Raw genomic sequence first — 49,990 nt, 5'->3', positions numbered from 1 at the left:
GTCCCCTTTTTCACACATTGATGAACAGTTGTCCCGAAACAGAACAACTCATGGAGGTGAAGGTCGGGATTGGCCCCCCAATCCGCCCACCTGCGATTGAGAAAAACATAAGTTTAATTTTATGTAAACATGAATCAGTAGTTAACGGCTTGATTTTTCGAATTTAATGTTAATTTAATGTGGCGAACACGCTCATTCGGCAGGTCCCGGCGGCAATTAACCTGTGTTAATGGAAATCGACCCTGAGGTGTACTTATATAGAGTCTACAAGTTGCCGACGTGGGCCCTGGTTGCTTGCCACGCACGAGGCGCGGTGCGTTAAAAACTCATTAAATGACGGCCGGATCAAGATCCGCCCCAGTCGCCCGCTTCCCCGCTGATCCCGGGCTGGAGCGGGTTGAAATTGGGTTGATCCGCCTCCGCTCACCCCGGCGAAGGGCGACGGCGCCAACTCAGGGGCGACGACGCCCGGACCCGCCAGAGGGGTTCCGCCGCGCCCAGGTGCAGCCCGCGCACGGCGATCCAGCCCGCCACGGCGGCGGCGGCGGCCAGCAGGCCGGTGGCGGTCAGCGCCGCCGCGGGGGCGGGCGCCTTCAGCAGCAGCATGAAGGGCGCGAACGGCGGGGCGAACACCAGCCACGACAGGCGCGCCGTCCCGCCGGCCGCGGCCAGGGTGGCGAAGAAGGCCGCCAGCAGCACCGCGAACATCGGCCGCGAGCAGTTCTGGGCCGAGGCGGAGTCCCGGGCGGCGGCCCCCACCGCCACCGTCACCAGGCCGTAGAAGGCGAAGGCCAGCAGGTAGATCCCCGCCGCCTGCGCCAGCAGCTGCGGGCGCGCGAGCTCGGCGAACAGCCCCGCCGCCGGTCCCGACAGGCGCGGCGCGGCGAGGCCGGCCAGGGCCGCCGAGCCGACCCAGGACGCCAGCACCAGGAACGACACGCCGCCCACGCCCGCCAGCTTGCCGAACACGATCTGCCAGGGCCGGGCGGCGGCCAGCAGGCACTCCAGCGCCCGGTTGGCGCGCTCGCGCACCACCGCCTGCAGCAGCATGCCGAGCGAGCCGGTCAGGGTCAGCCACAGCATCATCACCAGCACCAACCGGCCGGGGCCCGGGGCGCCGGAGGGCGCGGACGCCCTGGGCGGGAGCTGGCGCACGGTCTCGGCCGGCCCGCCGCCGGGAACCTGCGACAGCCTGTCCGCCGCGGCGTCGCGCTCGAGCGTGCGCAGCACCAGCGCGCGGCCGGCGGGCGACAGCGGGAAGGCCGCGTCGAACTGCGCCTCGGCGCCGGATTGCGAAGTTCGGACCAGGCGCAGGCGCGGCGCGGCGCCCTGCGCGGACACGGCGTAGCGCCGGCCCTCCACCCCGGCGGCCTGGCGAAGCGCCCGGCCGGCGGCGGCGGCCAGGGCGGGATCGGCGGACTGGACGGTCACCGCAGTCGCGGCCCTGGGCTGCGCGGCCCCGACCGCGAACGTCACGCCGAGCGTCACCAGCGGTCCGACCAGCAACGCCAGCCAGAAACTGGCCGTCGCCACATAGACGCGGAACTCACGTCCGGCGATCAGCCACAGCGGGGCCAGCGGCGACGGGCCGGTCAGAAAAGGCACGGGATCAGCCGGTATCGCACCCGCTGCAGCACGCAGGCATAGGCGGCGTCCTGCGCCAGCACCTTCTCTTCCGCCAGGATGCGCGCGATCTGGCAGCCCAGCGTCACCGCATAGAGCGCGGCGTTCCAGGGCAGCGGATTGTTCAGCAGGAAGCCGATATGGACCAGCAGGTAGCCGGCGTACATCGGATGCCGCACGAAGCGGTATGGTCCCCCGTCGACCACGCCACGGTTCGCCGCCGCGACGCCGAAGCTGCGGCGCAGCGTCAGTTTCGCCCATACGGAAATGGAGAGGCCCGCGAACATCAACGCCGTCCCGGCCGCCGCCGGCAGTATGAGGTCGCCGCCGGGCTGGACCATCAGCGGCAACATGGTGCCGAGCATCGCCACCGCCCAGTCCTTCGGCCGGGTGGTCACGGTCGCCGCCTCGCGCCGCAGGACGATGAACAGCACCACGAAGCCTTCCGACACCACCGCCAGGGCGTTGTAGGGGTGGAGTTGCAAGCCGTGCGAGAACCGGATCACGAGGCCCGCGAACAGCAGGATCATCACCGCGCGTTCGCCGAGATCCATCAGGCGCAGCAGCAGCCGCTCCGTACCCGGACTGACCGGATTCGTCATGCCGCGCGGCTCCTGGCGGGGGCGGCCAGGTCCCAGAAGGCGCCTTCGAGGTCGGCCTTGATCGGCTCGAAGGCCATGATCGGCACGGCGTACTCGGCCAGGGCGCGCACCAGGGCCGGGTGGCTGACCTCGCGCGGCAGCACCACGCGCCAGCGGGTGGCCTCGCCGATGCCGCCGGCCATGGGCCTGGCCTCGCCGCCGACGCTGGCCGCCGCGGCGACCAGCGCCGCCTGGTCGGCGGTGACCACCACCGCGCCGTGCGGGGCGCGGCCGGAAGCCTCGTCCAGCGGGCCGTCGAACACCGTGCGGCCGCCGGCCAGCATCACCACCCGGTCGCACAGGGCCTCGGCGGCGGGCATGGAATGGGTGGAGAACAGGATCGCCCCGCCGCCCGCCCGGAACTCGGCGAACAGCGACAGCACCTCGCTCTGGGCGATGGGGTCGAGCCCCGAAAGCGGCTCGTCGAGGATCAGCAGCTCGGGGGCGTGGGCCAGGGCGCAGAGGATCTGCACCCGCTGGGCGTTGCCCTTGGACAGGTCCTCGATGCGCGCGCGCTGGCGGCCGCCCAGGCCGACCCGCTCCAGCAGCCGGTCGGCGGCGCGGAAGGCCTCGCGCCGGGCCAGGCCCTTCAGCCGGGCGTGGAAGGCGATCACGTCGCGCGCCCGCTCGCGCGGGAACAGGCCGCGCTCCTCCGGCAGGAAGCCGACCCGCCGGCGCGCCGCGGCGCCCGCCGCGGCGCCGAACAGCAGCACGCCGCCGGCGTCCGGCCGCACCAGGCCCATCACGCAGCGCAGGGTGGTGCTCTTGCCGGCGCCGTTGACGCCGATGAAGCCGGTGACGCTGCACGGCGCCACCGACAGGGACACGTCGTCGATCCCGCCCCCGCCGCGATAGCGCTTGGCGAGGCCGGTGACGCGGAGCAGGTCCGGGGCTGGCGAATCGACCACGGCCCAGTAGCTCATCCCCGGGTTTAGGTTTTGCTAATTCTGTGGGCAGGCGGCCGGTGCGGAACCGATTTCGGATGCGGCGGTTAATGGTAGAGGTTACCAATAGGTAAATGCGTTGAGCCGCCGGTCGTCGCGGGGTCTCGGCATCGTCATGGAGCTGACCCTTTGTCGCGGTTGAAGCGCCTCGCCCCGTTTTTCCTGGTCGGCCCGATCAGCGGCCCTTTGCTGGCCGGGGTGGTGCTGAACTTCCGCGGCGGGCGGCCGGTGCTGGCGGCGCTCTACGGCGTGGCGCTGGCCGAATATGTGGTCCTGCTGCCCTGGCTGACGATCCACCTGGGCCTGCACGTCTGACCCCGCTCACCTTGCGGGCGAAGGACGCGCGCGGCGGCCCGTTGCGGTGACGGTTTCCTGGAGCGCGAGGGGTTCAGGCGGATCGCCCGCTCAGTGCCCGCTCGCCCCGGCGTTCGCCCACGGGCGCTGACTCAAGCCTGCGGGGTTCGCCGCGGAGCGGCCCGGTCAGGAACTCGACGGATAGCAGGCGCTCGCCGACACCGGCACGCTGATGGCGCCCAGGCCGGTGCGCAGGGTGTAGGTCCCGGTCCCCACCACCTTGTTTCCGCAGTTGCCCGCCGCCGCCGCCGTCAGGGCGAAGGCCAGGCCGGTCACCGTCGGGCCCTTGTATTGGCCCGTGGCATAGGTCTGGGTCGTGCCGGCGTTGGTGCAGACGGTGGTCTTGACCGAAGCGCAGCGGGCCGCGTCCTCCACGGCGAAGTGCAGCGAGACGATCATCGACATCATCGTCCCCACGCCGATCGTGCCGATGGTCAGCAGCACGAACACCGGCAGCACCAGCGCGAACTCCGCCGCGATAGCGCCGCGCTCGCAGAGCCAGAACAACCGCCGCGCGGTCATGGAGGGACTTTTACGCATCATCCGAGCCGCATCCACGCCGTCCGGGTGACCGCCGTGGGCAGGAGGGTGGTGATCGAGATCCCGGTGAACACCGGGCTATAGGTGTAGGACGCGGTCGCCTGGATGTAGTCGCCGGGCACGGTCGTGGCGCTGCCGGCCGCCGAGCAGTTGAACGGGCTGGGCTTGGTCGGCGTGCCGCCGATCGCCGCGGTGGTTCCCACCAGTTGCAGGTCGCCCGCGCCGTTGCGGCAATAGTAGCCCTCCGTAACGCCCGTGACGGTGACGGTAGCCCCCAGCGAAGTGTTCTGCGCCCCCGCGTTCATGTTGGTGAGCAGGCTGGTGCAGTTCTGCACCGCCGGCAGTTCACCCGCCGTGTCGCAGAACCTCCAGACGGCGGCCACCGCGCCTTGCGCGGCGCTTTCGACCTGCATCTTCTGGAAGGCGTAGACCCCGAGATCGACCACGCTGAGCACCGGAACGATCAGCACGGTGGCCCATATGGCCATTTCGGCGGCGGCCGAGCCGCGGGTGTCATCCAAGAATGCAGCGACGCGTCGCATCATTGCACCAACGCCTGACGTACAACAGGGCCACTACCGCCCGTGGGCAATGTCCAATCGTTGCATTGGGTCTGGAGCTCAACGATCTTAGCCGTACCGTTGGCCTGAAATGTCCTGGTGACCAGGGCGAAGCAGTCAACGCCAAACGACGCCTTATTGACGATCCCGCTGAATTGGACGTCCGAATTCGGTAAATAGATGAGGCCGGTGACGTTCCAGGTCGGAGAATTTCCCGCGTTGGCCATATTGACGCCGGAGCCATTCGGCAGGGCCGGGTCCTGATAGACGGCCACGCCCTTCCATGGATCACTCGATGACGGACTTATGTCGAGCGTTCCCTTGCCGGCGAGGACGTGGCTATAGGTATTCGTAGGGTCAGGGCCGGTGAAGATAATCGTCAGGCCGGAATTCGCGAGCGTCTTAAGCGTTTTTCCGTTAGCTATAGTCAAGCTTCCGTTACGGATCACCAGCACGGTGCCACCCGCCGGGGTGGTCAGGTCCACATTGCCGGATATCGTCAAATCTCCGCAAACTTGCTTTTCAGACCCCCAGCTCTGATTACTGTTGAATGTTTCAGGGTGATTGTAACCAGAAAAACATTTGTTGGCCGGTATATTTGCCGCGAGTGCGGCGTATGGGTCCGCAATTAGGGGCGTGATGCCCGTATTTCCACTCTGGCTCTTGTCGCAGGTCGCGGTCGCGCCGGCCGCGTCCACTACGTCCGCATTTAGATTGCCACCATTACACTGTGCGAAGCCATTCGTTCCGACCTTGCAGCCGTGCATGTCGGCCTTGGAGCAACCGTTGCAAAGTATGCCCTCAACCGTCTTTGTATTGGCGGCCAACGCCAGAAGGCAGTAGGCATTGGTATTATTCTTCTTTGGACTGGCTATTGCAGACGCCGTAATGTTCTGCGCTCTGCCCGAGCCAAGCGCGTCGCTGCCGTTGAATCCAACCACTCTGACCATATAAATCGGCAGTTTCTTGGTGATCGTGACCTTGAAACAGGTGGCGGTTGCGTCAGCGGGACAGGTCACCAGGGCCGGCGTCACCGTCGTATTGTTCACGCCGCTGACGAATCCGTACTGCTTGGCCGCCGCCGCGGCTTCTTGATCATAGGTGACGCCGCAGGGTGATTTGGCGGGCGTGCAGCCGTTGGTGGCCGACGCCAGGGCGGCGGTGTCGGCGGCGTTCTGCATCGAGCGCTGGGTGAAGTACCAGCTCGAGGTTTCCGTCGCCAGGCCGAGCACGCCGATGATCGGGACCAGCAGCAGCGTCATCAGCGGGCTGATCGCGCCGTCCTGCGCCCGGAAGGCCCGCGCGCAGCGGGCCAGCAGGCCTTGCGGCGTTCCGGACGGATTGCGGTTATGCGTCATGTTCCCCGACCTTGCCCGCCTCGCTTGCGGGCCCCGCCTGTCGCGGAATGGAACCCCGGCGGCAGGCTGCGGGCGTCCTGCAAGTCCGGGACCAGGGCCGGGACCCGCCGCAGCACCGCGGCCGCCAGGGCGACCAGCGCGACGGCGGCGGCGGCGGTGTCCCACCACATCAGCTGCGGCGTATGCTGGGTGACCAGGGCCGGGGCGCCGCGGAAGACGTCCTGGCTGGAGACCACGGCCACGGCGCCGAACAGGTTGTTGACCAGGTGCAACCCGAAGCCGAAGGCGATCCCGCCCGTGCGGATGGCGATCAGCGCCAGCACCACGCCGAACACCGTCGCGTTGGCCGCCTGGGGCCAGCCGTTGGGGATGTGGACCGCGCCGAAGATCAGGCCGCTGAGCGCCGCCGCCGCCCACGGCCGGCGGGTCGCGGCCAGCAGGCCCTGGGTCAGGTAGCCGCGGAACACGAACTCCTCGGCGAAGGTCTGCACGCTCAGCCCCGCCAGGGCGGCGGCGGCGAGCGTGGCCGTCTGCGGCGAGGCCGTGACGCTGAAGCCGGAGGGCGCCAGCGCCAGGTCGACGAAGGTCAGCAGCGCCAGGGCCAGCGTCCAGGCCGCAGCGCCCGCGCCGAACAGCGGCCAGCGCCACCGGCCGACGATGTCGCCGAACCCGCGCCGGTGCACCATGCGGATCACCACGGCGAAGCTGCCGAGGAAGGCCGCGAACACCGCGCCGTTCGCCAGCAGGAAGGTCGCCGGATGGTCGGCGCCGGTCATGCGCCGGGCCAGGTCGGCCGGCAGCCAGCCGCCCCAGAGGCCGCCGACGGCCAGCAGGGTGGTCACCACCATGGCCAGGATGGTCGCAAGCACCCAGGTGACGATGTAGAAGGGCCAGGTGTTGTTGCGGCCGGGCGCTGGGCGCCCCTGGCCGGCCGGCGATCCGGCCGGATCGGCTGGTCCCGGCGCGGGCCCCGGCGATACGCCGGACGTCGCCGTAACCCGGATCGCTGCGCCCAAACTCAACCGACCGCCCGCCATGCCTTACCCCTGCGACAGCTTAACGGCTGTGTACCGCCGGGCAATTTAACTCGCATTAAGGCCGCCCGCCGCCGGCGGCGCGTCAGTCTTCCGCGGCCATGTTCAGGCGGTAGCCCAGCCCCTGCTCGGCGATCAGGTACTTGGGCCGGGCGGAATCCGGCTCGATCTTGCGGCGCACCTGCCAGGCCAGCACCCGCAGGTGCATCACGTCCGCCTCGCCGCCCTTGCCCCAGATGCTCTCCACCAGCTGCCGGTGCGAAACGACGGCGCCCTTGGCCGCCGTCAGCACCCGCAGCATCTCGCTTTCGCGCATGGTCAGGCGCTTGGTGACGCCCTCGACGATGACGATGCGGTTGTGGAAGTCGATCTCGAGGTCGGCGAACTTGGCGTTTCCCGCCGCGCCGGCGCCGAAGGGCGGCCGCACCGCGACGCGGATCCGCGCCAGCAACTCGCCGACGGCGAAGGGCTTGCTGACGTAGTCGTTGGCGCCCCGGTCCAGGGCCTCGATCTTCTCGCCCTCCGAGGCCCGCGCCGACAGCACCAGGATCGGCGTGCGCGACGAGGCCCTGGCGACGGTGATCAGGTCCTTCCCGTCCATGTCGGGAAGGCCGAGGTCCAGGAGGATCACGTCGAAGAACTCCGTCCGCAGCGCCTTCAGCGCGGCCTGGCCGGTCCTCGCCGTGGTGGTGTCGTAGCCGGCGGCGACCAGGGTCGACTCCAGCACGCGCAGCAGTTGCTCTTCATCCTCGACGAGCAGTATCCGGTTGCCGGCGTCTTGCAAGGTCAGGCGTCCGTCAGGGGCAAGGCGACGCGCATGGTGAGGCCGGACTTGCCGTCGGACCTGTTCCAGGCCTCGATCACGCCCCCCATGAGGTCCACCAGGCTCTTGGTGATGTACAGGCCCAGGCCCAGTCCCGACGCCTTCGCCTCGCGGCTCCTGTAGAAACGCCCGAATATTCTCGGCAGGTCGGCGGGCGGGACGCCGCTCCCCTCGTCCGTGACTTCCAAAATCATCCTGTCTCCCTCGACCCTGCCGATCACAGAGACGATCGTCTCTTCCCTGCTGAACTTGACGGCGTTCTCAAGTATGTTTCCGAGCACCTGCTTCAGCGGCCCCGGATCGGCCCAGATCTCGCGGTCATCGATCTGAACGTCCAGGAACCGGCGGGCGCCGCCGGATTCGCCGAACGATTCCCAGACGTCGTTGACCAGCGCCTCCAGGTCCATGGCGCGCGGATTGATCTCGATCGACCCGGACTCCAGCCGCGCGACGCCGAGGAAATTATCGACGTAGCGGTCGAGGCGGTTGGCCTGCTCCTTGATGATCAGCAGGAACTCGTGATTGGCCCGGACGTCGTGCTGGTCCGCCTGCTCCAGCAGGTTGGTCACCGACCCCATGATGCTCGACAGCGGCGTGCGGAAGTGGTGCGAAACGGCGTCGAGCAGGATGGTCCGCAGCGTCTCCGTCCGCGCCACCAACTCCATTTCCGCCTTTTCGACGCCCAGCCTCGACCGCGTGACGGCGGACGCGCCCAGGCCGGCGAGCACGCTCACGGCCTGGTCGACCGCGCGCTGATCCTCGGGGCCCTTATGGTTCGCACGCCAGGTGAGCGCGCCCAGGCGCCTGTCGTCGACCGTCAGCCGCTGCACGCGCAAGGGGCCGGCGGGCTCGGCCGGGGGGCGGGCGTCGCCACCGACGTGCAGGCTGCGCCCGTCCTCGTCAGCCAGTTGCACCGGTCCGCCGGCGATTTCGGCGGCCGCGTCGACGACGGTCCGCCAGATGTCGCTTTCCACCTTCGCCTGCGAGAGCGCGTCGCCCGCGAGGAACACCCGTTGCAGCGCCTGCCGCTCGCGGCGAATGCGGCTTGCAAACACGCCGACGGCGCACCCCGCGCTCCCGAACAGCAGGAACGCCGCTGTGACGCCGATCGGGTCGAAGCGGTCGACGGCCGCGCCGCCGGACTGGATAAGGGCCGCCGCCGCCGCCGCCAGCATCCCGGCCGCGGCGCCATATGTCCCTCCGGCCGCCAGGACGGACGCCATGAGCAGGATGGGAAGGAGGTGCTGGCTCCACGTCCCCCCGAGCAGGTGCGACGCCGCGCCGCCGGTCGCCGCCAGGCATATGGACGCCGCCGCGGCCACCAACCCCTCCCCCAGCTTGGCCTTGACGCCGGGACGCCCGGGCTCCGCCCCCCTGGCCTGCACCGCCGCCGGCGGTTCTCCAGCCGGGCCGGCCGCATGGGCCATCGCCGCCCGATCCGCCACATCCCCAGCCTCCCCTGCCGCGCGCCTCAGGCGGATCGTCCGGGCGTAGAGGCCGGCGGCCAGCGCCGCCGTCAGGTAGACGAGCAGCAGCGACGCGCCTTGCGGGCGGGCGATTTGAAGGGGCCCCGGCGTCAGGGGCATGTACGGGCCCAAGAGGCTGACGCACCCGAAGGCGGCGACGAAGCCATACCCGGAGCCGAACGTCACGGCGGCGGCGAGAACCGGCAACAGGAAGAACGCATGCAGGCGCTCGACATGCAGGCCGTAATAAAGGCCGAGCGACACGGCGTAGGTCGCCACGACGTAGGCCACGCTGACCAGGAAATCGCCGGCGAACCTGTCGAATCTGCTCGCGCGGACGAGCGGCATGGCGGCCTGTCCGGCGGTCATCCCGCGCCACCCCGGCGGCCGAAGCGCTTGGGCCCTATCAGCATGGACGACGATCTCGAGTCATCGCGAACAAGTCTCGGACCAAACAGATGAAGACACCCGGTAAAAGAAAGAAAGCGGACAGATGAGGACAATACGCCGCACCGGACACCCCGACGGATTCCTCTTCGCCGGCCCGCCACAGCGAGGGGTAAGTCCGCAACCATGATCGCCGGAATGATCCTGTGCTGCCGCGCCGGCGGCGCGTAACGCCAATTAAATCGCCAAGGAACTCGGAGGCCGTTACCCTAATCTCCCAACCGTCACCATAAGGTCTCGCGACCGCAGTATCAAGTTTATTTTTTATTATTTCTGCAAATATAGAGTCCAGATACGTATTTTCGCCATAAGCACATAAATATCTCGAAATATCATGTATATGACATCGACACTCATCTTATGCATAGCGGAAAATTGTTGATAGATTGCTCTAATACCGATTCACATAGTGTGACACCGCCGACATGTTCAAGATTATCGGCGGTGACCTCTATCGACGGGCGGCAGAGCTGCGACAAGGTCGCGTTGTTGGAAGCCTCGCTGCGCGAAATGCTCCGTTCGTGTCCGGTTCCGCCCGACTACCTGCGATCCTTGCTGGAAGGCCTTGCCGGACGAGCATAGGCGAAGCCGCTCGCCGCCGCCGACCGCACGTCATGGTGCGATCAGGCGGTTGTGCGCCTGCCGCCTGATCTGCAGCGACGTCCTCGCCGGCCAGCCGATGAAGATCGGCCGCTCGGACCGCGGCGAAGCCGGCGGTCTCCCTCAGCGTCAGCCGGAGGTGGTCCTGGTGGTGTCGTCCTGGACGTCGCCGACGGGCAGCCCCACGGTCGACGGTCCGGAGCTCCGCCCAAGGCGGAGCCGGCGTCCTTCAGGTCAGCTGTAACCGCGCATTGTCGGTTTGACGGCCGCACCCACGCCCCGGCCAGGCTGGCGGAGCCGGCGAACGACGCGATGGACCCCGGTCGGACGTTCGCCGCCGACCGAGGCGGGCCCGCCCCCGGCGCGCCTCAGCCGGTCATCGCCTTGGCGATGGATTCCCTCACGTCGATCTGTCCGGTGAGGACGCCGCCGACGAAGCCGCCATCCACGTTCAGGACGTGGCCGTTGACGAAGCTGGCGGCGTCGCTGTTCAGGAAGATCAGCGGATAGGCCTGTTCCACCGGCGTCGACCGCCGGTTGATCGGCTGGACGAACACGTCGACCACCTTCGCGCTCGCCGCCTTTTCGAAGTCGCCCATCATCGGCGTCTGGGTGGGGCCGGGGCAGATGCAGTTGATCCGCACGCCCTGCTTGATGGTGCGGGTCCCCATCAGCATCGTCCAGACGCTGATCGCTTCCTTCGAAAAGCTGTAGCCTTGCGTCACGATGTCGGGGTGCGCCTCCACCCAGGCGCTGGCCGCATCGAAGTCCGGGGTGGCCAGCAGCTCCAGCACCGTCGCCATCCGCTGGAGATAGCCGAAGCCGGCGGTCGACGAGATCGAGGCGATGGCGCCGCCCTTGCGGATGCGCGGCAGCCACTGCTCGGTCCAGTACCGCATGCCGCTGAAGTTCACCTTCATCACGTCGGCGGGCGAGAACGTGCCGCCCGGCAATCCCGCGCAGTTGAACAGCACGTCGATGTCGCCATCCAGCGTCTTCACCGCCGCGTCGATCGAGGCCGGGCTCCGCAGGTCGACGGTGGTGAAGGACGCGAGGTCGACGGGGGACGGCCGCACGTCGAAGCCGTGCACTTCCGCGCCGAGCCTGACCAGTTCGCGTGCGGCGGCCTCGCCCATGCCGGAATAGCAGCCGACGATGACGGCCCGTTTGCCGGAATAATCCCAGACGCTCATCTTATTTCCCTTGTTTCCTCAAAAATTGGATCGCGCCGCAAGGCCGGCGGGAGACCGCCGCCTCACGATGGTCTGTACGCGCTGCGCGGCGATCAAGCCAGATGGCTGGCGCCGGCGGCGGCGCCCTCCCGGACGCCTTTTTAGCCGCGCCTGCGCAGCCCTCGCTCCGCGTCGCCGTCAGGCAAGACTCTCTTCACACTTATAGTTGCGCCACCCACATCCCGCTATCGGCGATTGCGCTCCAGGACCACCACCGGGATCTGGCGCGTGGTGCGCGACTGGTAGACGTCGTAGCTGGGCCAGTCCTTCAGCGCGATCGCCCACAGCCGTTCGCGCTCCGGCGACGCGGCGGTGCGCGCCACGGCCTCGAGCCGCTCGCCCTTCACCTGCACCTGCACCTGCGGATCGGCGACGAGATTGAGATACCAGGCGGGATGCGTCGGGGCCCCGCCCTTCGAGGCGATGATGAAGTAGTTGTCGCCGTCACGGCTGAAGATGATCGGGATCTGCCGCTGTTCCCCCGATTTCCGGCCCTTGGTGGTCAGCACCAGGATCGGCACGCCGTTCCACAGGTAACCCTGTTCGCCGTTGGTCTCGAGATAGAGCCGGAGGTGCTTTTCGCCCACCAGGCTGATGTCCGTTCCCGGAAGCGCGGTCCGCGGCTTTTCTTCGCTCATGTCGTCTGGCCCTTTGCCTGTGATGTGAGCGCCAACGGCGACCGGGTCAACGCAGCAGCACGTGCAAGGCCGACATGCCCCGCTGCTCGAAGCCGCCGGTGAGGAAGGGCGCCGGCGCGTCGGGGTCGAGCCGCATGTTCGGGAACGCGTCGAGCAGGACGTTCAGGCCGGCGTGGATCTCGCTGCGCGCCACGTTCATGCCCAGGCACTGGTGGGGGCCGATGCCGAAACCGATGTGCCCCAGCGGCGGACGATGCAGGTCGTAGGCGTCCCCGTTCTCCCAGCGCGCGGGGTCGCGGTTGCCGGCGCCCAGGCAGATCTCCAGCACGGAGCCGGCCGGCAGGGCGTAGCCGTCCAGTTCGGCGTCCCGGGTCACCAGGCGGCTGAACACCGGGTCGGTCGGGTTCCAGCGGACGGACTCCTCGATCGCGGCGTCGACCAGGCTGCGGTCCGCCTTCACCGCCGCGTACTGGTCGGGATGGGTCAGCAGCGCCCAGAGAGCGATGCCGAACTGGCGCCAGGACGTCCCGCCGCCGGCGATCATCACCAGCCGGGCCTGGGTCATGATCTCCCGGTCGGTCATGGGCCGACGGGAGCCGTCCTCCAGTTCCAGTTCGGCGGCGACCAGGCCCGAGACGACGTCGTCTCCGGGCTCGAGCCGCCGCTTGGCGATCAGCTCCAGCAGCAGCAGTTCGACCGTCTGGGCGGCCCGGCGCTGCTCGTCCGGCGACAACCGTCCGGACGCGCCGCTCTTCATCAGCGCGTGGCGGAACACCAGCGAATCGTCGCCGTCCATGCCGATGGCCCGGGTCACGGTGTGCACCGGCAGACGGGCGCAGAGCTGCAGGTTGAGCTCGGCCCGGTCCCGGCCCTTCAGGTTCTCCACCAGGGCCGCCACGATCTCGTTGATCCACCGCTCCCGCCACCAGGTCAGCGTCCTGGGCTTGATGAACATCGGCTGCAGCGCCATGCGGAAGCTACGGTGCCGGGCGCCGTCCATTTCGAGGATGCCCAGCCGCTCCTCCCCCGGCGTCCCCATTGCATAGACCTGCGACGAAAACGTCTCGCCGTCCCGGAACGCCTTGTTGCAGGTGTCGAAGGTGAAGCAGGTGTACCCTTCGCGGGCGGCCGCGCTGGAGTGGCGATGGTGTGGCGGCAAGCCCAGCAGCTCCCGCAGGAAACCCTTCTGCACGGGCGCGCGCTCGCGCAGGCGGCGCATCGCCGGGTTCATGTCCTCTTCGACCAGATTGCCGTGCGCCACCCCTTCGTTGCGCACGTCGTACAGCTCTTCATAGAGCGGGTCGTCAGCAATCAGAACGTCGGCCATCTCAACCCTCAACTACCGGCGTCGGGCATGGCCGGCGCGTATTGCGGCTGAATTTGCCATGCTGCAGACATCCAGAAAAGCAAAAAATAATTCGGTATATCGAATATAAGGCTCGCCAGCCTCATCGTCCGGCGGAGAGGCCGCCGTCCACCGGCAGGTTCAGTCCGGTGATGTTGACGGACATGTCCGAGGCCAGGAACAGGGCTGCGTTGGCGGCGTCCATCGGATCGACCACCCGGCCCAGGGGCTGCAGCTTGGCCATGTTCTCCACGACGTTGTCCGGCAACGGCCCCCTCGCGCCGGCGCCGAAGCGGGTGATCATCGTGCCGGGGCAGACGTTGTTCACGCGGATGTTCTCGGCCGCGACTTCCATCGCCAGGGCCCGCGCCATGTTGACCACCGCGCCCTTGGTGGAGCTGTAGAGCACGCCGCCCCAGCCGATCATGCCGGCCACCGATGCGGTGTTGACGATAACCCCGCCGCCGCCCTGTGCGCGGAACTGGGCGATGGCGGCCTGGCAGCCGTACATCACCCCGCGCATGTTGATCGCGATCAGGCGGTCCATCTGTTCGTCGGTGTTGTCGACGAACTTGGCCATGCGGCCGCCGTCGCTGGACGGGGAAGCGACGCCGGCGTTGTTGTACATCACGTCCAGCCGGCCATAGGCCTCGACGGCGGCCGCCACCGCGGCCTGCACGTCGGCGCGGCGGGCGACGTCGCAGCGCACGGCGCGGGCCTCGCCGCCGGCGGAGGTCACCAGGCTCACCGTCTCGGCGAGCCATTCCTCCTGCACGTCGGCGCAGATCAGCCGTGCGCCGTGATGGGCGAACAGGTCCGACGCCGCGCGGCCCACGCCGGAGCCCGCGCCGGTGATGACGACGCTCCGACCCTTGAGAAGTCCTTCAAACATGGCTCGAGCCCTTTTGGATGTTTTCGCCCTGGATCGCCGGTGGAGGCGCTGGCCGAAGCGCTCCGCGACGCTCCGGCCGCGCGAGGGAGGGTTAGCCGCGGCGCGTCCTGGCGGCAACAACTATCCGCCATTTCGAATATTCGTTCACCGATGTCGCGCGCAGCCGTGCGCGAGAGGGACGGACTCAGCCGAAACGAGCGGCAGGCGGCGGCGAAAGCAACGGCGGACCTTGCAGGGATCGCGGGCGCAACGACGCCGGGTTCACCCCGCCCGACGCCGCGGGCCGTCCTCAGGCGCTCAGCATGCCCTCGAGGCGCTGGCGGATCAGTTGTTCGGCCTCGCGCATGATCCGGTCGATCAGTTCCTTGCAGGTCGGGACGTCGTGGATCAGCCCGGCCACCATGCCGCAGGACCAGGGCCCGGCGTCCAGCTCGCCGTTCTGCATCACCCGCGGGTAGAGCCCGGCCACCAGGGGCGCGATGTCGGAGAACTGGATGGCGGCGCCCAGCTCGCGCTCCTTCTCCAGGACGCGTTCCACGCCCGGATTGTCGAGCACCCGTTCGGTGTTGCGGAGCGGCCGCATGACCAGCCGCGTGTCGAGCTCCGAGGCGCCGACGATGGCGCGTTTGACCTTCTCGTGCACGGGCGCTTCCTGCGTGGCGATGAAGCGGGTGCCCATGTTCATGCCGTCGGCGCCCAGGGCCAGGGCGGCGACGAGCGAGCGGCCGTCCGCCATGCCGCCCGAGGCCACGAACGGCACCTTCAGCTCCTCCGCCGCCCGCGGCAGCAGGATCATGTTGGGGACGTCGTCCTCGCCCGGGTGGCCGCCGCATTCGAACCCGTCGACGCTGACGGCGTCGCAGCCGATCGCCTCCGCCTTCAGCGAGTGGCGGACCGAGGTGCACTTGTGGATCACCTTGACGCCGGCGTCCTTCAGCGCCGGCAGGTACTTCTGCGGATTGTTGCCGGCGGTCTCGACGATCTTGATCCCGCTGTCGATGATCGCCTGGATATAACCCGGATAGTCGGGCGGGGTCACCGACGGCAGGAAGGTCAGGTTCACGCCGAAGGGCTTGTCGGTCATCTCCCGGCAACGGGCGATCTCGGCCTTCAGCCGCTCGGGCGAGCCTTGCGTCAGCGCGGTGATCATCCCCAGGCCGCCGGCGTTGGCGACGGCGGCGGCCAGTTCCGCCAGCCCGACGAAGTGCATGCCGCCCTGGATGATCGGGTGCTCAATGCCGAACAGGTCGGTGATACGGGTTTTCATTGAAGCTCCGTGCGCGGATCAGCCCGCATAGATGAAAGCCTGCGGTGGCGAGGTGGGCTCGCGGCCGCAAGGTCGCATCGATCTGGCAAAGCCAGGCCGCCATGTCCACCCCGGAAGCGGCGACGGCCGTCCGGCGGACTCCTGCGGGCGATCCGCCGGGGCTCGCCCTCAATACAGCAAGCACCCCCGCCGCTCCGCCTCCCACGCCTGCTCGTCCGGCGCGGCCAGCGCCTCCAGGTCCGCGGGCGAGGCCGCCGGGTCGTCGACCCATTCGCGCAGCGCCGGGCCGCCGTTGATGACGTCGATGGCGAGCTTGCCGAGTTCGTATTCGTAGGGGAAGTCGCGCCAGAGGGGATAGTCGGGATGCAGGCGGCGGATGGCCTTGAAAGCCAGCGCCTGCAGGCGCCAGGGGCGGAAGGCCCGGTGGTCGTAGCCGGCGTCCTCGGTGTGGATCTGCACGCCGTTGCAGAGCCGTCCCATGTGCTTGTGGAAGGTGGGCTCGAACCAGCAGTCCCGGAGCGTGCAGCCCCGCAGCCACTGGGGCGCGAGGCTGCGCATCTCCGCGACGACGCCGCGGGCGTCGACGTCGGGGGCGCCGAACAGCTCCAGCGGCCGGGTGGTGCCGCGTCCTTCCGAAAGGGTCGCGCCCTCCAGCATCACCGTGCCGGCGTAGGCCCGGGCCATCCAGAGGTTGGGCGCATTGGGGCTGGGGTTGACCCAGGTGCGCTCGCCCAGCGGCCAGCCGAAGCCGGGGGCGGCGTCAGGCCTCCAGCCCTCCATCTCCACCACCCGGTAGTCGACGTCGAGCTTCAGGGTCCCGATGAACCAATGGCCGAGCTCGCCCAGGGTCAGGCCGTGGCGCATGGGCATGGGGCCGGCGCCCACGAAGCTTTCCCAGCCCGGGCGCAGGGTGAGGCCCTCGACGGGGCGGCCCGCCGGGTTGGGGCGGTCGAGCACCCAGACCGACTTGCCGTGCCGGGCCGCAGCCTCCAGCACGTAACGCAGGGTGGTGATGAAGGTGTAGATGCGGCACCCCAGGTCCTGCAGGTCGACCAGCAGCACGTCGAAGGTCTGCATCATGGCGTCGGTCGGGCGGCGGACCTCGCCGTAGAGGCTGAACACCGGGATCCCGTGGACCGGGTCGGCGAAGTCGGGGCTCTCGACCATGTTGTCCTGCTTGTCGCCGCGCAGGCCGTGCTGCGGCCCGAAGGCGGCGGTCAGCGTCAGGTCGGCGCAGGCGGCGAGCGCGTCGAGGGAATGCTCCAGGCCCTGGGTCACCGAGGCGGGATGGGCCAGCAGCGCGACGCGGCGCCCGGCGAGCGGGGCGCGCAGGGCGGGCTCGGCGAGCAGGCGGTCGATGCCGAATCTCATCAGGTTCCAATCCCCGGAAGCCGCAGCGCGAAGCCGTCAGCGTGGTGGAAGTCCGCCTTGCCCGGCGGGTGGGCCAACGCCCAGTAGGAGACGCCGCCGCCCGCCTCCTCGATCACGGCGGACAGGCCGAGGCGCCAGGGCGCAGCAGGCGGCAGGCCGGGCGCCTTGTCCAGCGCCAGCGCCGCCTCGATCTCGAAGCCGTCGCCGGTGCGCCGCATCTGGATGCGGGGCGGGTCGATCCCCTGGACCGGCGCCATGCCCTGGCGGTAGCCGTCAAACCGGTAGGCGGCCCACTGGGTCGAAGGAGCGAAGTTGAGCTCGCAGTACCCTTCGCCGGCCGCCGGGCGGACGAAAGCCTCGAAGCAGGTGTGACGCCAGAGGCCGTCGGCGCGGTCAGGGGCCGCGGGGGCCGGCACGACGAGGCCGCCGGGCGCACCGGTCACGATATAGCGGAGCGACAGCCGGCCCGGGCCGGGGCGCACGGCCTCGGCCGCGACGCCGGTCACGGCGGCGCACCGCGAATCCGGGTGGAGGCTCAGCATCCGAAGCATGGCGGCATCTAGCGGCAACGGCGGCAGGGGCGCCACCGGCGACGACGATGGGGGCGGGCCGCCCCTTCCCGCCGCCCCCAAACGTGGGCCACCGGCGCCGGGACCGCGTGGTTAGATCCGCCTGGGCGGCGGTCGTCAGGCGGGTCGTGACGGCCCATGCGGTCGCGGCTGGAGGAACCTGAGGTGACGACGGACCCGGCGCCCCTCTCCCCGCCCTCCGGCCACGGTCGCCTGTGCGCGCCGCTGTTCGAACCGTTCACCTCCTCCGGGCTCGAGCTCGCCAACCGCATCGTCATGGCGCCGATGACCCGCAGCCATTCCCCCGGCGGGACGCCCGGGGCCGACGTGGCCGCCTACTACCGCCGGCGCGCCGAAGGCGGCGTGGGGCTGATCGTCACCGAAGGCGTGGGGATCGACCATCCGTCGGCCGTGGACGGCCCGCGCATCCCGCTGCTGCACGGACCGGCCGTCGAGGGCTGGCGCCACGTCGTGAGCGAGGTGCATGCGGCGGGGGGCAGGATCGTCCCGCAGCTCTGGCACCAGGGCGTGATGCGCGACAGGGCGACCGCGGCGGATCCGCAGGTGGAGAGCTCGCGCCCCTCGGGTCTCTGGGGGCCGCTGGGAAAGCATTCGCTGAAGGCCGACTACCTGGAGCGCGCCATGCCGCCCACCCGGCCGATGACCGAAAGCGAAATCGCCGACGTCATCGCGGCCTATGCGCGTTCGGCCGCCAACGCCAAGGCGGCGGGGTTCGACGGCGTCGCCGTCCACGGGGCGCACGGCTACCTGATCGACAGCTTCCTGTGGGGCGAGACCAACAAGCGGACGGACCGCTGGGGCGGCGGCCACCGCGAGCGCGCCCGCTTCGGCGCCGAGGTGGTGGCCGCCATCCGCGGCGCCGTCGGGCCCGGCCTGCCGATCGTCTTCCGGTTCTCGCAGCACAAGTCGCAGGACTACACCGCCCGCACCGCCGAGACGCCGAAGGCGCTGGAGGACCTGCTGGTCCCGCTGGCCGAGGCCGGGGTCGACATCTTCGACGGGAGCCTTCGGCGGATCGACACGCCCACCTTCGAGGGCTCGCCGCTGAACACCGCCGGCTGGGCGAAGAAACTCACCGGCAAGCCCACGATCTCCGGCGGCGGGATCGGGGTGAGCACGGTGCTGCACGAAATGTTCGCCACCGGCGACGTGGCCGCCGTCGACAACCTGGAGCCGGCCATGGCGCGGTTCGCGCGGGGGGACTTCGACCTGCTGTCGGTCGGCCGCTCGCTGATCAGCGACCCGCAGTTCGCCCGGCGGCTGAGGACCGGCGAGCCGTTCCTGCCCTTCGACAAGGCCGCCCTGGCGCGGCTGAGCTAGAGCGTGACAGCCGGAAGTGGAGGCCGGTTCCGGCGACCATCACGCTCTATTTCAAAGACTTGCTGAGCATGTTTGGTTCGAAGAGACCCAACCCTACCCTAGCCGGGTCCGCAAGCGCCGCGGCCTGACGGGACGCCCCCTATTCGGCGGGTGGCCACGGCCGGCCCCCCGTGCTCAAGTGGTGCCGCCGCCGCACAGCTTGCGGCCATAAGACGAGCCGAACCGGGCTCGCCATCGGGGTTGGAAGCGGGGATTGGGAGCAGTGTCCGGCATGGGTTCGCAGACGATAGCGGGGCCCCTGCCCGTGCAGGCCATCGGCGATGGCTATCCTCCCGCCTGGCGCGGCTGGTGGTCGGTGGGGGTGCTGACCGTCCTCTATGCGCTGTCGCTGCTGGACCGGCAGGTCATCGCGCTGCTGGTGCCGCACATCCGCGAGGACCTGCGGATCAACGACTTCCAGGTGGGGCTCCTGCAGGGGATCGTCTTCGCCCTGTTCTATGTGGTGTTCGGCCTGGGCTTCGGCTGGGCCGTGGACCGGTTCTCCCGGCGGGGCGTCGGCTTCCTGGGGGTGACCGTCTGGTCGCTGGCCACCGGAGCCTGCGGCCTGGCCCGCGGCTTCGGCCACCTGATGCTGGCCCGCTTCGGCGTGGGCGCGGGCGAGGCGGCGCTGAACCCGGCGGCCTACTCCCTGCTCAGCGACACCTTCCCCAAGAAGCGGCTGTCGCTGGCGATCTCGGTGTTCGGAGCCGGGGCGCACGTCGGCGGCGGGCTGTCGCTGCTGCTGGGCGGGGCGCTGATCGCGGCCCTGCCGGCGCAGGGGGTCACCGTGCCGGTGCTGGGCGACCTGGGGACCTGGCGGGTGGTGATGCTGGCCGCGGGCCTGCCCGGGCTGGTGCTGGCGCCGCTGATCTGGACGCTGGTGGATCCGCCCCGGCGCGACCGGCTGCTGGGCAAGTCCTCGTCGCGCGACACGCTGGCCTTCATGAAGCCGCGCTGGCGGTTCTTCGCCGGCCACTTCCTGGGCTTCGGCCTGATGGTCGCCGCCGCCAACGGCCACCAGGCCTGGACGCCCGTCTACCTGGGCCGCCACTTCGGCATCCCGATCCGCGAGATCGTCAGCATCGTGGCGCCGATCAACATCATCGCCGGCATCAGCGGCAGCGTGCTGGCGGGCTTCGTCATCGACTGGCTCTACACCCGCGGATACAAGGACGCGCACCTGCGCTATTTCATCGTCGCCGGGGTGATCCAGTTCGCCTCGCTGCTCTGGGCCATGACCACCAGCCACCTGCCGGTGTTCATCCTCTGCGCCGTGCTCTTCCAGGGCGCCTGCGGCTTCGCCGGCGCCGCGCCGGCCGCGCTGCAGCTGGTCACCCCCAACAACTATCGCGGCCAGGTCTCGGCGGCCTACCTGTTCGTGTTCAACCTGATCGGCACCGGCCTCGGCCCCACCATGGTGGGGGTCTATTCGACCTATGTGTTCCGCAACGACGCCCACATCGGCTGGGCCATCGCGCTGAACGGGGCGATCATGCTGCCGCTGGCCATCCTGTCGTTCGTCTGGGCGCTGAAGCCCATGCGCCACGCGATCGCCGACGCGGAGGCGTGGAGCGACGCGGCGGAGGCGTAGGCCGCCTCACCGCTGCGGCCAGCCCTCGCGGGGTTCGCGGGGCAGGCGCAGGCCCTGCTCGGCGATGATGTTGCGCTGGATCTCGCTGGAGCCGGCGTAGATCGTCTCGGCGCGGGACTGCAGGTGGAGGCTGGTGAGCAGCGGCAGCTCGCCCGCGGCGTCGCCCACCTCGCCCGCCGGGCCCAGCACCTCCATGGAGAGCTCGCCCACCTGCTGGCGCCAGCTGCTCCAGTAGAGCTTGAAGACCATGCCTTCCAGACCGGGGGTCTCCTCCGCCAGCATGCGCAGGGCGTGCTGGCGCATCACCTCCAGCCCGATCCAGGCGTCGGCGATCTTGCGCCGCACGGCGGGGTCCGCCGCCTTGCCGTTGGCCTTGGCCGCCGCGATCAGCAGGGTCAGCTGATTGCGGAAATGCATCTGCTGGCCGAAGGTCGAGACGCCCCGTTCCAGCTTCAGGGTGTCCATGGCCACGCGCCAGCCGTCGCCTGGCCGGCCCACCACGTCGTCGGCGTAGGCGGCGTCGAAGAACACCTCGTTGAACTCGGTCTCGCCGGTCATCTGCTTGATGGGGCGGACGGTGACGCCGGGCTGGCGCATGGGCACGAGGATATAGGACAGGCCCTTGGAGCCCCGGCTGCCGGGCTCGGTGCGGCAGATCACGAAGGACCAGTCCGAGGCCTGGGCGATGGAGGTCCAGACCTTCTGGCCGTCGATGCGCCAGCGGCCGTCCTCCAGCACAGCCCGAGTCTGGACGTTGGCCAGGTCGGAGCCGGCGTTGGGCTCGGAATAGCCCTGGCACCAGATGTCCTCGCCCGAGGCGATGCGCGGCAGGAAGCGCCGCTTCTGGTCCTCGGTCCCGTGCAGCAGGATGGTGGGCCCCGCCAGTTCGACGCCGACGTGGGCGATGCGGGCGGGCGCCTCGGCGCGGGCGTACTCCTCGGCGAAGATCACCTGTTCCTCGAGGCCGGCGCCACGGCCGCCGTATTCCTCCGGCCAGCCGACGCAGCTCAGCCGCGCCTCGCCCAGCGCGCGCTCGAAGCGCCGGCGCTCGTCCATGTCGCGGCAGAGGTCGGCGATCCCGCGCAGATGGGCGAAGGGACCGGAGAGCTGGGTCTCCAGCCAGCCCGCCACTTCGCGCCGGAAGGCCTCATGGCCGGCGGCCGCGTCGGAAGGCGCCACGGCGGCGTCCATCTCAGGCGTTCTCGGCGTAGTAGCGGCTGATGGTCTCCACCACGCAGCCGGGCTTGTCCTGGCCCTCGACCTCGATGGTGACCACCGTGACCGCCTGCACCCCGCCGCCCACCGGCTCGGCGGACAGCAGCTTGCCGACGCCGCGGACGCGGGAGCCCACGCGGACCGGCGCGGGGAACCGCACCTTGCCGCAGCCGTAGTTCACGCCCATCGACATGCCGCGCACCTCCAGCAGCTGCGGCAGGAACAGGTTGACCATGGAGAGGGTAAGGTAGCCGTGGGCCACCGTGCCGCCAAACGGCCCGTCCTTGGCGCGCACGGGGTCGACGTGGATCCACTGGTGGTCGCCGGTGGCCTCGGCGAACAGGTCCACCCGCTTCTGGTCGATCTGCACCCAGTCGGTGGGGGCGAACGCTTCGCCGACGCGGTCCAGCAAGGCGGAGGGAGTTTCGAAGACGGCCGGCATGGTCAGGCCCTCTGGCTGGAGACGGAGACGACCTCGCCGGTCATGTAGGAGGACAGGTCGCTGGCGAGGAACAGCATGACGTTGGCCACCTCCCACGGCTCGGCGGCGCGGCCGAATGCCTCGCGGGCGGTGAGCTGGGCCAGGAAGTCGGCGTCGGCGCTGCGGCTCAGGAACTCGTGCATGGCGATGGAAGGGGCCACCGCATTGACCCGCACCCCGTGCTCCGCCGCCTCGATCGCCGCGCAGCGGGTGAAGGCCATCACCCCGGCCTTGGCCGCGGCGTAGTGCGCCTGCAGCGGCTGGGCGCGCCAGCCCAGCACCGAGGCGTTGTTGACCATCACCCCGGACTTGCGGGCGTACATCGCCGGCAGGAAGGCCCGGCTCATGCGGAAGACGCTGGTCAGGGTGACGTCGATCACCCGCGACCACTGCTCGTCGGTCATCTCGACGATGGCGTTGGAGGTCCCCAGGCCGGCGTTGTTCACCACGATGTCCACATCGCCCAGCACCCGGCGGGCCTCGGCCTCCAGCGCCTCCACCTGCGCGTTGTCGGAGACGTCGCAGAGCAGGGTCGCGGGCTTGCGGCCGGTCTCGGCGGCGAGCTTCTCCGCCGCCTCGCCCAGGCGGCGCGGATGGATGTCGCTGATCAGGAGCTCGGCGCCTTCCTCGGCGAAGCGGGAGGCGGCGGCGAAGCCGATGCCGGCGCCGGCCGCCGCGGTGATCACCGCGGTCTTGCCCTTCAGGAGGTCGCGCGCAGGCGGACGGGACGGCGCAGGCTGGCTCATGCGGGAACGCTCTCGGTGGAAGTCAGGCCGATCAGGGCGGCGACGGCGTCCTGATGATGCGCCACGTCGCCCAGCAGGGTGGCGGACGAACGGGCGCGCTTGAAGTAGAGGTGGGCGTCGTGCTCCCAGGTGAAGCCGATGCCGCCGTGCAGCTGGATGGCGTCCGCGGCGCACCGCTCCAGCGCCCGCGTGCAGTGGATGCGGGCTATGGCGCTGGCGGCGGCGAGGTCGGCGTCCGGGTCGTCGCAGGCCTGGGCGGCGTAGGCGGCGGCGGAGCGGGCGGTCTCCACCCAGAGCGCCATGTCGGCCATCCTGTGCTTCACCGCCTGGAAGGCGCCGACCGGGCGGCCGAACTGCACCCGCTGCACCACGTAGTCGCGGGCGATCTCCAGCACCTTCTCCGCCACGCCCACCTGCTCGGCGGCCAGCATGGCGGCGGCGATGGCCAGGCCTCGGCGCAGGGCCGGCTCCGCCCCGCCCGGCTCGCCGAGCACCTGGCTGCGGTCCAGGCGCACGCCGTCGAAGCGGACGATGCTGTAGGGACGGGTCTCGTCGAGGCTCGCCACCCGTTCGACCTGCAGGCAGGGCATGGGGACCTCGACCACGGCCAGGCTCACGCCGCCGCCGGGGCCCGTGGCCGCCACCACCAGCAGGTCGGCCACGTGGCCGAAGGCCACGTAGTTGGCGTGGCCGTCCAGCCGCCAGCCGTCGCCGTCCGGCGCCAGCGTCACGGCGATACCGTCAGGCGCAGGCCGGCCAGCCGGGCCGGTGAGGCAGGCGGCGGCGCGGGCGCCGGCCGCCAGGCGGGGCAGCCACCGGGCGGCCTGGTCGGGGCTGGCGGCTTCGAGGATCAGCGGGGCGCAGAGGCCGGCGGTGGTGAAGAACGGGACCTGGGCCAGTTCGCGCCCGGTCTCCTCCATCAGCACGGCGAGGTCGGCCCACCCCAGCCCGCCGCCGTCATGGGCCTCGGGAATCGCCGCGGCGGCCCAGCCCAGCTCGGCGGTGACCCGGCGCCACAGCTCGGCGTCGAACCCCTCCCCCGCCTCCAGCGTGCGCCGGCGCGGCCGCGAGCCCGCCTCGCCCTCCAGGAAGGCACGGGCGGTCGCGGCGATCAGGCGCTGATCGGGCGTGCGGACGAGCGCCATGACCTACCCGTGCGCCTTAAAGCCGTTCGAAGATGGTGACGTTGGCCTGGCCGCCGCCTTCGCACATGGTCTGCAGGCCGTAGCGGACGCCGCGACGCTCCATTTCGTAGAGCAAGGTGGTCGCGAGCCTGCCCCCGGTGGCGCCCAGCGGGTGGCCGAGGGCGATGGCGCCGCCGTTGACGTTGACCTTCGAAAGGTCCGCCTCGAGTTCCTTGGCCCAGGCCAGCACCACCGAGGCGAAGGCCTCGTTGATCTCGACCAGGCCGATGTCGTCGAGCGTCATGCCGGTCTTCTGGAGGATGTGGCGGGTGGCCGGGATCGGCGCCGTCAGCATGTAGACCGGGTCGTCGCCGCGGACGGTCATGGCGTGGATGCGGGCGCGGGGCTTCAGGTTGTGGGCCTTCACCGCCGCCGCCGAGGCGATCAGCAGGGCCGAGGCGCCGTCGCTGATCTGGCTGGAGACGCCGGCGGTGACGATGCCGCCCTCGCGCACCGGCTTCAGGGTGGCCATCTTCTCGAGCGACGAGCCCATGCGCACGGTCTCGTCGCGGGCGAAGTCGCCCACCGGGGCGATCTCGGCGTCGAAGCGGCCGCTGGTCACCGCGACTTCCGCCCGGTTGTTGCTCTCCAGGCCGAAGATTTCCATGTCGAGCCGGCTGATCCCCCACTTCTCGGCGATCATCTCGGCGGACCTGATCTGGTTGATCTCCTGCACGCCATAGCGCTCGCGCCAGCCCACCGATCCCGAGAAGGGGTCGTCGAAGCCGTAGGCCTGGCCGGCCAGCATCGCGGCCGAGATCGGGATCCGGCTCATGTTCTGCACGCCGCCGGCCACCACCAGGTCCTGGACGCCGGACATCACGCCTTGCGCCGCGAAGTGGATCGCCTGCTGCGAGGAGCCGCACTGGCGGTCGATGGTGGTGCCGGGGACATGCTGCGGCAGGCCGGCGGCCAGCCAGCAGGTGCGCGCGATGTCGCCGGCCTGCGGCCCGATGGCGTCGACGCAGCCGAACACCACGTCCTCCACCGCGTTCGGATCGACGCCGGTGCGGGCGAGCAGCGCCTTGATGACGCCGGCGCCGAGGTCGGCGGGGTGGACGCCGGCCAAGGTGCCGTTGCGCTTTCCGGTGGGCGTGCGGACCGCCTCGACGATGTAGGCCTCAGGCATGGCTATCTTCCGTTGGTCAGGCCGCGCTCCGGCCTGGTGCGGCGGGCGCGGCGATGTTGGCGCAGCTTATGGGCGGCGGGACAAGGCCGTGAAACCACCATCTGGGGGCGACGACCCTGCCTGCAAAGCGACCCCGGTCATTGCTTGGCGAGTTCGAGGTATCCCGGCGGCTCGCCGCCGCCGTCCACGGCGAGCTGGGCGCCCGAGATATAGTCGGCCAGCGGCGAGACCAGCAGCATCACCGCCTTGGCGACGTCCTTGCTCACCGCCATGCGGCCCAGCGGGATGCGCGCGGCGATGGCCGCGTGGGCGTCATGGGAGCCGTAGTGGTCGTCGGCGGCCTCGGTGTCCACCAGCCCCACCACCAGCGCGTTCATCCGCACCTTTGGCCCCCACTCGATGGCCAGCGTCCGCGTCAGGTTGAGCAGGCCGGCCTTGGAGGAGCCGTAGGCCGCCGTGCCCGGCGACGGCCGCACGCCGGAGACGCTGGCGATGTTGATGATCTGCCCGCCGTCCGCCTGGGCCTGCATCACCGTGTTGGCCGCCTGGGCGATGTAGAAGGGCGCCAGCAGGTTCAGCGCCACCACCGCCTCGAACAGCCGCGGCGAGGAGGTGGCCGAAGGGACTTCCGGCGAGCCGCCGGCGTTGTTCACCACGATGTCGAGCCGGCCCAGGCGCGCGGCCGCCTCGGCCACCATGGCCTGGGCCTGGTCGGCCTTGCGGATGTCGCACCGCATGAACTCCGCGGTCCGCCCGCCGGCGCTCGGCAGGGATTCCGGGTCGTTGCGGCCGCAGACGACGGCGAGAGCGCCGGCGTCCAGGAGGGCTTCGGTGATGGCCCGGCCGATGCCGCGCGCGCCGCCGGTCACCAGGGCGACCTTGCCCGTCAGGTCGATTCCGTAGTCGCTCACTGTCGCGTCATCCCTGGGTTCCTCCGCCGCGCGGATACTTCACGTCCGCGGGCGCGAAGGTCCAGCCACAAATGGGGGCGGCGCGGCGGCGCCTGATCCGCATGATGCGGCCGGACGTTCAGGGAGGACAAGCCAGGTGACGCGCGACGACCCACAGCCCGCGACGATTCCGGCCATGGTGGCGGCCTCGGCCGTGCGGTTCGGCGACCGGCCCGCCATGGTGGGCGAAGACGGCGAGGTCCTGACCTACCCGCAGCTGGTCCAGGCCATGCGGGCGGCGGCGAGGGGCTTCATGGCGCTGGGCGTCGAGCCGGGCGATCGCGCGGCGATCTGGGCGCCCAACAGCCTGGCCTGGATCGTGGCGGCGCTGGGGCTGCAGGCGGTCGGCGGCGTGCTGGTGCCGGTGAGCACCCGGCTGAAAGGGGCCGAGGCCGGCGACATCCTGCGGCGCAGCGGCGCCTCGGTGCTGCTGACGGTGAAGGACTTCCTGGGCCTCGACTACCTGGGCATGATCGCCGGCGAGGACCTGCCGGAGCTGCGCCATCGCCTGCTGCTGACCGGCAGGGGAAACGGCGCCTTCGCGGGCGACGTCCTGCGCCACGGCGAGGCCGTCCCCGAGGCGGCGCTGCAGACGCGGCTGGACGCGCTGACCGGCGACCACCTGCTGGACCTGATCTTCACCTCCGGCACCACCGGCCGGCCCAAGGGGGTGATGACCACCCACGCCCAGAACCTGGCCACCTACGCCATCTATTCCCGCGGCCTGACGCTGACGCCGCAGGACCGCTACCTGATCGTCAATCCGTTCTTCCACACCCTGGGCTACAAGGCGGGCTGGCTGTCGGCGCTGATGCGCGGCGCGTTGATCCTGCCGCATGCGGTGTTCGACGCCGACGCGGTGCTGGCGCGCATCGAAGGCGAGCGGGCCAGCGTGATGCCGGGGCCGCCGACGCTCTACCACGCCCTGCTGGCCTCCCCGCGCCTGCCCTCGACCGACCTCTCCTCGCTGCGGGTGGCGATCACCGGAGCGGCGATGGTGCCGGTGGAGCTGATCGAGCGCATGCGCCGCGACCTGTCCATCGACGTGGTGATGACCGCCTACGGCCTCTCCGAAACCTGCGGGGTGGTCAGCATGTGCAGGCCGGACGACGACGACGAGACCATCTCCCTGTCCTCCGGGGCGCCCATCGAGGGGGTGGAGGTGAAGATCGCGGACGCGGACGGGGCCGAGCTGCCGCGGGGCGAGACGGGCGAGATCATGGTCCGCGGCTTCAATGTCATGAAGGGCTACTTCGAGGACCCGGAGGCGACGCGGGCGGTGTTGGGCCCCGACGGCTGGCTGGCCACCGGCGACATCGGCGCCATCGACCCCCACGGCAATGTCCGGATCACCGACCGCAAGAAGGACATGTTCATCGTCGGCGGCTTCAACGTCTATCCGGCGGAGGTGGAGAACGCCCTGCAGTTCCACCCGGCCATCGCCCAGGCGGCGGTGGTGGGCGTGCCGGACGCGCGCATGGGCGAGGTGGGCAAGGCCTTCGTCGTGCTGCGGCGGGGCGCGGCGCTCGCCGAGGCGGAGCTGGTCGCCTGGTGCCGCGAGCGGATGGCCAACTACAAGGTCCCCCGCGCCGTCGAGTTCCGCTCCGCCCTGCCCACCAACGCGGCGGGCAAGGTGGAGAAGTTCGTCCTGCGCCGCGAAGGCTAGGCCCCCGGCGCCGGTCCGGAACGCCGGCAAGGACGGCCTTTTCAGGTTGCTCCCGCGAATTGCTGATACATATGTGGTTCAGCGGCGGCGCCAGCCGCCGCGGGCCGCGATGCGGCGAAGGACCGGAGGGAATGGAAACGTCGCTCGCGCCGAGGCGAAATCAGGGACCGGCGGCCGCGCCGCGCGGCCCGCTGCGGCCGGTCGCCCCCGTCGACGAGCTCATCGGCCTGATCTACCGCGGCCCGCTGGAGGTCAGTCCCTGGAAGTCGTTCCTGAAGGCGCTGCGCGAGCGGACCGACGGCGACTTCGCCGCCATCATGGTGCGTCCCGGGCGCCTGGGGGCGGCGCCGCTGTTCCTGACCAACGCCGGCGTCGCCATCGACGAGGCGGCCAGCCGCCGGATCGCGGTGGAGAACGCCCGGCTGGCGCACCTCGACCCGCTGGCCCGCGCGCTGGTCAAGCCCGGCGACGTCTTCACCCTGGACGAGGTGACCCCCTGGGGGGCCTACACCGAGACCGAATTCTACAAGAAGGTCATCCGGCCCTACGGCATCCGCCACCAGATCGGCATGTTCTTCTCCGAGCCGAGCGGCTGGAAGTGCAACGTCGGCCTGATGAACCTGGACGGCCACGCCCCGTTCGGCGACGCGGAGAAGGCCTTCTTCCTCTCGTTCCTGCCCCACCTGCAGTCGGCGCTGGAGCTCTACGCCCGGCTGAAGCGCGACGAGACCGAGAAGCGGATCTTCGAGGAGACGCTGGACCGGCTGACCATCGGCGCCTTCATCCTCGACGGCGCCGGCCGGGTGATCGACACCAACAGCGTGGGCCGCGCCATCCTGCGCGGGGGCAGCGGCGTGTCGGTGACCGGCGGCAAGCTGACGCTGGCCCGCAGCGACGAGACCGCCCAGCTGGGCCGCCTGATCCGCCAGGCGATCGAGCACCGGGAGAAGCGCTCGCCCGAAACCTTCGTGGACGCCATCAGCGTCAGCAGCGCCGAGGGCGCCAGCCTGGGGGTGCTGGTGCGGGCGGCCTCGGCGACCGACCCGTTCGCCAGCGACTTCAGCCCGCAGGTGATCGTCTACATCGGCGATTCCGCCCACCAGAACCTGGCGCCGGAGCGGTTCGTGGCCCGGCTGTTCGGCCTGACGCCCACCGAGGCCCTGCTGGCCACCCTGCTCTCCAACGGCCTGACGCTCACCGAGGCGGCGGCCAAGCTCGACGTCACCGAGAACACGGTGCGCAGCTATGCGAAGAAGATCTTCGCCAAGGTCGGCGTGAGCCGCCAGACGGAACTGGTGCGGCTGATCCTGACCAGCGTCGCGCTGCTGGCCTGAGCGGCCACCATATGGTGGTTTCGATTTCAGGGGCTGCGGGCGAAAGGACCGGCGACGCCGCACCGAGCGCCGTACGGGCTGGCGATCCATACCAGGGTGGCGACGAGATGCTGAACAAGGAACTGTCGGAAGAGGCCTTCGTGGGCCGCCTGCGCGACGGCATGACGCTGGGGGTCGGCGGCTGGGCCACGCGCCGCAAGCCGATGAGCCTGGTGCGGGCCATCGCCCGGTCCAACCTGAAGGACCTGACGCTGGTGGCGCCGTACGGCGGGCCGGACGTGGGGCTGCTGGCGGCTTCGGGCAAGATCCGCAAGCTGCTGTTCGCCTTCGTCTCGCTGGACCACCTGCCGCTGGACCCGCACTTCCGGGCCGGCCGCCAGTCGGGCGCCTTCGAGGTGCGCGAGCTGGACGAGGGCCTGGCGCAGTGGTCGCTGCGCGCCGGCGCCATGCGCCTGCCCTTCCTGCCCACCCGCGTCGGCCTGGGCACCGATGTGCCGGCCGAGACCGGCATGAAGACCATCCGCTCTCCCTACGAGGACGGCGAGGAGCTGCTGGCCGCGCCGGCGATCCGCGTCGATGCGGCGATCCTGCACGTCCATCGCGCCGACAAGCTGGGCAACACGCTGGTGCTCAGCCCCGACCCGTTCTTCGACGACCTGCTGGCCCGGGCGGCGGACGAGGTCTACGTCTCCACCGAGAAGCTGGTGGCCACCGCCGAGCTGGACCTGCCGGCCAACGCCCGCTTCAACCCCTTCGAGCGCAGCGTGGTCACCGGCGTGATCCATGCGCCGTTCGGCGCCCACCCCACCGGGGCCACGCCGGACTACGGCATCGACATGGACCATCTGAAGACCTACGCGGCCGCAACCACGCCGGAGGCCTGGGGCGACTACCGCAAGCGCTTCGTCGAGGTCGATCCGGCCGCTTACCTGGACGCCGTGGGCGGGGGCGCGCGCCTCTCGGCCCTGCCAGCGCCGATCTACTGAAAGGGCCGCCGCCATGACCGACTACACCCTGGCCGAGCTCTGCGTCGTCGCCTGCGCCGAGATCTGGCGCAATGACGGCGAGACCCTGGCCACCGGCATCACCGTCGTCCCGCGCCTGGGCGCGGGCCTGGCCAAGCTGGCCGTCAACCCGGCGATCATGATGACCGACGCCGAGTGCTCCCTGCTGGACGAGCCGGTCCCGGTGGGCCCGCGCGGCGACTACCGGCTGAAGGTGGAGGGCTGGATGTCCTACGCCCGCACCTTCGACAACATCTACGGCGGCAAGCGCCACGCCCTGGTGGCTCCGGTGCAGATCGACCGTTTCGGCCAGACCAACATCTCCACCATCGGCGACCGCGGCAAGCCGAAGGCGGCGCTGCTGGGCGTGCGGGGGTTCCCCGGCAACTCGATCAACCACGCCAACAGCTACTTCATGCCCTCGCATGACACCCGCGCCTTCGTGGCCGAGGTCGATTACGTCTGCAGCGTCGGCTACAACCCGGCCCGCTGGCCCGGCGGGGTGAAGCCGAAGTTCCTCGACCTGCGCCGGATCATCTCGAACCTGGCGGTGATGGACTTCGGCGGAAAGGACAATGCGATCCGCGTGGTGTCGCTGCATCCCGGCGTGACCTTCGACGAAGTGCAGGCGGCCACCGGCTTCCCGCTGGAGCGCGCGCCGGACGTCGGCGTGACCCCGGCGCCGAACCCCGAGCAACTGAAGCTGATCCGTGAGAAGCTGGACCCGCACGGAATGCGCGCCACGGTGTTCAAGGGCGATCCCCCCGGCGTGCGCGCAGCGGCCTGAACGCGGAAAGCCCAGTCGAGGAAGCCATGGACCTCATCGACCCCGAACCCCAGAACCCGGTCTACGAGACCGAGACGCCGGTGCTCTACGAGGCCGCCGACGGCGTCGCCTGGGTGACCATGTCGCGCCCGGCGTTCAACAACGTCCAGAACAGCCAGATGACCTATGCGCTGGACGACGCCTTCCGCCGGGCGGTGGACGACGACGCGGTGAAGGTCATCGTGCTGCGCGCCACCGGCAAGCACTTCTCCGCCGGCCACGACATCGGCACCCCCGGCCGCGACCACAAGACCACCTTCGAGCGCAAGCTCCTCTGGTACGACCACGTCAACAAGCCGGCCGCCGAGCTGCTCTATGTCCGCGAGCAGGAGGTCTACCTCGGCATGTGCCGCCGCTGGCGGGAGATCCCCAAGCCGACCATCGCCATGGTGCAGGGCGGCTGCATCGCCGGCGGCCTGATGCTGGCCTGGGTGTGCGACCTGATCGTCGCCAGCGACGACGCCTTCTTCCAGGACCCGGTGGTGCGGATGGGCATCCCCGGCGTCGAGTACTTCGCCCACGCCTTCGAGCTGCACCCGCGGGTCGCCAAGGAATTCCTGTTCATGGGCGAGCGCCTTCCCGTGGCGCGGGCTTATGAGCTGGGCATGGTCAACCGGGTGTTCCCGCGCGACGAGCTGGAGGACGGCGTGCGCTCGATCGCCGCCAAGATCGCCCAGATGCCCCGCCTGGGCCTGGCCCTGACCAAGCAGGCGGTGAACCACGTCGAGGACCTGCGCGGCAAGCGCACGGCGATGGACGCGGTGTACCACATGCACCACTTCGCCCACGCCCAGAACGACCTGACCACGGGCGACAGCATCGCCGGCCTCGACGGCAAGGCCATGGCCGCCGCCAACAAGGCCGCCGCCGGAGAGAAATGACCGCCTGATGACCGACATCCTCAAGACCGTGCTGTGCGACCGGATGGGCTGCCGCTACCCGATCATCCAGACCGCCATGGGCTGGGTGGCCAAGCCCCCGCTGGTGATCGCCTCCTGCGAGGCCGGCGCCCTGGGCTTCCTGGCCGGGGCGGTGATGACGCCCGCCGAGCTGACCGAGGCGATCCGTACCGTCAAGGCCGCCACCGACCGGCCGTTCGGCGTCAACTTCCACAGCTTCCAGCCGGGCGCGGCGGAGATCATCGAGATCATCATCGCCGAGAAGATCAAGGCGGTGAGCTTCGGGCGCGGGCCGGACGCCAAGATGATCGGCCGGCTGAAGGACGCCGGCATCGTCTGCATCCCCACGGTGGGCGCGGTGAAGCACGCCCAGAAGATGGCCGAGCTGGGCGTCGACATGGTCACCGTCCAGGGCGGTGAAGGCGGCGGGCACACCGGGGCGGTGGCCACCACCGTCCTGCTGCCGCAGGTGCTGGATGCGGTGAAGATCCCGGTGGTCGCCGGCGGCGGCTTCGCCGACGGGCGCGGCCTGGCCGCGGCGCTGGCCTACGGGGCGGTAGGCGTCGCCATGGGCACCCGCTTCCTGCTGACCAGGGAAAGCCCCGTGCCGGAGGCCGTCAAGGCCCGCTACCTGAAGGCGACGCCGGACCAGATCCAGGTCTCCACCAAGGTCGACAACATTCCGCAGCGGATGATCCGCAACAAGCTGGTCGACGAGATCGAACGCGACGGCGCCCTCGGCCGCTGGCGCCGCGCGATCTGGGCCGGACTGCAGATGCAGAAGGCCAGCGGGGCCTCCATCGGCGAGCTGTTCCAGGCCGCCCAGGGCATGGCCAAGGAAGGCGGCATGAGCCTGCCCCAGGCGATGATGGCCGCCAGCGCCCCGATGCTGATCCAAAAGGCGGTGGTCGAGGGCGACGTCGACGGCGGCCTGATGGCCTCCGGTCAGGTCGGCGGCCGCATCACCGACCTGCCCTCCTGCGCCGAACTGGTCGACCGCATCATGGCCGAGGCGCGCGCGCGCCTGGCGGCCCTGGGCGTCGGCCAGGCCGCACTCGCCTAGATTTAAGGAACCTCCCATGCCGATCAACGTCGAGGTCAAGGACCGCATCGCCGAGGTGGTGTTCGCCCACCCGCCGGTGAACGCCTTCGACAGCGTGCTGTGGAACCAGCTCCCGGGGCTGATCACCGAGGCGGGCTCGCGCGAGGACGTGCGCTGCGTGCTGATCCGCGCCGAGGGCCGCGGCTTCTGCGGCGGCGTCGACATCAAGGAGATGCAGGCGCACCCGGAACGGATCGTCGAGCTGAACCGCGGCAACTACCTGACCTTCAAGGCCGTCCGTGACTGCCCGGTGCCGGTGGTGACCGCACCGCACGGCTTCATCATCGGCGGCGGCATCGGCATCTGCGGCGCCTCCGACACCATCTTCGCCTCGGAGGAGGCTTTCTTCTCCCTGCCGGAGATCGACCGCGGCGCCATGGGCGGGGCGTCGCACCTGTCGCGCATGCTGCCGCTACACAAGGTGCGCGCGGCCTTCTTCACCGGCGGCCGGATTTCCGCAGAGGAGGCCTTCCGCCTGGGCGCCGTCGAGAAGGTGGTGCCGCGCGACGCCCTCGTGGAGGAGGCGCGGGCCTTTTGCGCGGTCATCGCCGGCAAGAGCCGTCCGGCGCTGGTGCTGGCCAAGCAGGCGCTGAACGGCCTGGAGGCGCGCGACGTCGACCAGGGCTACCGGTTCGAGCAGGGCTTCACCCTGGAGATGTACATGCATCCGGACAGCCAGGCCTCCCGCGACGCCTTCGTCCACGACAAGGGCAAGGCGGCGAAGTTCTGATGGATCTCGCCTACACGCCCGAACAGGACGCGTTCCGCGCCGAGGTGCGCGCCTGGCTGGAGGCGCACGTCCCGGCTGAGCCTCTGCCGCAGCTGGCCACCACCGAGGGCTTCGCGGCGCACCGGGCCTGGGAGGCGCAGCTCCACGCCGGCCGCTGGTCGGCGGTGACCTGGCCGGAAGCCTACGGCGGGCGCGGCCTCGACCTGATCCGCTGGCTGATCTTCGAGGAGGAATACTGGGCGGCCGGAGCGCCGGAGCGGGCCAACCAGAACGGCGTCTTCCTGCTGGCGCCGACCATGATGGAATACGGCACGCCCGAGCAGAAGGCGCGCTTCCTGCCGAAGATGGCCTCCAGCGAGGAGGTCTGGGCTCAGGCCTGGTCCGAGCCGCAGGCCGGCTCCGACCTGGCGGCGGTGCGCTCGACGGCCACCCGCGAGGGCGACGCCTATGTGCTTCGCGGCCACAAGATCTGGTCGTCGCGGGCGGTGTTCGCCGACTGGGCGTTCGGCCTTTTCCGCACCGATCCGGCCAGCGAGCGGCACAAGGGCCTGTCGCTGATCCTGTTCAACCTGCGCTCCGAAGGCGTCAAGGTCCGCCCGATCCCGCAGATCAACGGCCTGCCGGGCTTCGCCGAGATCTTCCTCGACGGCGCGCGCGCCGAGGTCGCCCACCGCCTGGGCGACGAGGGCCAGGGCTGGAGCGTCTGCATGTCCACCGCAGGCTTCGAGCGCGGCCTGATGCTGCGCAGCCCGGGACGGTTTCAGGCCGCCGCCGCGCGGCTGGCGAAGCTTGCGGCCGGCCGCAAGCTGGACGCGACCCAGGAAGCGGCCGTGCTGCAGGCGGTGATGGACGCCGAGGCCTATGCTTTGTCCATCTACGCCACCGCCTCCGACTTGATCCGGGGCGGCAAGATCGGCGCGGAGACCAGCTGCAACAAGATCTTCTGGTCGGAGCTGGACCTGGCCCTGCACCGGGCGGCCATGTCGATCCTGGGGGCGCGGGCCGAGCTCGTCGCCCACGGCGAGGCCGACGACTGGCTGGACGGCTTCCTGTTCTCGCTGGCGGGGCCGATCTACGCCGGGGCCAACGAAATCCAGCGCAACATCGTGGCCGAGCGGGTGCTCGGCCTGCCGAAAGGTTAAGGCCATGGACTTCGCCTTCAGCGAGGAACAGCTCATGGCCGCGGAGTCGGTGCGCGCCGCCCTGGCCGACCTGTGCACCGGCGCGGACCTCCGGCGGCTGATGGCCTCCGGCGAGGCGCGCGACGCCAGGCGCTGGCAGGCGCTGGCCGGCCTCGGCCTCTCCGGCCTGATGGTGGCCGAAGACCTGGGCGGGCTGGGCCTGTCCGAACCCGACCTCGTGCTGATGGCCGAGGCCTGCGGCCACGCCGCCCTGCCCGAGCCGCTGGTGGAAAACGCCGGCGTCGGCGCCCCCCTGCTGGCGGCGTTCGCCGGGGACGCGCGCGCCGCGCCGTGGCTGGAGCGGGTGGTGAACGGCGAGGCGACCGTCGCCGTCAGCCATCCGGCCAACCCGTTCGTCGCCGACGCCGATGCGGCGGGCGTGCTGCTCATCGCCCGCGAGGACGGCCTGCACCTGGTGGAGCCTGGCGCGGCCCGGCTGACCCGCCACGAGAGCATCGACCCGTTCCGCCGGCTGTTCACCGCGGCCTTCGACGCCTCGGCCGCCACCCGCCTGGCCACGCCGGCGGAGGCTGCGCCGCACCTGGCGCTGGCCTTCGACCGCGCCGCCCTGTTCGCCGCCGCCCAGGGGCTGGGCCTGGCGCAGCGGACGGTGGAGATGGCCGCCGACTACGCCAAGGAGCGCCACCAGTTCGGCAAGCCGATCGGCGCCAACCAGGCGATCAAGCACCATCTGGCCACCTGCCAGACGGCCATCGTCTTCGCCCGGCCGGTGGTCCACGCCGCCGCGGCCCAGATCAGCCAGCAGGACATCTTTTCCCGCGCCCGGGTCTCCCACGCCAAGCTGGCGGCGCTCTCCGCGGCCAGCCTCGCCGCCCGCACTGCCATCCAGGTGCACGGGGCCATGGGCTATTCCTGGGAAGTCGACGTGCACTTCTATCTGAAGCGGGCCCTGGCGCTGACCGGCGCCTGGGGCGACGAGGCCTTCCACCGGGCCCGGGTGGCCGAACGCGCCTATGGGGCCCCGCTGGGACCGCGGCACACCTTCCCGCGGGCCGCGCCCGCCATGAACCGGATTTGACGAGGAACTTCAGATGAGCGGCGTTTGCGACGGACGGGTGGTGATCGTCACCGGGGCCGGAGCCGGCCTCGGCCGGGCCTATGCGCTGGGCCTGGCGGCGGAGGGCGCCAAGGTGGTGGTCAACGACCTGGGCGTCGGCCTGCACGGCGAGAGCGGCGAGGCCATGGGCGCCGCCGAGCAGGTGGTCGCCGAGATCAAGGCCCTGGGCGGCGAGGCGATGGCCAACACCGGCGACGTGGCCGACTTCGACGCCATGCACGGCCTGATCCAGCAGGTGCTGGAAAAGTACGGCGACCTGCACGCCGTGGTGAACAACGCCGGCTTCGTGCGCGACCGCATGTTCGTCTCCTGCACGCCGGAAGAATGGGACGCGGTGATCCGCGTCCACCTGCGCGGCCACTTCTGCGCCGCCCACTGGGCGGCCAAGTACTGGCGCGACCAGCAAAAGCAGGGCAAGCCGGTCGACGCCCGCATCGTCAACACCAGCTCCGGCGCCGGCCTGCAGGGCTCGGTGGGCCAGAGCGCCTATTCCGCGGCCAAGGGCGGCATCGCCTCGCTCACCCTGGTGCAGGCCGCCGAGCTCGGCCGCTACGGCGTCACCGCCAACGCCCTGGCCCCCAACGCCCGCACCCGGATGACCCAGGACGCCTTCGGCGAGCGGATGAACGTCGCGGCCGACGCGTTCGACGCCTTCGACCCGGCCAACACCGCCCCCCTGGTGGCATGGCTGTGCAGCGAGGAGTCGCGCGACGTCACCGGCCAGGTGTTCGAGTTGCTGGGCGGCGACCTCTCGGTCTCCCAGGGCTGGACCGACAGCCCGCACGAGGACCGCGGCGGCCGCTGGCCGACCACCGAGATCGGCGCTGCGGTGCGCCGCATCCTCGCCAAACGCGAACCGGCCAAGCCCGTCTACGGAGCGGGGTGAAACCGGCTCCCTTCCCCCTACCGGGGGATCGGAAACGGCCGTATGTTCTCATTGCGTTCTTGCCGCACGGCGCCGTTTGAGCTACCCTCTCCGGGCGCCCGCGGGCCGGGTTCGGGACGCAGCCCCATGCGCCGCGACGCCCCTGCAAGCCATTCGCCTGTTAACGCTCACAACACTCGAACGCCACCCACCCACTGATTTCTCACAATTTTCTCTAAGCTCCGAAGTGCTGTTTACAACCCCGGAAAGGGCTTATTCCGTAAGGGGCTGTAAGCGGATCGCCCATGGCGGGCATTGGCTCCGCCCGGCGGGGCCTCTATAAAAAACGCCACGGCGCGCCGGACGCTGCTGCAGGGAGGACGCCCCCGTGAACGGCAATGTCCGCGATCCCTTGGTCGAACGCCTGATCGGACCCGGCAAGCCCTATGAGATCGAGGAGGTCGAGGTCTTCGGGCGCCGGCGGCAGGTGTTCAAGGGCCGGCCGCGGAACCTGGCGGGAATCTACCGCAAGGCGATGACCTTCGGCCCCAACCGGATGATCGTCCACGACAGCGTGACGCTCACCTATGACGAGGCCTTCGCCCGGGCCGCCTCGCTCTCCGAGGCGCTGCACCAGCGCTACGGCGTCAGGCGGGGGACCATGGTGGCCGTGGTGATGGCCAACCGCGCGGAGTGGGTGCTGAGCCTGATCGCCGTCACCGCGGCCGGCGGGGTGGCGGTGCTGGTCAACAGCCGGGGGGTCGCCGAGGAGATGCTGCGGGCGATCAGGGCCACCGACTGCGAGCTGATGATCGCCGACGCCCCGCGGGCGGCGCTGATCGCCGCGGCCGAGCCCGACCCGCCCTTTCCGCGGATCCTGATCGGCGCGCCGGCCGCCGACCTCCGCCCGGGCGACGCCGACTTCGCCGAACTCTCCACGGCGGTCCCCGGCCGGACGCTGGAGCCGCTGGAGACGCATCCGGACGACGAGGCCCTCGTGCTGTTCACCTCCGGCACGACGGGCTTTCCCAAGGGCGCGCTCCTGAGCCACGGGGCCGTCTCCCACGCCTCGATGCTGGCGGGCTTGATGGGGACGCTGCAGGACATGCGCTTCGAGGCGGAGGTGGGCCGGCCGATCCCCGCGGCGCGCCGCTCGATGAGTTCGCCCGCGGTGGTGCTGGGGCCGATGTTCCACCTGGGCGGCGTCACGCCTACGCTGCGGGCGATGAGCTACGGGGCCACGGTGTTCATCATCGGCAAGTGGAACGTCGACGTGGCCTTCGACATGATCGAGACGGAGGGCTTGTCGCGCCTGGGGTTCGTGCCCACCATGCTGTGGGACATGCTGCGCTCGCCGCGGGCGGGGCCTGCGAACATCGGCTCGGTCTACTACCTCGCGAGCGGCTCGGCCTTGCTGAACCCGGCCCTGGTGGAAGAGATCCGGGCGCGGATGCCGGACTGTCTGCTCTCCAACACCTACGGCCAGACGGAGAACGCCGGCTGGGTCGCCTCGATCAGCGGCAAGCCCTATTTTGACAACCCGGCCGCCTGCGGCTGGGCCGTGCCGACGGTGGACGTGCGGGTGCGCCGCGACGACGGTTCCGACGCCGACGTGGGCGAGGCCGGCGAGCTGTGGGTGCGCGCGGCCAACGTCATGACCGGCTACTACGGCGACGCCGAGGCCACCGCCGCGGCGCTGCAGGACGGCTGGCAGGCCACCGGCGACATCGGCATGGTGGACGCGGACGGCTTGTTCTCGATCGTCGACCGCAAGAACAACATGGTGATCTCCGGCGGCGAGAACATCTACTGCGCCGAGGTGGAGCGGGTGCTGTCCGACCACGAGGGGGTGCGCGAGGTGATGGCCTACGGCGAGCCGGACCCCAGGCTGGGCGAGCGGCTAGTGGCCACGGTGGTGACCGAGCCGGGGGTGGCCTTCGGGGAGGAGGAGCTGAAGGCCTATGCGAAGACCCGGCTGGCGATCTACAAGGTCCCCCGCGCGATGCGCCTGACCACCGAGCCCCTGCCCCGCACCGCCACCGGCAAGTTCGACAAGGGGGCGTTCCTGCGCCGGCTGAAAGCGACGGCCTGAGCCCAAATAGGGGTGGCGCAGCGGGGCGCCGCCGCCAAGATCGAAGCAAGGCCACAGAGGCCGAAGGGATACCGCATGAAGGTCTGCATCAGCGTCCTCGGTCTGGAGAAGTGGTTCGGCGGGGACTTCGCCGGCCTCGCGGAACTGGTGGGCGTCGCCGACCGGCTGGGCGTGCACCAGGTGAGCGTGGTGGACCATGTGACCATGGGCGAGAACCTCTCCGCCTATCCCTACGGTCCCTTCCCCGGCACGAGCGACATGCCGTGGCTGGAACCGATGGTGCAGCTGGCGACCTTCGCCGCGGTGACCAAGCAGATCCGCCTGGCGACCGGGATCATCATCGCGCCGCTGCGCCCGGCCGCGGTGCTGGCCAAGCAGGTCGCCACCCTGGACGTCCTCTCGCACGGCCGGGTGGACATCGGCGTGGGGGTGGGCTGGCAGAAGGAGGAGTACGAGGCCTGCGGCGTGCCCTTCGAGAACCGCTTCGGCCTGCTGGAGGAGCAGGTGCGGGCCTGCAAGACGCTGTGGACCCAGGCGCCGGCGCAGTTCACGGGCAAACACGTCAACTTCGAGCGGACCTACGGCCTGCCCTATCCGGCGCAGGGGGCGGCGACGCCGATCTGGTTCGGGGTCGCGCCCTCGGGCCGCAACCTGGAGCGGCTGGCCGAGCTGGGCGACGGATGGCTGCCGATGGAGCGGGACCCGGAGCTGCTGGCGGCGCCGATCGAGACGATCAGGCAGGCCATGACCGCCAGGGGCCGCGATCCCGGCAAGCTGCAGGTGCGGGCCTCCTACCGGATCGCGGCGGGCGCGGACGGGCGGCCGGACCTGGAGGCCACCCTGGCGCAGACCGAGGCCTATGCACGGGCGGGCGTGACCACGATCCGCGTCGAGCCCGGGGTGTTCTGCCCGAAGCTGGAGGACTACGTCCCGTTCCTGCAGCGGGTGCTGGCGGCCAACGCCTGAGCACCGCCCTGTCGTCCGTCACCCCGGCGACAGCGTGTCGGTGACGCGGAGGCTGCGGGGCAGGATGGTGTCGAAGGCCGCGAAGGCCTGCTTGCGGGCGACCGGATGGGTGAACTCCACGCGCGCGAAACCGCCCGTCCGGTTGTGGTAGGCGGCGGAGACCACCTGCCCCTTTTCCTCGTAGGTGATCTCCATGTCGCCGTTCACCCGCGTGTAGCTGCGGTTCTCGACGCCCGGCCGGTCGGCGACCTGGCCCTCGACGAAGGCATCGAAGGCTGGGCCGCTCAGCGGCGGGCCGACGGAGACCGCCAGCACGGCCTGGCCGTCGGCGCTGGTGAAGCGCTTCTCGCCGAGCCCCGCCGGGACGGCCCTGGGCAGCAGAGCCGCCGGATAGCCCGCCGTCCAGCCGCGCGCCGGATCGCCCATGGCCGCCCAGCCGGCGGCGGCCTTGGCCTTGTCGGCCTGGCGGCGCAGCTCGACGAGGTCGGCCGTGAGCACCAGGCCGTTGGCCGGGTGGGCGTGGGAGGCCTGCCATTCGGCGAGCGCCTGGCGCTGCAGCCAGCTCACCGGGCCGTCGTCGCCGTTGCTGAAGCCGGGGGGCGAGCCGTTCCACATCAGGATGTCGGCGAGCTCGACCGCGCCCACGGCGTCCGGGGCGGCCAGTTCGCCCAGGCCGGGGATCGGCCCGGTGACCGGAGTCAGGCGCATGGCGCTTTCGCCGATCTTGCGCCCGTCGTCGTCGCTGAGGATCAGCCGTCCCGCGGCGGGGGGACCGTCGCCGGCCAGGTCGGCGCTGAGCGCCATCTTGCCGACGGCGAGGCTGCCGGACAGCGCGCACTGGGCCTCGACGCAGGCGCCTTCGATGGTATCGGAGCCGGCGCCCGGCGGCAGGGCGGCGAACCAGCCCCGGACGTCGCTGTGGAAGGCGCTGTCCCCGGGGGTGACGACCGCGTCGATGACGAAGCGGGGATGCAGGCCGCCGATGGAGGAGACCGCCTCCGCCACCACCCGGAGCGGACGTCCGGCCGGCTGGGCGTCCGCTGCGGGTGGTGGCGCGGCGGCCAGCGCCGCGCCAAAGAGCGCAGCCAGACTGAAGGTAAGCCGCACGCCATCGTCTCCCGGTTTCGGTGTCAGCGACGAAATATCACGAAGCGGCGCCGATGCGAACCGCAGCCCCGGCTCGGCCTCAATTGAGCTCGGTCTTCTTGGGCGGCGCGGGCGGCAGGGGCGCCACCGGCACGCCGTCGGCCACCAGGGACTTAACCTCCGCCGGGGTCGCCTGGCCGTAGATGCCGCGCTCCTCGGCCTTGCCCTCGTGGATGGCGCGGGCCTCCGTGGCGAAGCTGTCGCCCACGTCGTCGAAGTTATCCTCCACGTGCCGGCGCATCTTGCCCATGGCCTCCATCATCAGCTGGCGCATGGCGGGCTCGGGGGCGCCGCGCTTCTTCGTGCCGGCGACGGCGGGGGCCATGATCTGCTTGCGCACCGCCTGCGAGTTGCAGACCGGGCACTGCAGCAGCCCCCGGGCGACCTGGTCGTCGAAATCCAGCGAGGAGCCGAACCAGCCCTCGAATTCGTGGCCCAGGTCGCAGGCGAGCGCGTACTTGATCATGGGGCCTGCACGGTCCGGGGCGCCTGGAAGGGCTGGGCGTTGCGCAGGTTCGGCACCGCGTTGCGCGCCTTGTCCACCGCCGAGAGGTCGAGGTCGGCCACGAGGACGCCCGGCTCGTCGTGGTCGAGCTTGCCCAGCACCTCGCCCCAGGGGGCGACGGCCAGGGTGCGGCCCCAGGTGCCGCGGCCGTCCTCGTGCATCCCGCCCTGGGCGGGGGCCAGCACGAAGGCGCCGGTCTCGATGGCCCGGGCGCGCAGCAGGACCTCCCAGTGCGCCTCGCCGGTCGGGCGGGTGAAGGCGGCGGGCACGGTGAGCACCTGGGCGCCGGCCAGGGCGAGCGCGCGGTAGAGGGCCGGGAAGCGGATGTCGTAGCAGATGGTCAGGCCGAGCGTCGCCCCGGCCGCTTCGGCGGTCACTGCGCGGTCGCCGGGCTCGTAGGTCTCGGACTCGCGCGCGCGCTCGCCGTTCGGCAGGTCGACGTCGAACATGTGCAGCTTGTCGTAGGTGGCCGTGAGGGACCCGTCGGGCGCGATCAGGGCCGAGCGGTTGGCGGCCTTGCCGTCCTCCCGCCGGACCAGGGCCGAGCCCACTAGGATCCAGACGCCGTGGGCGCGGGCGGCCTCGCGCAGGCCGAGGACGACGGGGTCGTCCTGCAGGGCAGTGAGCTGCGGCAGAAGATCGGCCTTGCGCCGCTGCAGGAGGTTGGTTCCCTCCGGCGTGGCGATCAGGCGCGCGCCGCCCTCGGCCGCCTGGCGCACCAGGGGCAGGACGTGGGCCAGGGCCGCGGCCTGGGTCGCCGGCGTCCGGGCCTGGATCAGGCCGACACGCAGGGTCGTGGGATCGTTCGCAGCCATCACACCCTCCCTTTCGCGGGAACGGGGCCTGGGATCAAGCGTCCGCGGTCAACAGCTCGTCGAGCTCACCGGCCCGTTCCAAGGCCATCATCTCGTCGCAGCCGCCGATGTGGCGGTCGCCCACGAAGATCTGCGGGAAGGTGGTCCGCCCGGACCGGCGCATCATCTCCTGGCGCTTCTCCGGATCGAAGGCGGCTTCGACCTCCGTGAAATCGACCCCCTTCTCCTCCAGCAGCGCCAGCGCGCGCACGCAATAGGGGCAGTAGGGTTTGGTGTAGATGGTGACCTGGGACATGGCCTGCTGACGAGACTACGAGTCGTGACGCCTTCATATGGCGCGCGAAGCCATTTCTTGAACCCTTGCAACCACTGCGACATCGACGCACGCCGCGCCAGCGGCCTTGAGCGCCCGGGCGCAGCCCTCGGCCGTGGCCCCGGTGGTCAGCACGTCGTCGATCAGCAACACCCGCAAGCCCGCCACCTGGACGGCGCGCGCGGGGGGTACGGCGAAGGCGCCGGCGACGTTGCGCCGGCGGCCGGAGCCGGACTTGCCGGCCTGGCTGAGGGTGGCCCGGGCGCGGACGATGACGTCGGGGCGATAGCGCAGGCCGGTCAGGCGGGCGAGCGGGCGGGCGAGTTCCGCGGCCTGGTTGAACCGGCGGCGCAGCAGCCGCCCCCGGTGCAGCGGCACGGGCACGATCACCTCGGCCTCCTGGATCAGCGGCCAGGCGGCGCGGGAGATCCAGCGGGCGAGCAGGGGGGCGAGGTCCAGCCGGTCGGCGTGCTTCAGCTTCAGGATCGGCTCGCGGGAGACCTCGTCGTAGAGGCAGGCGGCGCGGGCGCGGTCGAAGGCCCGCGGCCTGGCCATGCAGGCCGCACAGCGCACGCCGACGCCCAGGCCGTATTCGAAGGGGACGCCGCAGCCGTCGCAGACCGGGCCGTCGAGGAACGCGATCTTCGACCAGGTCTCGGCGGAGAGGCCGCCGGGCGCCTGCGAGACGGCGCCGTCGAGGGCCCGCGGCGGGAAGACCAGGTCGAGGACGGCGGTCGCGGCCGCACGGGCCCGCGGCCCCGGTTTCCACCAGGGCCGGAAGTCGTCATCCTGCAGCGTCATGACCGTCCCGCCCCTGATCTTCGACCGCGTCCTGCACCGCCGGCGGCTGGACCGCGCGGCGCGCGGCTTCGCCAAGGCGGACTTCCTGCACGCCCGCGCGGCGCAGGACATGGTCGAGCGCCTGGAGCCGATCCTGCGCGACTTCCCGGTCGCGGTCGAGCTTTCCGCGCGGGACGGGGCCTTCGCCCGCGCCCTGGCGGGGAGCCCGCTCGAGGATCGCATCGGCCTGCTGGTGGAGGCGGACCTGTCGGAGCGGATGCTGGCCCGCCGCGGCGGGATTCGCATCGTGCTGGACGAGGAGCGGCTGCCGTTCGCGGCCGGCTCGCTGGACCTGGCGGTGTCGACGCTGGGCCTGCATTGGACCAACGACGTGGTGGGGACGCTGATCCAGGCCCGGCTGGCCTTGAAGCCGGACGGCCTGTTCGTCGGCGCGTTCCTGGGGGGCGCGACGCTGACGGAACTGCGCCAGTCGCTGATGGCCGCCGAGGACGAGCTGACCGGCGGGACGGGGCAGCGGGTCTCGCCCTTCGCCGACGCCAACGACGCCGCAGGCCTGCTGCAGCGGGCCGGCTTCGCCCTGCCGGTGGCCGACGTGGACCGGGTGAAGGTGCGCTACGCCCATCCGCTGAAGCTCCTGGCCGACCTGCGGCAGATGGGCGAGACCAGCGTGCTGGCCGAGCGGCACCCGCGGGCGCTGACCCGGGCGGTGCTGGCGCGGGCGTTCGAAATCTACGCCGAGCGGTTCGGGGAGGCGGACGGGCGAATCCCCGCCACGTTCGAGATCATCACGCTCACCGGCTGGGCGCCGCACGAAAGCCAGCAGCAGCCGCTGAAGCCGGGCTCGGCGAAGATGCGGCTTGCCGACGCACTGGGGGTGACGGAGACCCCCCTGCCGCGCGACAACGACGGTCCGGCTTAAGCCTGACGGGAGCGTTAAGGGTAAGACAGCCCTTCCCCGCCATCTTGGGGGCGCGATCTGGCGAGGGATGACGTGGCGAACCTGACGGCGCATGCGATCGGCATTGGCAAGGACCTGCTGGAGCTTGCAGCGATCGCCGTCTGGTTCTTCGTCCTGGCCTGGGTGGTCAAGCGCGAGCGCGCCCTGGCCGACGCGAAGGCGGCGGCGGGCCAGACCCGGATCAACTTCGTGATCATGGCTGTCGACGGCCTGGCGGTGGCCCCGGTCATCAGCCTGGCGATAAAGACCGTCGCCAACGGCCTGCAGGGGCACAGCCTGACCCTGACTCCGCCGGGGCTGTGGACGAGCCTGGGCGTCGTGGTCACCGGCGTCGTGGCGGTGTTCCTGGGTGACTTCATCGGCTACTGGCGCCACCGCGTGCAGCACAGCCGCTGGCTCTGGCCGGCGCACGCGGTGCACCACAGCGACACCCACCTGACCTGGTTCAGCCTGGGCCGGATGCATCCGGTCGACCGGATCGGCACGGCGACGGACGTGATGGTGATGGCGGCCCTGGGCCTGCCCGCCTGGGCGGTCTCGGTGACGGTGATGGTGCGCCACTTCTACGGCTATTTCGTCCACGCCGACCTGCCGTGGACCTTCGGCAAGCTGGCCTGGGTGATGAACCCGCCGGTGGCCCACCGCTGGCACCACGCCCGCGACGTGGAAGGCTCCGGCGCAAATTTCGCCACGGTGTTCTCGGTGTTCGACCGGGCGTTCGGCACCTGGCGCGTACCCGGTCCCTGCACCGTCCCGCTGGGCGTGCCCGAAGACATGGGAAAGGGCGCGATCGGCCAGTATCTGCACCCCTTCCGCGTCTGGCGCCACGCGATCGCGGCTCAGATCAGGTCGCGCAGCCAGGCGACCAGCGGCTCGTCGGCCGGCGGCATCGGGTAGTCGCAGAGCGCGGCGGGCTTCACCCAGGCCAGGGCCTTGTGCTCGCGGGCGCGGACCATCCCGGTCCAGCGGCGCACCAGGTAGAGCGGCATCAGCAGGTGGAAGCTTTCGTAGGTGTGGCTGGCGAAGACGAAGGGAGCCAGGCAGGCGTGGGCGACGACGATCCCCAACTCCTCCTCCAGCTCGCGGATCAGGCAGGCCTCCGGCGTCTCGCCGGCCTCCACCTTGCCGCCGGGGAACTCCCAGAGGCCGGCCATCGCCTTGCCCTCCGGGCGCTGGCAGATCAGCACGCGGCCATCGACGTCGACCAGGGCCGCGGCGGCCACGAGCAGCAGGGGTTTGTCATCAGCCATGGGCGGTGGATGGCCGTTGCGGACGGCGAATGCAACCGGCGGAACGCCTGCGGCCGATCCGCCACGCCCGCGCCCAATTCCCCCTCAATGGGTTGACATTGCAGCGCACAACAGCGATGTGCCCCTTGCGCTGCGAACTCGGCGCTATTGGCGCTCCAGCCGCGTGAGGGTCTCCTGTCAGGAGGCTTTGCCTGTCGAGCGCTCTGAAGATCCACCGGTCGCCCGGCCACGCGGGGCGCTTCCCCAATCTTTGTCGCTTCGCGCGAGACGCCTGTGAGCGCTCGCGCGCCCGGCGCTATACGAAAGACTAACCTTGACCCAATTTTCCGACCTCGGCCTCGACAAGGCGCTGCTGAAGGCGCTCGCCGAAGAGGGCTATGAGACGCCCACCCCGATCCAGGCCCAGGCCATCCCCGGCGTGCTCGCCGCCCGCGACCTGCTGGGCGTGGCGCAGACCGGCACCGGCAAGACCGCGGCCTTCGCCCTGCCGATCCTGCAAAGGCTGGCCGCCGAGCGCAAGCCCGCGCCCCGGCGCGGCTGCCGCGTGCTGGTGCTGGCCCCGACCCGCGAGCTGGCGACGCAGATCGGCGAGAGCTTCAAGACCTACGGCCGCCACCTGGGCCTCACCACCACCGTGATCTTCGGCGGCGTGAAGTATGGCGCGCAGATCAAGGCGCTGGCGGCCGGCATCGACGTGCTGGTGGCCACTCCGGGCCGGCTGCTGGACCACCTGCAGGAGAAGATGGCGGTCCTGAACCAGACCGAGGTGTTCGTGCTGGACGAAGCCGACCAGATGCTCGACCTGGGCTTTCTGGTGCCGATCCGCAAGATCGTCGCCCACCTGCCCAAGATGCGGCAGAACCTGTTCTTCTCGGCCACCATGCCGGACGAGATCGGCAAGCTGGCCGGCGAGCTGCTGCGCGACCCGCTGAAGGTGTCGGTCGCGCCGCAGGGCACGACCGCCGAGCGCGTCAACCAGCAGGTGCTGTTCATCGAGACCGCCCGCAAGCGCGCCCTGCTGACCGAACTGTTCGACGAGCCCGGCTTCAGCCGGGTGCTGGTGTTCACCCGCACCAAGCGCGGCGCCGACCGGGTGGCCCGCTCGCTGGAGCAGGCCGGCGTCGAGGCCGCCTCGATCCACGGCGACAAGAGCCAGGGCCAGCGTGAGCGGGCGCTGGCCTCGTTCAAGGCCGGGCAGGTCCGCGCCCTGGTGGCCACCGACATCGCCGCGCGCGGCATCGACATCGACAGCGTCACCCATGTGATCCAGTACGAACTGCCCAACGTGCCGGAGGCCTACGTCCACCGGATCGGGCGCACGGCGCGGGCCGGGGCCAAGGGCTCGGCGGTGGCGTTCTGCGCCGACGACGAGCGCAACCTGCTGCGCGACATCCAGAAGGTGACGCGCCAGACCATCCCGTCCTTCGACCGCCGCAACGACAAGGCGCTGGGGGCGGCCACCGCCGCCATGCCGGAGCCGGCGGGCCTGCGTCCGGAGCGGCCCGAGCGGTCGGCGCAGCCTTCGCGCAACGGCGCGCCGAAGTCCGGCGCCCGCAACAAGCGGGGGCGCTCGCAGGGCGGCGGCGATCAGGCGCAAGCCAAGCCCGCGGCGCGCGGCGCCGGCTTCAAGGGTCCGAAGCGCGGCGGCGACGGCCCTGCCCGCACCGGGGTGTGGTCCAACCGCTGAAGAACCCCTCGCCCCGCTTGCGGGGAGAGATAGGGTGAGGGGCCGCGCCGCAAGGCGCGGTGGCGTCGACGACGCCAGATTCCAGAGCTGATTGCGGCGGAGAGGCCCCCCTCACCCATCCTCTCCCCCCGATTCCGGGTGGAGAGGGGCTGGAAATGGCGACGCTCGACCGTAGCTGGCGTGACCTGCTGGCCGAGGGCCGGCTGCCGCGCTTTGCCCTGATCTGCCTGGGCGTGTGGCTGAACGCGGCCGACGCCCTGGTCACCGCCACCATCATGCCCAGCGTCGGCCTCGACCTGGGCGGCTACGGCTATTTCGGCTGGGCGACGGCGGGATATTTCACCGGCTGCATCCTGGCCGGCGCCACGGCCGGTCGGCTCGCGGAGATGTTCAGCCTGCGCTCGGCCATCTGCGCGGCGGGCCTGGTCTATGCGGCCGGCTGCGCGCTCAGCGCGCGGGCGCCCGACATCAGCCTGTTCCTGGCCGGCCGCCTGCTGCAGGGGATCGGGGCCGGCTGGATCTCCGGCTTCGCCTATGTGGCGGTGGGCCTGCTGTTCCCCGAGCGGCACCTGCCCAGGGTGTTCGCGGCCATCTCGGGGATCTGGGGCCTGGCGACCCTGGTGGGGCCGCTGGTGGGCGGGCTGTTCGCCGCGGCCGGCGGCTGGCGCGGAGTGTTCTGGATGTTCGCAGGCCAGGCGGCGGCGTTCAGCGCCGCGGCCCTGTGGTTGACGCCGCGGGCCGGGCGCCGGGACTCATCCGCCGCCGGCGTGCCGCTGGCGCAGCTCGGCCTGCTGGCGGCGGGGGTGGCGGCGCTGGCCGTCTCCGGCCTGAAAGGCGGGGCCGGGTCCGCCATCGGCCTGGGCGCGGCGGGGCTGGCCTTCCTCTGGGCCGCCGTGCGGCTGGACGCCCGCTCCCCCGTGCGCCTGTTCCCCCGCGAGGCCGGCGCGCTGGCCACGCCGGTGGGTGCGGGCTTCGCGGCGATCTTCACGAGCACGGCGGCCTCCATGGGCCTCTCGATCTACGGGCCGGCGGTGCTGCAGACCCTGCGCGGACTTTCGCCGTTGGCGGCGGGCTATGTGGTCGGCGCCGAGGCCCTGGGCTGGACGTTGATCGCGCTGCTGGTGGCCAACGCCCAGGACCCCTGGCGGGACAGGTGCGTGCGGCTGGGGGCGGTCTGCGTGGCGGTCTCCGCCGCGGTTCTCGCCTGGGCGCTGCGCGACGGGCCGCTGTGGTCGGTGATCGCCGCCTCGACCCTGATGGGCGCGGGCTTCGGCCTCTCCTGGAGCTTCATCAGCCAGCGGATGCTCACCCTGCTGCCCGACGCGGAGCGGGCGGTGGGCGCCTCGTCCCTGGTGGCGGTGCGCCAGACCGGCAGCGCCGCCGGCGCGGCGCTGGCCGGGGCTGCGGCCAACCTGGCCGGCGCCTCCGCCGACGTCTTCACCCGCCCGACCGCCGAGGCTGTGGCGGTGTGGGTGTTCGCAGCCTCGGTTCCCCCGGCGCTCCTGGGGGTGTGGGCGTCGTGGCGGCTGACGCGGCGTGGGACGACGAACCGCTAAGGGATCTCCCAGTTCTCGCAGCGCAGCCCTTCGACGCGCGTGAATTCGCGGAGATTGCCCGTAACGACGACCAATCCCCGGCTGCGGGCGTGGCCGGCGATCAGCAGATCATAGCCTCCGATCTTCTGCCCCTGCCGTTCGAGTGCAGCTCCGATGTCGCCAGCGTCTGCGGCCGCTTCCGGGTCGAAGGACAACACCTCGAGCCTGGCGGCGAATTGCTCGACTTCGCGGCGATTGTCCGACGGGCGCGCGGACTTGGCGGCGCCATGCAGGAGCTGGGCCAGTGCAATGGTCGAGAGGCAGCTACGGTCTCCACCTCGATCCAGGCCAGATCGTCCGCATCAGCTTCGGTAATCCCCGTTGATCTCGATGTAGCGCTTGGTGAGGTCGCAGGTCCACATGGTGGCCATGCCGCGGCCGACGCCGACGTCGACGCCGATCTCCAGCTCCTGGCGCTTCATGTAGGCGCTCATCTTCGCCTCGTCGTAGGCGGGCGAGACCAAGCCGTCGTGGGCGGCCACGAGGTCGCCGAAGCGGATCGAGAGCCGGTCGCGGTCCACCGGCTCGTCGGCGCGGCCCACGGCCATGACGATGCGGCCCCAGTTGGCGTCCTCGCCGGCGAAGGCGGTCTTCACCAGTGGGCTTTCGGCGATGGTTCGGGCGATCTTTCGGGCCGAGGCGTGGGTTTCGGCCCCGCTTACCATTATCTTGATGAACTTCGTCGCCCCTTCGCCGTCGCGGACCAGCTGGTGGGCGAGGTCCATGAGCACCGCCTCCAGCTTGTCGCGGAAGTCCGCCAGGCGCCGGTCGCCGGCGCGGCTGACCTTCGGCGCGCC

Annotated in this window: 49 protein-coding genes; 19 read left to right on the top strand and 30 right to left on the bottom strand. The window is 70.8% G+C overall.

All coding sequences use genetic code 11. From position 1 onward, the window contains the following. Positions 1–423: 423 nt before the first annotated feature. Genes VGL30_RS07040 through VGL30_RS07030 form a run of 3 tightly spaced genes read right to left on the bottom strand, consistent with a single transcriptional unit; the run spans position 424 to position 3,187 of the window. Positions 424–1,605 carry an ABC transporter permease gene (locus tag VGL30_RS07040; RefSeq protein ID WP_331538235.1) on the bottom strand — a complete coding sequence of 394 codons (1,182 nt, stop codon included), beginning with the start codon at positions 1,603–1,605 and terminating at the stop codon, positions 424–426. Beyond that, positions 1,593–2,225 carry an isoprenylcysteine carboxylmethyltransferase family protein gene (locus VGL30_RS07035; protein ID WP_331538233.1) on the bottom strand — a complete coding sequence of 211 codons (633 nt, stop codon included), beginning with the start codon at positions 2,223–2,225 and terminating at the stop codon, positions 1,593–1,595. Before VGL30_RS07035 ends, VGL30_RS07040 begins: the two co-directional genes overlap by 13 nt. After that, complete coding sequence (locus tag VGL30_RS07030; protein ID WP_331538231.1) at positions 2,222–3,187, bottom strand: ABC transporter ATP-binding protein; 966 nt, start codon at positions 3,185–3,187, stop codon at positions 2,222–2,224. Before VGL30_RS07030 ends, VGL30_RS07035 begins: the two co-directional genes overlap by 4 nt. 150 nt (positions 3,188–3,337) lie before the next feature. On the opposite strand from VGL30_RS07030, the gene VGL30_RS07025 reads away from it, so the two are divergent. After that, a complete protein-coding gene (locus VGL30_RS07025) occupies positions 3,338–3,523 on the top strand; it encodes a hypothetical protein (RefSeq protein ID WP_331538229.1) in 186 nt (61 codons plus the stop codon). Between the two features lie 165 nt (positions 3,524–3,688). Here the strand turns inward: VGL30_RS07025 and VGL30_RS07020 are convergent, their stop codons facing one another. From VGL30_RS07020 to VGL30_RS06960, 13 genes are all read right to left on the bottom strand, one after another. Next, entirely contained in the window at positions 3,689–4,105 is a 417-nt protein-coding gene (locus VGL30_RS07020) for a TadE family protein (RefSeq protein ID WP_331538227.1), read from the bottom strand. After that, entirely contained in the window at positions 4,102–4,623 is a 522-nt protein-coding gene (locus tag VGL30_RS07015; protein WP_331538225.1) for a TadE family protein, read from the bottom strand. Before VGL30_RS07015 ends, VGL30_RS07020 begins: the two co-directional genes overlap by 4 nt. A 20-nt stretch (positions 4,624–4,643) precedes the next feature. Further along, complete coding sequence (locus tag VGL30_RS07010; RefSeq protein ID WP_331538223.1) at positions 4,644–6,020, bottom strand: pilus assembly protein TadG-related protein; 1,377 nt, start codon at positions 6,018–6,020, stop codon at positions 4,644–4,646. Further along, positions 6,017–7,042: a type II CAAX endopeptidase family protein gene (locus VGL30_RS07005; protein WP_331538221.1), complete on the bottom strand. Its 1,026-nt coding sequence runs from the start codon at positions 7,040–7,042 to the stop codon at positions 6,017–6,019. The genes VGL30_RS07010 and VGL30_RS07005 overlap by 4 nt, the downstream gene beginning before the upstream one ends. Before the next feature lie 97 nt (positions 7,043–7,139). Next, entirely contained in the window at positions 7,140–7,838 is a 699-nt protein-coding gene (locus VGL30_RS07000; protein ID WP_331538219.1) for a response regulator transcription factor, read from the bottom strand. Between the two features lie 2 nt (positions 7,839–7,840). Then, positions 7,841–9,712: a sensor histidine kinase gene (locus VGL30_RS06995; protein WP_331538217.1), complete on the bottom strand. Its 1,872-nt coding sequence runs from the start codon at positions 9,710–9,712 to the stop codon at positions 7,841–7,843. 1,046 nt (positions 9,713–10,758) lie between these two features. Then, on the bottom strand, positions 10,759–11,583 hold the full coding sequence (locus VGL30_RS06990; RefSeq protein WP_331538215.1) for a coniferyl-alcohol dehydrogenase: 825 nt from the start codon (positions 11,581–11,583) through the stop codon (positions 10,759–10,761). 224 nt (positions 11,584–11,807) lie between these two features. After that, complete coding sequence (locus VGL30_RS06985) at positions 11,808–12,260, bottom strand: nitroreductase family deazaflavin-dependent oxidoreductase (RefSeq protein ID WP_331538213.1); 453 nt, start codon at positions 12,258–12,260, stop codon at positions 11,808–11,810. 46 nt (positions 12,261–12,306) lie between these two features. Continuing rightward, positions 12,307–13,587, bottom strand: a complete 1,281-nt coding sequence (locus VGL30_RS06980) for a cytochrome P450 (protein WP_331538211.1) — start codon at positions 13,585–13,587, stop codon at positions 12,307–12,309. A 121-nt stretch (positions 13,588–13,708) separates the two neighbouring features. Then, a complete protein-coding gene (locus tag VGL30_RS06975) occupies positions 13,709–14,497 on the bottom strand; it encodes an SDR family NAD(P)-dependent oxidoreductase (protein ID WP_331538209.1) in 789 nt (262 codons plus the stop codon). Positions 14,498–14,786: 289 nt separating this feature from the next. Continuing rightward, entirely contained in the window at positions 14,787–15,764 is a 978-nt protein-coding gene (locus VGL30_RS06970; RefSeq protein ID WP_331538207.1) for a nitronate monooxygenase family protein, read from the bottom strand. Between the two features lie 168 nt (positions 15,765–15,932). Then, positions 15,933–17,135 (bottom strand): DUF1343 domain-containing protein, encoded by a 1,203-nt coding sequence (locus tag VGL30_RS06965; RefSeq protein ID WP_331538206.1) that lies wholly within the window; start codon positions 17,133–17,135, stop codon positions 15,933–15,935. Continuing rightward, positions 17,135–17,686 (bottom strand): DOMON-like domain-containing protein, encoded by a 552-nt coding sequence (locus VGL30_RS06960; protein ID WP_331538204.1) that lies wholly within the window; start codon positions 17,684–17,686, stop codon positions 17,135–17,137. Before VGL30_RS06960 ends, VGL30_RS06965 begins: the two co-directional genes overlap by 1 nt. 183 nt (positions 17,687–17,869) lie before the next feature. Here VGL30_RS06960 and VGL30_RS06955 point away from each other — a divergent pair, with 183 nt between their 5' ends. Both VGL30_RS06955 and VGL30_RS06950 read left to right on the top strand, forming a co-directional pair. Further along, the gene (locus VGL30_RS06955; RefSeq protein ID WP_331538202.1) at positions 17,870–19,045 is read left to right on the top strand and encodes an NADH:flavin oxidoreductase; all 1,176 of its coding nucleotides are present in this window, start codon (positions 17,870–17,872) and stop codon (positions 19,043–19,045) included. A gap of 271 nt (positions 19,046–19,316) precedes the next feature. Next, entirely contained in the window at positions 19,317–20,675 is a 1,359-nt protein-coding gene (locus VGL30_RS06950; RefSeq protein WP_331538201.1) for an MFS transporter, read from the top strand. Between the two features lie 6 nt (positions 20,676–20,681). On the opposite strand, the gene VGL30_RS06945 is transcribed toward VGL30_RS06950, so the two are convergent. From VGL30_RS06945 to VGL30_RS06920, 6 genes are all read right to left on the bottom strand, one after another. Continuing rightward, the gene (locus tag VGL30_RS06945) at positions 20,682–21,866 is read right to left on the bottom strand and encodes an acyl-CoA dehydrogenase family protein (RefSeq protein WP_331538199.1); all 1,185 of its coding nucleotides are present in this window, start codon (positions 21,864–21,866) and stop codon (positions 20,682–20,684) included. Position 21,867: 1 nt separating this feature from the next. Then, positions 21,868–22,332, bottom strand: a complete 465-nt coding sequence (locus VGL30_RS06940) for a MaoC family dehydratase (RefSeq protein ID WP_331538197.1) — start codon at positions 22,330–22,332, stop codon at positions 21,868–21,870. A gap of 2 nt (positions 22,333–22,334) precedes the next feature. Continuing rightward, the gene (locus VGL30_RS06935; protein ID WP_331538195.1) at positions 22,335–23,117 is read right to left on the bottom strand and encodes an SDR family oxidoreductase; all 783 of its coding nucleotides are present in this window, start codon (positions 23,115–23,117) and stop codon (positions 22,335–22,337) included. Further along, positions 23,114–24,262 carry an acyl-CoA dehydrogenase family protein gene (locus tag VGL30_RS06930; RefSeq protein WP_331538193.1) on the bottom strand — a complete coding sequence of 383 codons (1,149 nt, stop codon included), beginning with the start codon at positions 24,260–24,262 and terminating at the stop codon, positions 23,114–23,116. The genes VGL30_RS06935 and VGL30_RS06930 overlap by 4 nt, the downstream gene beginning before the upstream one ends. A gap of 16 nt (positions 24,263–24,278) precedes the next feature. Then, positions 24,279–25,430: an acetyl-CoA C-acetyltransferase gene (locus tag VGL30_RS06925; RefSeq protein ID WP_331538191.1), complete on the bottom strand. Its 1,152-nt coding sequence runs from the start codon at positions 25,428–25,430 to the stop codon at positions 24,279–24,281. A gap of 137 nt (positions 25,431–25,567) precedes the next feature. Next, on the bottom strand, positions 25,568–26,341 hold the full coding sequence (locus VGL30_RS06920) for an SDR family oxidoreductase (protein ID WP_331538189.1): 774 nt from the start codon (positions 26,339–26,341) through the stop codon (positions 25,568–25,570). A 136-nt stretch (positions 26,342–26,477) separates the two neighbouring features. Between VGL30_RS06920 and VGL30_RS06915 the strand changes: the two genes are divergently transcribed. The 12 genes from VGL30_RS06915 to VGL30_RS06860 all read left to right on the top strand — a co-directional run bounded on the left by VGL30_RS06915 (position 26,478) and on the right by VGL30_RS06860 (position 40,123). Continuing rightward, positions 26,478–28,046 carry a FadD3 family acyl-CoA ligase gene (locus VGL30_RS06915; protein ID WP_331538187.1) on the top strand — a complete coding sequence of 523 codons (1,569 nt, stop codon included), beginning with the start codon at positions 26,478–26,480 and terminating at the stop codon, positions 28,044–28,046. A gap of 131 nt (positions 28,047–28,177) precedes the next feature. After that, positions 28,178–29,380: a helix-turn-helix transcriptional regulator gene (locus tag VGL30_RS06910; protein WP_331538185.1), complete on the top strand. Its 1,203-nt coding sequence runs from the start codon at positions 28,178–28,180 to the stop codon at positions 29,378–29,380. 107 nt (positions 29,381–29,487) lie between these two features. Beyond that, on the top strand, positions 29,488–30,366 hold the full coding sequence (locus VGL30_RS06905) for a CoA transferase subunit A (RefSeq protein ID WP_331538183.1): 879 nt from the start codon (positions 29,488–29,490) through the stop codon (positions 30,364–30,366). Positions 30,367–30,379: 13 nt separating this feature from the next. Beyond that, positions 30,380–31,171 carry a hypothetical protein gene (locus tag VGL30_RS06900; protein ID WP_331538181.1) on the top strand — a complete coding sequence of 264 codons (792 nt, stop codon included), beginning with the start codon at positions 30,380–30,382 and terminating at the stop codon, positions 31,169–31,171. A gap of 26 nt (positions 31,172–31,197) precedes the next feature. After that, positions 31,198–32,091, top strand: coding sequence for an enoyl-CoA hydratase (locus tag VGL30_RS06895; RefSeq protein ID WP_331538179.1), 894 nt, complete (start codon positions 31,198–31,200; stop codon positions 32,089–32,091). 7 nt (positions 32,092–32,098) lie between these two features. Then, entirely contained in the window at positions 32,099–33,172 is a 1,074-nt protein-coding gene (locus tag VGL30_RS06890; protein ID WP_331538177.1) for a nitronate monooxygenase, read from the top strand. A 16-nt stretch (positions 33,173–33,188) separates the two neighbouring features. After that, positions 33,189–33,941: an enoyl-CoA hydratase family protein gene (locus tag VGL30_RS06885; protein ID WP_331538174.1), complete on the top strand. Its 753-nt coding sequence runs from the start codon at positions 33,189–33,191 to the stop codon at positions 33,939–33,941. Beyond that, positions 33,941–35,083: an acyl-CoA dehydrogenase family protein gene (locus VGL30_RS06880; protein ID WP_331538172.1), complete on the top strand. Its 1,143-nt coding sequence runs from the start codon at positions 33,941–33,943 to the stop codon at positions 35,081–35,083. The genes VGL30_RS06885 and VGL30_RS06880 overlap by 1 nt, the downstream gene beginning before the upstream one ends. A gap of 4 nt (positions 35,084–35,087) precedes the next feature. Continuing rightward, the gene (locus tag VGL30_RS06875; RefSeq protein ID WP_331538170.1) at positions 35,088–36,161 is read left to right on the top strand and encodes an acyl-CoA dehydrogenase family protein; all 1,074 of its coding nucleotides are present in this window, start codon (positions 35,088–35,090) and stop codon (positions 36,159–36,161) included. Between the two features lie 13 nt (positions 36,162–36,174). Further along, positions 36,175–37,086, top strand: coding sequence for an SDR family oxidoreductase (locus VGL30_RS06870; protein WP_331538168.1), 912 nt, complete (start codon positions 36,175–36,177; stop codon positions 37,084–37,086). A gap of 367 nt (positions 37,087–37,453) precedes the next feature. Continuing rightward, positions 37,454–39,157 (top strand): class I adenylate-forming enzyme family protein, encoded by a 1,704-nt coding sequence (locus VGL30_RS06865; RefSeq protein WP_331538166.1) that lies wholly within the window; start codon positions 37,454–37,456, stop codon positions 39,155–39,157. A 75-nt stretch (positions 39,158–39,232) separates the two neighbouring features. Continuing rightward, positions 39,233–40,123 carry a TIGR03619 family F420-dependent LLM class oxidoreductase gene (locus tag VGL30_RS06860; RefSeq protein ID WP_331538164.1) on the top strand — a complete coding sequence of 297 codons (891 nt, stop codon included), beginning with the start codon at positions 39,233–39,235 and terminating at the stop codon, positions 40,121–40,123. 18 nt (positions 40,124–40,141) lie between these two features. Here VGL30_RS06860 and VGL30_RS06855 read toward each other — a convergent pair whose 3' ends face one another. The 5 genes from VGL30_RS06855 to VGL30_RS06835 all read right to left on the bottom strand — a co-directional run bounded on the left by VGL30_RS06855 (position 40,142) and on the right by VGL30_RS06835 (position 43,703). Then, on the bottom strand, positions 40,142–41,230 hold the full coding sequence (locus VGL30_RS06855; protein WP_331538162.1) for a hypothetical protein: 1,089 nt from the start codon (positions 41,228–41,230) through the stop codon (positions 40,142–40,144). A 79-nt stretch (positions 41,231–41,309) separates the two neighbouring features. Then, positions 41,310–41,735, bottom strand: coding sequence for a DUF1178 family protein (locus VGL30_RS06850; RefSeq protein ID WP_331538160.1), 426 nt, complete (start codon positions 41,733–41,735; stop codon positions 41,310–41,312). Further along, positions 41,732–42,589: a carbon-nitrogen hydrolase family protein gene (locus VGL30_RS06845; protein ID WP_331538158.1), complete on the bottom strand. Its 858-nt coding sequence runs from the start codon at positions 42,587–42,589 to the stop codon at positions 41,732–41,734. Before VGL30_RS06845 ends, VGL30_RS06850 begins: the two co-directional genes overlap by 4 nt. A 34-nt stretch (positions 42,590–42,623) precedes the next feature. Next, on the bottom strand, positions 42,624–42,884 hold the full coding sequence (gene grxC, locus VGL30_RS06840) for a glutaredoxin 3 (protein ID WP_331538156.1): 261 nt from the start codon (positions 42,882–42,884) through the stop codon (positions 42,624–42,626). A gap of 33 nt (positions 42,885–42,917) precedes the next feature. Continuing rightward, positions 42,918–43,703 carry a ComF family protein gene (locus VGL30_RS06835; protein ID WP_331538154.1) on the bottom strand — a complete coding sequence of 262 codons (786 nt, stop codon included), beginning with the start codon at positions 43,701–43,703 and terminating at the stop codon, positions 42,918–42,920. On the opposite strand from VGL30_RS06835, the gene VGL30_RS06830 reads away from it, so the two are divergent. Together VGL30_RS06830 and VGL30_RS06825 are read left to right on the top strand one after the other, a co-directional pair. Further along, positions 43,702–44,622, top strand: a complete 921-nt coding sequence (locus VGL30_RS06830) for a methyltransferase domain-containing protein (RefSeq protein ID WP_331538152.1) — start codon at positions 43,702–43,704, stop codon at positions 44,620–44,622. The genes VGL30_RS06835 and VGL30_RS06830 overlap by 2 nt on opposite strands. A 72-nt stretch (positions 44,623–44,694) precedes the next feature. Continuing rightward, positions 44,695–45,558 carry a sterol desaturase family protein gene (locus tag VGL30_RS06825; protein WP_331538150.1) on the top strand — a complete coding sequence of 288 codons (864 nt, stop codon included), beginning with the start codon at positions 44,695–44,697 and terminating at the stop codon, positions 45,556–45,558. Here VGL30_RS06825 and mutT read toward each other — a convergent pair. Next, entirely contained in the window at positions 45,501–45,911 is a 411-nt protein-coding gene (mutT, locus tag VGL30_RS06820; RefSeq protein WP_331538148.1) for an 8-oxo-dGTP diphosphatase MutT, read from the bottom strand. The two genes, VGL30_RS06825 and mutT, sit on opposite strands and share 58 nt — an antisense overlap. A 313-nt stretch (positions 45,912–46,224) precedes the next feature. Here mutT and VGL30_RS06815 point away from each other — a divergent pair, with 313 nt between their 5' ends. Then, complete coding sequence (locus tag VGL30_RS06815) at positions 46,225–47,598, top strand: DEAD/DEAH box helicase (protein ID WP_331538146.1); 1,374 nt, start codon at positions 46,225–46,227, stop codon at positions 47,596–47,598. A gap of 155 nt (positions 47,599–47,753) precedes the next feature. Then, positions 47,754–49,154, top strand: coding sequence for an MFS transporter (locus VGL30_RS06810; RefSeq protein WP_331538144.1), 1,401 nt, complete (start codon positions 47,754–47,756; stop codon positions 49,152–49,154). Here the strand turns inward: VGL30_RS06810 and VGL30_RS06805 are convergent. Then, entirely contained in the window at positions 49,151–49,480 is a 330-nt protein-coding gene (locus VGL30_RS06805; protein WP_331538238.1) for a PIN domain-containing protein, read from the bottom strand. The two genes, VGL30_RS06810 and VGL30_RS06805, sit on opposite strands and share 4 nt — an antisense overlap. Before the next feature lie 15 nt (positions 49,481–49,495). Continuing rightward, a partial coding sequence (locus VGL30_RS06800) for a bifunctional ornithine acetyltransferase/N-acetylglutamate synthase (protein WP_331538142.1) occupies positions 49,496–49,990 on the bottom strand: 495 nt, incomplete at its 5' end.

The organism is Phenylobacterium sp., assembly GCF_036502675.1.
Taxonomy (GTDB): Bacteria; Pseudomonadota; Alphaproteobacteria; order Caulobacterales; family Caulobacteraceae; genus Phenylobacterium.
This window is presented reverse-complemented; position numbering and strand designations above follow the sequence as displayed.

Coding starts and splice junctions, on each gene's coding strand:
- VGL30_RS07035 (WP_331538233.1), bottom strand. CDS start 2,225: ATGACGAATCCGGTCAGTCCGGGTACGGAGCGGCTGCTGCTGCGCCTG.
- VGL30_RS07030 (WP_331538231.1), bottom strand. CDS start 3,187: ATGAGCTACTGGGCCGTGGTCGATTCGCCAGCCCCGGACCTGCTCCGC.
- VGL30_RS07020 (WP_331538227.1), bottom strand. CDS start 4,105: ATGATGCGTAAAAGTCCCTCCATGACCGCGCGGCGGTTGTTCTGGCTC.
- VGL30_RS07010 (WP_331538223.1), bottom strand. CDS start 6,020: ATGACGCATAACCGCAATCCGTCCGGAACGCCGCAAGGCCTGCTGGCC.
- VGL30_RS06995 (WP_331538217.1), bottom strand. CDS start 9,712: ATGACCGCCGGACAGGCCGCCATGCCGCTCGTCCGCGCGAGCAGATTC.
- VGL30_RS06990 (WP_331538215.1), bottom strand. CDS start 11,583: ATGAGCGTCTGGGATTATTCCGGCAAACGGGCCGTCATCGTCGGCTGC.
- VGL30_RS06985 (WP_331538213.1), bottom strand. CDS start 12,260: ATGAGCGAAGAAAAGCCGCGGACCGCGCTTCCGGGAACGGACATCAGC.
- VGL30_RS06980 (WP_331538211.1), bottom strand. CDS start 13,587: ATGGCCGACGTTCTGATTGCTGACGACCCGCTCTATGAAGAGCTGTAC.
- VGL30_RS06975 (WP_331538209.1), bottom strand. CDS start 14,497: ATGTTTGAAGGACTTCTCAAGGGTCGGAGCGTCGTCATCACCGGCGCG.
- VGL30_RS06970 (WP_331538207.1), bottom strand. CDS start 15,764: ATGAAAACCCGTATCACCGACCTGTTCGGCATTGAGCACCCGATCATC.
- VGL30_RS06965 (WP_331538206.1), bottom strand. CDS start 17,135: ATGAGATTCGGCATCGACCGCCTGCTCGCCGAGCCCGCCCTGCGCGCC.
- VGL30_RS06960 (WP_331538204.1), bottom strand. CDS start 17,686: ATGCTTCGGATGCTGAGCCTCCACCCGGATTCGCGGTGCGCCGCCGTG.
- VGL30_RS06950 (WP_331538201.1), top strand. CDS start 19,317: ATGGGTTCGCAGACGATAGCGGGGCCCCTGCCCGTGCAGGCCATCGGC.
- VGL30_RS06945 (WP_331538199.1), bottom strand. CDS start 21,866: ATGGACGCCGCCGTGGCGCCTTCCGACGCGGCCGCCGGCCATGAGGCC.
- VGL30_RS06940 (WP_331538197.1), bottom strand. CDS start 22,332: ATGCCGGCCGTCTTCGAAACTCCCTCCGCCTTGCTGGACCGCGTCGGC.
- VGL30_RS06935 (WP_331538195.1), bottom strand. CDS start 23,117: ATGAGCCAGCCTGCGCCGTCCCGTCCGCCTGCGCGCGACCTCCTGAAG.
- VGL30_RS06930 (WP_331538193.1), bottom strand. CDS start 24,262: ATGGCGCTCGTCCGCACGCCCGATCAGCGCCTGATCGCCGCGACCGCC.
- VGL30_RS06925 (WP_331538191.1), bottom strand. CDS start 25,430: ATGCCTGAGGCCTACATCGTCGAGGCGGTCCGCACGCCCACCGGAAAG.
- VGL30_RS06910 (WP_331538185.1), top strand. CDS start 28,178: ATGGAAACGTCGCTCGCGCCGAGGCGAAATCAGGGACCGGCGGCCGCG.
- VGL30_RS06905 (WP_331538183.1), top strand. CDS start 29,488: ATGCTGAACAAGGAACTGTCGGAAGAGGCCTTCGTGGGCCGCCTGCGC.
- VGL30_RS06900 (WP_331538181.1), top strand. CDS start 30,380: ATGACCGACTACACCCTGGCCGAGCTCTGCGTCGTCGCCTGCGCCGAG.
- VGL30_RS06895 (WP_331538179.1), top strand. CDS start 31,198: ATGGACCTCATCGACCCCGAACCCCAGAACCCGGTCTACGAGACCGAG.
- VGL30_RS06890 (WP_331538177.1), top strand. CDS start 32,099: ATGACCGACATCCTCAAGACCGTGCTGTGCGACCGGATGGGCTGCCGC.
- VGL30_RS06885 (WP_331538174.1), top strand. CDS start 33,189: ATGCCGATCAACGTCGAGGTCAAGGACCGCATCGCCGAGGTGGTGTTC.
- VGL30_RS06880 (WP_331538172.1), top strand. CDS start 33,941: ATGGATCTCGCCTACACGCCCGAACAGGACGCGTTCCGCGCCGAGGTG.
- VGL30_RS06875 (WP_331538170.1), top strand. CDS start 35,088: ATGGACTTCGCCTTCAGCGAGGAACAGCTCATGGCCGCGGAGTCGGTG.
- VGL30_RS06870 (WP_331538168.1), top strand. CDS start 36,175: ATGAGCGGCGTTTGCGACGGACGGGTGGTGATCGTCACCGGGGCCGGA.
- VGL30_RS06860 (WP_331538164.1), top strand. CDS start 39,233: ATGAAGGTCTGCATCAGCGTCCTCGGTCTGGAGAAGTGGTTCGGCGGG.
- VGL30_RS06850 (WP_331538160.1), bottom strand. CDS start 41,735: ATGATCAAGTACGCGCTCGCCTGCGACCTGGGCCACGAATTCGAGGGC.
- VGL30_RS06845 (WP_331538158.1), bottom strand. CDS start 42,589: ATGGCTGCGAACGATCCCACGACCCTGCGTGTCGGCCTGATCCAGGCC.
- grxC (WP_331538156.1), bottom strand. CDS start 42,884: ATGTCCCAGGTCACCATCTACACCAAACCCTACTGCCCCTATTGCGTG.
- VGL30_RS06830 (WP_331538152.1), top strand. CDS start 43,702: ATGACCGTCCCGCCCCTGATCTTCGACCGCGTCCTGCACCGCCGGCGG.
- VGL30_RS06835 (WP_331538154.1), bottom strand. CDS start 43,703: ATGACGCTGCAGGATGACGACTTCCGGCCCTGGTGGAAACCGGGGCCG.
- mutT (WP_331538148.1), bottom strand. CDS start 45,911: ATGGCTGATGACAAACCCCTGCTGCTCGTGGCCGCCGCGGCCCTGGTC.
- VGL30_RS06810 (WP_331538144.1), top strand. CDS start 47,754: ATGGCGACGCTCGACCGTAGCTGGCGTGACCTGCTGGCCGAGGGCCGG.